At 56.2% G+C, this 57,671-nt stretch carries 47 protein-coding genes and 1 pseudogene (1 of these 48 running past the window's edge); 22 read left to right on the top strand and 26 right to left on the bottom strand.

What is annotated here, in order from left to right; genetic code table 11:
• From MWC30_RS16770 to MWC30_RS16760, 3 genes are all read right to left on the bottom strand, one after another.
• A protein-coding gene (locus tag MWC30_RS16770) for a BPL-N domain-containing protein (RefSeq protein WP_244085353.1) crosses the window boundary here: on the bottom strand, positions 1-876 show its 5' portion. Its footprint begins 459 nt before the window's first position; only the first 876 of its 1,335 coding nucleotides appear in the window; it begins with the start codon at positions 874-876; its stop codon lies beyond the left edge, outside the window.
• A gap of 4 nt (positions 877-880) precedes the next feature.
• Complete coding sequence (locus MWC30_RS16765) at positions 881-2,626, bottom strand: FAD-dependent oxidoreductase (protein WP_244085352.1); 1,746 nt, start codon at positions 2,624-2,626, stop codon at positions 881-883.
• A 374-nt stretch (positions 2,627-3,000) separates the two neighbouring features.
• Complete coding sequence (locus MWC30_RS16760) at positions 3,001-3,387, bottom strand: DUF3783 domain-containing protein (RefSeq protein ID WP_244085351.1); 387 nt, start codon at positions 3,385-3,387, stop codon at positions 3,001-3,003.
• A gap of 574 nt (positions 3,388-3,961) precedes the next feature.
• Here MWC30_RS16760 and MWC30_RS22770 point away from each other — a divergent pair.
• Positions 3,962-4,282: an IscA/HesB family protein gene (locus MWC30_RS22770; protein WP_306423203.1), complete on the top strand. Its 321-nt coding sequence runs from the start codon at positions 3,962-3,964 to the stop codon at positions 4,280-4,282.
• 103 nt (positions 4,283-4,385) lie between these two features.
• Positions 4,386-6,179 carry a translational GTPase TypA gene (gene typA, locus MWC30_RS16750; protein WP_244085349.1) on the top strand — a complete coding sequence of 598 codons (1,794 nt, stop codon included), beginning with the start codon at positions 4,386-4,388 and terminating at the stop codon, positions 6,177-6,179.
• An 87-nt stretch (positions 6,180-6,266) separates the two neighbouring features.
• On the opposite strand, the gene MWC30_RS16745 is transcribed toward typA, so the two are convergent.
• Positions 6,267-6,983 carry an N-acyl homoserine lactonase family protein gene (locus MWC30_RS16745; RefSeq protein ID WP_244085348.1) on the bottom strand — a complete coding sequence of 239 codons (717 nt, stop codon included), beginning with the start codon at positions 6,981-6,983 and terminating at the stop codon, positions 6,267-6,269.
• Between the two features lie 621 nt (positions 6,984-7,604).
• Here MWC30_RS16745 and MWC30_RS16740 point away from each other — a divergent pair.
• The 4 genes from MWC30_RS16740 to MWC30_RS16725 are packed head-to-tail and all read left to right on the top strand — an operon-like array spanning position 7,605 to position 11,832.
• Entirely contained in the window at positions 7,605-8,261 is a 657-nt protein-coding gene (locus tag MWC30_RS16740; protein WP_244085347.1) for a DUF5752 family protein, read from the top strand.
• A gap of 5 nt (positions 8,262-8,266) precedes the next feature.
• Complete coding sequence (locus tag MWC30_RS16735; protein ID WP_244085346.1) at positions 8,267-9,502, top strand: glycosyltransferase; 1,236 nt, start codon at positions 8,267-8,269, stop codon at positions 9,500-9,502.
• Positions 9,502-10,311 carry a trehalose-phosphatase gene (gene otsB, locus MWC30_RS16730; protein ID WP_244085345.1) on the top strand — a complete coding sequence of 270 codons (810 nt, stop codon included), beginning with the start codon at positions 9,502-9,504 and terminating at the stop codon, positions 10,309-10,311. Before MWC30_RS16735 ends, otsB begins: the two co-directional genes overlap by 1 nt.
• A 6-nt stretch (positions 10,312-10,317) precedes the next feature.
• Positions 10,318-11,832, top strand: a complete 1,515-nt coding sequence (locus MWC30_RS16725) for a trehalose-6-phosphate synthase (protein WP_244085344.1) — start codon at positions 10,318-10,320, stop codon at positions 11,830-11,832.
• Between the two features lie 112 nt (positions 11,833-11,944).
• On the opposite strand, the gene MWC30_RS16720 is transcribed toward MWC30_RS16725, so the two are convergent.
• The gene (locus MWC30_RS16720; RefSeq protein WP_244085343.1) at positions 11,945-13,102 is read right to left on the bottom strand and encodes a hypothetical protein; all 1,158 of its coding nucleotides are present in this window, start codon (positions 13,100-13,102) and stop codon (positions 11,945-11,947) included.
• Positions 13,103-13,411: 309 nt separating this feature from the next.
• Here MWC30_RS16720 and MWC30_RS16715 point away from each other — a divergent pair, with 309 nt between their 5' ends.
• Together MWC30_RS16715 and MWC30_RS16710 are read left to right on the top strand one after the other, a co-directional pair.
• A complete protein-coding gene (locus tag MWC30_RS16715; RefSeq protein WP_244085342.1) occupies positions 13,412-14,392 on the top strand; it encodes a hypothetical protein in 981 nt (326 codons plus the stop codon).
• Positions 14,393-14,446: 54 nt separating this feature from the next.
• Entirely contained in the window at positions 14,447-14,776 is a 330-nt protein-coding gene (locus MWC30_RS16710) for a hypothetical protein (protein WP_244085341.1), read from the top strand.
• 72 nt (positions 14,777-14,848) lie between these two features.
• Here MWC30_RS16710 and MWC30_RS16705 read toward each other — a convergent pair whose 3' ends face one another.
• Together MWC30_RS16705 and MWC30_RS16700 are read right to left on the bottom strand one after the other, a co-directional pair.
• Positions 14,849-15,361, bottom strand: a complete 513-nt coding sequence (locus MWC30_RS16705; RefSeq protein ID WP_244085340.1) for a peptidylprolyl isomerase — start codon at positions 15,359-15,361, stop codon at positions 14,849-14,851.
• 45 nt (positions 15,362-15,406) lie between these two features.
• On the bottom strand, positions 15,407-16,039 hold the full coding sequence (locus MWC30_RS16700) for a tetratricopeptide repeat protein (protein ID WP_244085339.1): 633 nt from the start codon (positions 16,037-16,039) through the stop codon (positions 15,407-15,409).
• Positions 16,040-16,552: 513 nt separating this feature from the next.
• On the opposite strand from MWC30_RS16700, the gene MWC30_RS16695 reads away from it, so the two are divergent.
• The 6 genes from MWC30_RS16695 (at position 16,553) to MWC30_RS16670 (ending at position 21,789) form a co-directional block, all read left to right on the top strand.
• Entirely contained in the window at positions 16,553-16,789 is a 237-nt protein-coding gene (locus tag MWC30_RS16695; protein WP_244085338.1) for a dissimilatory sulfite reductase D family protein, read from the top strand.
• Positions 16,790-17,005: 216 nt separating this feature from the next.
• Positions 17,006-18,280 carry a dissimilatory-type sulfite reductase subunit alpha gene (gene dsrA / locus MWC30_RS16690; protein ID WP_244085337.1) on the top strand — a complete coding sequence of 425 codons (1,275 nt, stop codon included), beginning with the start codon at positions 17,006-17,008 and terminating at the stop codon, positions 18,278-18,280.
• Positions 18,281-18,293: 13 nt separating this feature from the next.
• A complete protein-coding gene (gene dsrB / locus MWC30_RS16685; RefSeq protein WP_244085336.1) occupies positions 18,294-19,394 on the top strand; it encodes a dissimilatory-type sulfite reductase subunit beta in 1,101 nt (366 codons plus the stop codon).
• 66 nt (positions 19,395-19,460) lie between these two features.
• A complete protein-coding gene (locus MWC30_RS16680) occupies positions 19,461-20,930 on the top strand; it encodes a cobyrinate a,c-diamide synthase (protein WP_244085335.1) in 1,470 nt (489 codons plus the stop codon).
• A 15-nt stretch (positions 20,931-20,945) separates the two neighbouring features.
• A complete protein-coding gene (locus MWC30_RS16675) occupies positions 20,946-21,263 on the top strand; it encodes a TusE/DsrC/DsvC family sulfur relay protein (RefSeq protein WP_244085334.1) in 318 nt (105 codons plus the stop codon).
• A 340-nt stretch (positions 21,264-21,603) separates the two neighbouring features.
• Positions 21,604-21,789, top strand: coding sequence for a ferredoxin (locus MWC30_RS16670; protein WP_244085333.1), 186 nt, complete (start codon positions 21,604-21,606; stop codon positions 21,787-21,789).
• A gap of 214 nt (positions 21,790-22,003) precedes the next feature.
• Here the strand turns inward: MWC30_RS16670 and MWC30_RS16665 are convergent, their stop codons facing one another.
• Complete coding sequence (locus MWC30_RS16665) at positions 22,004-22,459, bottom strand: cytochrome c3 family protein (protein WP_244085332.1); 456 nt, start codon at positions 22,457-22,459, stop codon at positions 22,004-22,006.
• Between the two features lie 179 nt (positions 22,460-22,638).
• Between MWC30_RS16665 and MWC30_RS16660 the strand changes: the two genes are divergently transcribed.
• The 3 genes from MWC30_RS16660 (at position 22,639) to MWC30_RS16650 (ending at position 26,318) form a co-directional block, all read left to right on the top strand.
• On the top strand, positions 22,639-23,874 hold the full coding sequence (locus tag MWC30_RS16660) for an alpha/beta fold hydrolase (RefSeq protein ID WP_244085331.1): 1,236 nt from the start codon (positions 22,639-22,641) through the stop codon (positions 23,872-23,874).
• A gap of 362 nt (positions 23,875-24,236) precedes the next feature.
• Positions 24,237-24,767, top strand: a complete 531-nt coding sequence (locus tag MWC30_RS16655) for an HPF/RaiA family ribosome-associated protein (protein ID WP_244085330.1) — start codon at positions 24,237-24,239, stop codon at positions 24,765-24,767.
• Between the two features lie 294 nt (positions 24,768-25,061).
• A complete protein-coding gene (locus MWC30_RS16650; protein WP_244085329.1) occupies positions 25,062-26,318 on the top strand; it encodes a class I tRNA ligase family protein in 1,257 nt (418 codons plus the stop codon).
• 29 nt (positions 26,319-26,347) lie between these two features.
• On the opposite strand, the gene yihA is transcribed toward MWC30_RS16650, so the two are convergent.
• The 8 genes from yihA to MWC30_RS16610 all read right to left on the bottom strand — a co-directional run bounded on the left by yihA (position 26,348) and on the right by MWC30_RS16610 (position 35,010).
• Positions 26,348-26,965, bottom strand: coding sequence for a ribosome biogenesis GTP-binding protein YihA/YsxC (yihA, locus tag MWC30_RS16645; RefSeq protein ID WP_244085328.1), 618 nt, complete (start codon positions 26,963-26,965; stop codon positions 26,348-26,350).
• Positions 26,966-26,974: 9 nt separating this feature from the next.
• Positions 26,975-28,105, bottom strand: a complete 1,131-nt coding sequence (locus MWC30_RS16640) for a pyridoxal phosphate-dependent aminotransferase (RefSeq protein ID WP_244085327.1) — start codon at positions 28,103-28,105, stop codon at positions 26,975-26,977.
• A 190-nt stretch (positions 28,106-28,295) separates the two neighbouring features.
• Positions 28,296-29,522, bottom strand: a complete 1,227-nt coding sequence (locus MWC30_RS16635; protein WP_244085326.1) for a tetratricopeptide repeat protein — start codon at positions 29,520-29,522, stop codon at positions 28,296-28,298.
• Positions 29,522-30,394 carry an ATP phosphoribosyltransferase gene (gene hisG, locus MWC30_RS16630; RefSeq protein ID WP_244085325.1) on the bottom strand — a complete coding sequence of 291 codons (873 nt, stop codon included), beginning with the start codon at positions 30,392-30,394 and terminating at the stop codon, positions 29,522-29,524. Before hisG ends, MWC30_RS16635 begins: the two co-directional genes overlap by 1 nt.
• Positions 30,391-30,765: a phosphoribosyl-AMP cyclohydrolase gene (hisI, locus tag MWC30_RS16625; protein WP_244085324.1), complete on the bottom strand. Its 375-nt coding sequence runs from the start codon at positions 30,763-30,765 to the stop codon at positions 30,391-30,393. The genes hisG and hisI overlap by 4 nt, the downstream gene beginning before the upstream one ends.
• A gap of 96 nt (positions 30,766-30,861) precedes the next feature.
• Positions 30,862-31,905: a 23S rRNA (adenine(2503)-C(2))-methyltransferase RlmN gene (rlmN, locus tag MWC30_RS16620; protein WP_244085323.1), complete on the bottom strand. Its 1,044-nt coding sequence runs from the start codon at positions 31,903-31,905 to the stop codon at positions 30,862-30,864.
• A 5-nt stretch (positions 31,906-31,910) separates the two neighbouring features.
• Positions 31,911-33,227, bottom strand: a complete 1,317-nt coding sequence (locus MWC30_RS16615) for a histone deacetylase (RefSeq protein WP_244085322.1) — start codon at positions 33,225-33,227, stop codon at positions 31,911-31,913.
• 76 nt (positions 33,228-33,303) lie between these two features.
• On the bottom strand, positions 33,304-35,010 hold the full coding sequence (locus MWC30_RS16610; protein ID WP_244085321.1) for a hydantoinase/oxoprolinase family protein: 1,707 nt from the start codon (positions 35,008-35,010) through the stop codon (positions 33,304-33,306).
• A 439-nt stretch (positions 35,011-35,449) separates the two neighbouring features.
• On the opposite strand from MWC30_RS16610, the gene MWC30_RS16605 reads away from it, so the two are divergent.
• Positions 35,450-37,012: a sigma 54-interacting transcriptional regulator gene (locus MWC30_RS16605; RefSeq protein ID WP_244085320.1), complete on the top strand. Its 1,563-nt coding sequence runs from the start codon at positions 35,450-35,452 to the stop codon at positions 37,010-37,012.
• A 98-nt stretch (positions 37,013-37,110) separates the two neighbouring features.
• Here MWC30_RS16605 and MWC30_RS16600 read toward each other — a convergent pair whose 3' ends face one another.
• On the bottom strand, positions 37,111-38,133 hold the full coding sequence (locus MWC30_RS16600) for a rod shape-determining protein (RefSeq protein WP_244085319.1): 1,023 nt from the start codon (positions 38,131-38,133) through the stop codon (positions 37,111-37,113).
• Positions 38,134-38,597: 464 nt separating this feature from the next.
• Here MWC30_RS16600 and MWC30_RS16595 point away from each other — a divergent pair, with 464 nt between their 5' ends.
• Positions 38,598-39,935, top strand: coding sequence for a D-alanyl-D-alanine carboxypeptidase family protein (locus tag MWC30_RS16595; protein ID WP_244085318.1), 1,338 nt, complete (start codon positions 38,598-38,600; stop codon positions 39,933-39,935).
• A gap of 244 nt (positions 39,936-40,179) precedes the next feature.
• Here MWC30_RS16595 and MWC30_RS16590 read toward each other — a convergent pair whose 3' ends face one another.
• The 4 genes from MWC30_RS16590 to MWC30_RS16575 all read right to left on the bottom strand — a co-directional run bounded on the left by MWC30_RS16590 (position 40,180) and on the right by MWC30_RS16575 (position 46,365).
• Entirely contained in the window at positions 40,180-42,000 is a 1,821-nt protein-coding gene (locus tag MWC30_RS16590; protein ID WP_244085317.1) for a hypothetical protein, read from the bottom strand.
• 240 nt (positions 42,001-42,240) lie between these two features.
• A complete protein-coding gene (locus tag MWC30_RS16585; RefSeq protein ID WP_244085316.1) occupies positions 42,241-43,305 on the bottom strand; it encodes a M48 family metallopeptidase in 1,065 nt (354 codons plus the stop codon).
• Between the two features lie 183 nt (positions 43,306-43,488).
• Complete coding sequence (gene nfi, locus MWC30_RS16580; RefSeq protein WP_244085315.1) at positions 43,489-44,169, bottom strand: deoxyribonuclease V; 681 nt, start codon at positions 44,167-44,169, stop codon at positions 43,489-43,491.
• A gap of 9 nt (positions 44,170-44,178) precedes the next feature.
• Positions 44,179-46,365 carry a vitamin B12-dependent ribonucleotide reductase gene (locus MWC30_RS16575; RefSeq protein WP_368860874.1) on the bottom strand — a complete coding sequence of 729 codons (2,187 nt, stop codon included), beginning with the start codon at positions 46,363-46,365 and terminating at the stop codon, positions 44,179-44,181.
• A 398-nt stretch (positions 46,366-46,763) separates the two neighbouring features.
• Between MWC30_RS16575 and MWC30_RS16570 the strand changes: the two genes are divergently transcribed.
• The 3 genes from MWC30_RS16570 to MWC30_RS16560 all read left to right on the top strand — a co-directional run bounded on the left by MWC30_RS16570 (position 46,764) and on the right by MWC30_RS16560 (position 54,684).
• On the top strand, positions 46,764-48,239 hold the full coding sequence (locus MWC30_RS16570; protein ID WP_244085313.1) for an efflux transporter outer membrane subunit: 1,476 nt from the start codon (positions 46,764-46,766) through the stop codon (positions 48,237-48,239).
• A 236-nt stretch (positions 48,240-48,475) separates the two neighbouring features.
• On the top strand, positions 48,476-50,293 hold the full coding sequence (locus MWC30_RS16565) for an autotransporter assembly complex family protein (protein WP_244085312.1): 1,818 nt from the start codon (positions 48,476-48,478) through the stop codon (positions 50,291-50,293).
• Positions 50,294-50,307: 14 nt separating this feature from the next.
• Positions 50,308-54,684, top strand: coding sequence for a translocation/assembly module TamB domain-containing protein (locus MWC30_RS16560; RefSeq protein ID WP_244085311.1), 4,377 nt, complete (start codon positions 50,308-50,310; stop codon positions 54,682-54,684).
• A 603-nt stretch (positions 54,685-55,287) separates the two neighbouring features.
• Here MWC30_RS16560 and MWC30_RS16555 read toward each other — a convergent pair.
• From MWC30_RS16555 to MWC30_RS16535, 5 genes and pseudogenes are all read right to left on the bottom strand, one after another.
• Positions 55,288-55,536 (bottom strand): annotated as a pseudogene (locus tag MWC30_RS16555) (DUF262 domain-containing protein); the annotation flags it as partial.
• 111 nt (positions 55,537-55,647) lie between these two features.
• The gene (locus MWC30_RS16550; RefSeq protein ID WP_244085309.1) at positions 55,648-55,965 is read right to left on the bottom strand and encodes a HigA family addiction module antitoxin; all 318 of its coding nucleotides are present in this window, start codon (positions 55,963-55,965) and stop codon (positions 55,648-55,650) included.
• 12 nt (positions 55,966-55,977) lie between these two features.
• Entirely contained in the window at positions 55,978-56,256 is a 279-nt protein-coding gene (locus MWC30_RS16545; RefSeq protein WP_244085308.1) for a type II toxin-antitoxin system RelE/ParE family toxin, read from the bottom strand.
• Positions 56,257-56,430: 174 nt separating this feature from the next.
• Positions 56,431-57,432: a group II intron reverse transcriptase/maturase gene (ltrA, locus tag MWC30_RS16540; protein WP_244085307.1), complete on the bottom strand. Its 1,002-nt coding sequence runs from the start codon at positions 57,430-57,432 to the stop codon at positions 56,431-56,433.
• Between the two features lie 33 nt (positions 57,433-57,465).
• Positions 57,466-57,671, bottom strand: a 206-nt coding sequence (locus MWC30_RS16535; protein ID WP_244082570.1) for a transposase, incomplete at its 5' end; no start/stop codon positions are given.

The raw sequence follows: 57,671 nt of genomic DNA, 5'->3' as shown, positions 1-57,671 counted from the left end.
GCGCATGAGAGACTCCATGGATCCCCTGCCCGGGAGCGATGGGGAAGCATTCCCCGGCGCTGGAGGAGGAGCGGGGAGGGGGAGGAGAGCGTCGGAAGCCTTGTCATCCAGGTAGGTCAGGACATTCCGGAGGAGGGCGTGCCCCCAGCGATCCTCCGGAGTCTCCATGTGGGGATAGGAGAGGATCAACCTCCCCCTGCCCCGGGTGGCTTCGATGATGGCCGGATGCCCCAGGAGCCTTTCGGGCTTCAAGTTGATGCCGTAGGCCGCTTCCAGAGCATCCCAGGGTGTGGACCCTCCCTCTTCGGCGGCAAGCGTGAGATCGGAAACGGGCAGATCCGCAACCATGAAGTCCTCACCTGTTGCCGCATAGGTCGCCAGTGGGCGCACGGATGCCGTCAGGGCTCCCGAAAACTGAGAGGGCCACCAGATGGAAAGGGGTAGCTGCTCCGGCAGCCCCCGCCAGGCAGGATGGTCCGAGTCTCCTTGAACCAGGACCCCCCCGCTGGCGCTGGGAAGCCTTTCCGAAAGGGGCATGCGCTCCAGTGGAACCAGTGAGAGGGACGGCGGACTGGAGAGAGCGAGTCCCGCGCCTCCGCAAAAGCCCAGGTAGCTGCCTCCCCTCAGGATGAAGCGGTCGATTTCTTCACGGCCCTGTTTTCCAAGGGCCTTCATCTTGTGGGATGCCCAGCCTCCCGGGACGACGAGGACCCTGTAATGCGCCAGGCGCCCTTCGGCGATGTCTTTCCCCGTCAGCAGCGTGAAGGGAATGGCCAGCTTTTGCAGGGTTTCCCAAAAGACCAAACCCCACACCAGGGACTGGTCCCAGAAGAGGGCCAGGGGTGTCATGTCGCGCCTCTCATGCATGCCTTCCATAAAACTATTCCGCACCCTCGTCTGCGGTGTCGTCGGATTTCAGGATGCCGGATTTCTTGAGAGCAGCCACGCCACCCTGAACATTGACCGCCTGGCAGAATCCCGCGTGCTTCAGTTGCCGAAGGGCCTCGTAAGAGCGCACTCCCGAGTTGCACACCACCAGGAGCCTCTTGTCCCTGGGAACTTCCTGCATACGGTATTTCAGGGTTTCCTGGGGGATATTGACCCATCGGTCACCAAACTGCTCCACAAAGGGCGCCGCATTGGCCGGTCCCCGAACGTCCAGGCAAATGGCGTCGTCTGATTTTTCCTGGAAGAAACAGCGATCGAACTCTTCAATATCCAACGGCTTGTTGTAGCCGTCCAGGATATTTTCCGCCGTGTTGGCTGCGGCGTTCAGGATGTCCAAAGCTGATGCGAAGGGCGGCGAGTAGGCGACTTCCATGTTGGAGAGGTCGTCCAGGGTTGGCCTGTAGGGGAGCATGGCGGCGATGGCGTCGATGCGGCCCACGAGGGCGTCGCCGTTGTGGGCGATCCCTTGAGCCCCCAGGATGCGCCGTGTTTTGCGGTCCACGATCAATTGGAGGTACATGAGGTCCTGGGTCGGGTAGAAATGGGCGCGGTCGGCCTGGACGACGAGGGCCTGGATCGCATCGAACCCTTCCCTGAGTGCTGCCTGGAGGGTTATTCCTGTGGAGGCGACCCCCAGTTCGAACACCTTGATGGAAAAACTTCCCACGACTCCGTTGAAGGCGGCGAAATGCCCAGCCAGGTTGGTGCCGATGACCCGGCCCTGGCGGTTGGCGAGGGAGCCCTGGGGGAAAAACATGGGCTTGCCCGTCACCAGGTGCAGGACTTCGATGCAGTCTCCGCCGGCATAGATGTCGGGATCCGAGGTCTGAAGGCGGCGATTGACCACGATCGTGCCTCGGGGCGAGACCAGGAGTCCGGCATCGCGGGCCAGCTCCGAGTTGGGGCGAACCCCTACGGACGTGATGACGAGATCGGCGTCCAGGGTTCCACGGGATGTGGTAATGCGAAGCGCGTGATCTCCATCGCCCCGGGCGATTTCCTTCACGGTCTCGTTCAGGCGAATGTCGACACCTTTCTCTTCCATGTGCATCTGGACCATGCGGGCCAGCTGACGGTCCAGGATGATGGGCAGGACCTGATCGGCAATCTCCACGATGGTGGTGTCGATGCCCCAGAGGTCGCTCAGGGCTTCAGCCATTTCACACCCAATGGCCCCGGCCCCCACGATGACCGCTTTGTCTACCTTTCCCTTGGAAATGTGCTCTTTGACAGCGATGGCCGACTTGAGGTTGGCCACATGCATGACTTCCGGCAGGTCTGCGCCGGGTACGGGGAGACGATTGGGCACGCTGCCCGTGGCGAGCACCAGCTGGTCATAGGCTAGGTCTTCTTCTTTTCCGGTCAGCAGGTCCTGGGTGCGGATCGTCTTGGCGCCTCGGTTAATGGACAGGACTCGTGTACGGATCTTGACATGGACATCCTTGGTGTTTTCAAAAAACTCGGTGTTTCTTTCCATGTGGAAGCTGGTGCTCATCAAATCACGCACTTCGCTGACATCTCCCGAGATGAAATAGGGAATCCCGCAGCCTCCATAAGAAATGTATTCGTCCTGGTCGATCATGATGACTTCATAATCCGGTTGGAGGCGTTTCAGCCGGCACGCCACTTTGGGGCCCAACGCCACCGCGCCGACAATGACAATGCGCTTCTTTTCCATCGATATTTTCCTTTCTTCTCGGTTCGAAAGTGTGCGGATTCCCCAAGTGCGTCGGGAGCAGTGAAGATCTGGTTCTTCAATCATTTCCGAAACTGCGTATGGCTCCACAGTCCGGGCATGTCCAGACGATGCCATTGCACGTCATGCCCCAGAAATTTTCCTCCATGCAGTCGGAACAGATCATGAATCCACAGGGGCAGCTCCAGCAGAAGGGCTGAGGGTCGCCGCAGGTGCTGCACACATACGTTTTGGGGCGGCGCCATTTGCCGCTGTTTTTTTTACTGTCGGGTTGAATGTCGTTCATAGTTTCCTGCCTCAGAAGAAGAGATTCTCCAAAGGCTCCGCGTGGGAGCCTTCCGTGCGTAAAGGCTGTATCATGGATCCACGGAGGTCCCCTCCCTCCTGGCCGCTGCATCTCTTTCCTCTATCAGGTGCTCCAGGAGCTTGCCGAAAGGCCACTCGATGGAATGTTCCGTCACGACCGCGTAGATGGGACGGGGTAGATCCTTTGTTTTGAACAGGTCCAGGAGAAAATAGACACCCTTGGGGGGAATATTGTAAAAGAGGAGGACCTTTTCATCGGAAATCAGGGGCTCGTCGCATTGGCTTCCCGAGTGGATGATTTCCTTCAAAGTCAGATTCCCCTGAATTTTTTCGATGGATGACGCTGGGGGGGCTCCCACTTCCTTCAATACGGCAGCAAGTCTCTCCTGTTCCTCGTCCGTGTAATTCCACATCAAAAGTCTTGGCGGCTGGTCCATGAATAGTGTTTCTTCCTCCATCAAAGTTAATGGAATTGCAGCAGACACCTCAGAGAAGGTCCATCCCGGCCGATTCAACATAATATTTTAGCACCGTCTGCTCAATTGCCCATTCCTTAATTGAAGGACAGCGGGCAGGGGCTTGGCGGGGAAACCATCAGAGCATGTGCAGCGTCATTATAGACAAATTTTATGCGGCTCGGGCAGTTTTCGGAGTGGAAAAAGTATAGATAAAATGTTAGGAAACATTTCTCTTTCATCGATATGATCTATGGATTTTTTGACGTGAAGCGATTTGAATAATAATATCGTCGAATTAACCTAGTTTGGAAAAAAGGATACAACACAGAAAGTTGGTTGACTCCAAGGCTATCGTGCATAATTTCCATGTTAAAGGTGACGGTTTTGTAACCGAAGATCGTGCGAACGATTAGGCGTAAATAGAAGCAGTAGAAGTTTTGTCACAGCCCTGAAGTGGATAAAATCGCCAAGGGATCAGAGTGGGGCGAAACGTCTGCAGCCACGGGTGGTAAGGGCTCATAGTCCAACGAAGGAAAAATTAAAGGAGAATATAATGATCCATGTAACCGAAAAGGCGGAACAGGTACTCAAGGAATATTTCAAGGGAAAGGAAATCACGCCTATACGTGTTTTCCTGCAGTCCGGTGGGTGAGGCGGTCCATCTCTGGCAATGGTTCTGGACGAACCTAAAGATACGGATGATGTCTTCAAGGTGAACGGTTTTACCATGATGGTGGACAAAGACCTTCATGTGCAGACAAAAGATTTGACAGTGGACTATGTTGACTATGCCATGGGCGCCGGTTTTAAGGTCTCGTCGGAAGTGCCCGTGGCCGGGGGCGGCGGATGCGGCTCCGGTTCCTGCAGTTGTTAGAAATTCTTTAGGGACTATCCACTCCGTTGTGGAGTTTGTGAACGGGGATCCGTGATGGATTCCCGTTTTTTCATGTCGTTTTTTCTTCGAGGACTTTTGATTGATGCGCGTTCGTGAAGATTTAAGGAATCTGGCTATCATTGCACATGTCGATCATGGAAAAACAACCCTTGTGGACGCCATGCTGTGGCAAAGTGGCGTGTTCAGAGACAACGAGCAGGTCGCCGAGCGGGTCATGGACAGCATGGACCTGGAGCGGGAAAAGGGTATCACCATCATGGCCAAGAACACCGCCATTGTCTACAGGGGGACAAAGATCAATATAGTGGATACCCCCGGCCATGCTGATTTTGGCGGGGAGGTTGAACGGACGCTCAACATGGTGGATGGCGTGATGCTCCTCGTGGATGCCACGGAGGGACCGCTTCCCCAGACGCGTTTCGTCCTGGGCAAGGCGCTGGCGCGCAAACTGCCTCCTATTGTTGTCATCAACAAAATCGACCGTCCTGACCGCCGCATCGCTGAAGTACTCGAGGAAATCTACGATCTTTTCATCGATCTGGACGCCACCGAGGAGCAGCTTGATTTTCCCGTGCTGTACACCAATGCCAAAAAAGGCATCGCCCTGAGAGACCCCGAAGGTGAAGGGAAGGACCTGGAGCCCCTGTTTGAAACCATTCTTTCCTCCATCCCGTCGCCTTCGTACGATCCGGAAGCTCCCCTGCAGTTCCTGGTGACCAATCTCCACTACAGCGACTACGTGGGGCGGATTGCCGTGGGGAAGGTGGTCAGCGGTTCCCTGTGCCAGGGACAGGACGTAGCCCTCCTGAAAAAGGGCGAGCCCCCTCAGAAAGCCCATCTCAGCGTCGTTTACACCTACGAGGGACTCAACCGGGTGGAACGGAGCACGATGGACGCCGGGGATATAGCGGCAGTGGCGGGAATTCCCGAGGCGTTCATCGGCGATACTGTCGGGGACCTGCTGGATCCCAGGCCTTTGCCCACCATCACCGTGGAAGAGCCCACCATCGCCATGGATTTTTCCGTCAACACCTCACCCCTGGTGGGAAAGGACGGCAAATTTCTTACCTCGCGACACATCAAGGAGCGCCTCGACAAGGAACTGCTCTACAACGTGAGCATCCGAGTGGAGCAGGCGGAAAACCGGGATTCCTTCAAAGTCAGCGCGCGTGGTGAGCTTCAGTTGGCGGTCATGGTGGAAACCATGCGCCGGGAAGGATTCGAGCTTTCCCTGTCCAAGCCCCGGATCATCACCCGAGAAATCAATGGCGAAGTCTGTGAGCCCCTGGAACTGGCAGTCATCGATCTTCCCGAGGAGCATGTGGGCATCGTGACGGAAATGATGGGGGTGCGGCGTGGACGCATGACCAAGATGGTCAACCACGGGTTTGGCCGAGTGCGGCTGGAATTTGAAATTCCCTCACGGGGGCTCATTGGTTTCCGCAATCAGTTCATGACGGAAACCCGGGGGACCGGTATCCTGAACGCTCTGCTCATCGGCTACACGCCATATGCCGGAAGCATCACCGGCCGTCCCAACGGGGTGCTGGTGTCGGACCGCGCGGGCAGGGCCGTGGCCTATGCCATTTTTCACCTTCAGCCTCGAGGCACCATCTTTGTCAATCCGGGGGACCCGGTTTACCCCGGAATGATCGTCGGGGAAAACTCGCGTGCCGAAGATCTCTGGGTCAACATCACCAAGGAAAAGAAGCTGACCAACATCCGCGCTGCGGGCTCCGATGAAGCGCTGCGCCTCATTCCTCCACGGCAGTTCACCCTGGAGCAGGCCATGGAATACATCAGCGACGATGAATATGTAGAAGTAACACCCGGCTCCCTCCGACTTCGCAAAATCAAGACACGCTCGGACCGTTAGCTGCCGTGAAGGTGTCCGCCTCCCCCTTTGTCAGGAGGGGAGGCGGATTTGGGTGGCGGGGGATGAGCGTTACCGTATCCCCGGCCGTCAGGCGGGAATGCGCTTTTTGCTCCCCACGGAAAGATCATGCAGGGGAATGAGGATATCGGCCATCTCTTTTATTTTCTGAACGCTTTCGCACGCCGCGAAGACATCGGTGTGCACGCCGCATGCGACGGCGGGCGCATTGGGCGGGAAGTTCTCCTGGTTGCAACAGAAGCCCGTGATGACGGCGCGGCCGGCGGAGGTGTTGATGGCCACGGATTGACCGCCGGGGGTATGGCCGGGAGAGAAAATGAGGTCGATGCCATCCATGAAGTGGACGTCGCCCTCTACCTGTTCCACATTCAGTCCATCCAGCAGGTCGGAGTAATATCGGTGGTCGAGGGGATGGGGATGGAGGAAAAATTCATATTCAGCCTTCTGCACGATGATCCGTGCCTGGGGGCATTTGTAGTCGTTTTCGCAGTGGTCGTTGTGTAAGTGGGTGTGGATGATGATGTCGATGTCTTCGGGCTTCAGCCCATGTTTTTCCAGGGCATCCTCGAATTCCAGGACCTCAAAACCGTTTTCCTGACCCACGTAATCCGGAACGACAAACTGCTCCAAACCGGTGTCCACTAAAATCTTCTCATCTCCGCCGTCCACGAGAAAAGAGTAGATGGGAATCCAGATCCTTTTCCCATAACCCCGCAGATAAGTCATGATGCCCTGGTCCGTTTCGTTGGCTCCGATCACCATCGGATAAATCACGTATTCCTTCATGGCAACCTCATTTCTGTGTGTTCACAAGTCAGGATCGTTTTAAAAAAGATCCCCTGTCAACCATCATTCCAATAAAACAGTCTTTTTTGATTATATATCACGGGAAGGAAGCGTATTCCAGTCGTCCCTCTTGAAGATCTCTCTTTCCGGGTGTGGGTTGACAGAACGGTAAAGATACGTTTATATTTTGCACAATAGATACAGTTACTTGTTATTTTAGGCTTGAATTCATTCATAAATTTTCATGTAAAAAGCTGCTGTTTGAAGGTCTTCCCATCAGGGCGATCTAAATTTTAACCCTTTGAATTTAATCCCAATATGCTGCCAGGCCTTTCTCGAGGAACGCCGAAGGAGAGGCCCTGTTCCGGTTGCCGCATTTCAATTTTTCAGTGCAGTTTGTCTTCGAGTGGGTTTTTCAGCACGAATAATCTTTGCCAACCTTGACCAATCGCAGGGAGGGGTCGGACAGCTCGAGGCGAAAGGCGGCTGATGACTCTGGTGTCCCCTCCCATGGGTGCGGAAGGGTTCCGCGGGTCCATGGAGCTTCCCCTCGGTGTAGCTTTGGGAGCCGCCGGCGAGACCGGATGACAGCGACAGAAACGAAAGGAAGGGTGACCGCTCATGGTTGATCCGTTTGCTGTGAAAGACTGTGCGCTCATCTCCATCGCAACGGGTAAAGAAGCCCAGAACCTGCGCGAGTTGAGTGATCGCCTGGAAACCATCCATTCAGGTTGTATTTATTATCATTTCTGGGGAGGGATGCTGCGCCCCAGCTTCGATGAGCCCGAATATCAGAATGACTTTGCCGCATGGGCCTGGCGGAGCCTCCATGATTCGCGCCTGGCAGAGAGGCTGGCCATCATTGACCCAAACTATTACAAGGATATCGAAGAGTTGCGCAGGGAGCTCATGGATGTCATCGAGGAAAGGCTTGCCGAGAGCGAATTCGTGCCATGGGCCCGTTCGGGACAGCGTTTCAAGTTCATTCGCTCCCAGATTGTCGTGTTCGACACCGGCATACGCATCGAGCATCCCGGTGAGCTTCGAGATCGGATTCCCAAGATGTCCCTTGGAAGCATTTTCTATCATTTCATCGATGCGAGGCGGCGGACAAAGGATGGGAAAAACGATTTCGTGCAATGGTTTCTCAGCTTCAACCGGGGGATTTATGACGATCTCATCAAGCGCATCAACAGCATCGATCCCTACTTCACGACTTTGTCGGCGCTGAGGAACGAGCTCCATGCGGTATTCGAAATGTGTCCTATGGAAGGGTGATGGTCATGGCCAATTTACTGGAAAGTTATGCTCAAATCATTGGAAATGAAGTTGTGGACCACCTCCGGCAGCTTGCGGAGCCCCTGAAGGGCATGAATGTCGTCCATGTGAATTCGACCCGGGAGGGGGGAGGGGTGGCGGAAATCCTGAGCTGGTTGATTCCTCTCAAGAGGGAATTGGGGATCAACGCTGAGTGGGAGGTCATCACGGGCGAGAAAGAGTTTTACCAGTGCACGAAAAGTTTTCACAACGCCCTTCAGGGGGATCGCGTGGAAATCCCTCCCGCCCTTTTGAAGGCCTACGAAAAAACCAACGAGGAAAATGCTGAACGAATGCGTCGTCAACTGGAGGATGCCGATTTCGTCTTTATCCATGATCCTCAGCCGGCGCCTCTCATGAAGCTCTGTCCCCATCGGAAGGGGAAATGGGTGTGGCGTTGCCACATCGATTTGAGCCGTCCCTATCGAACCGTCTGGAAGTACCTGCGGGATTTCGTGGTGGGCTATGATGCCAGCATCTGGTCCCTGGCGGATTTTGCCCAGCCGCTTCCGCACCCTCTCTATCTCATCGCACCCAGCATCGATCCGTTGAGCCAGAAAAACAGGGATCTCTTTCCCGGGGAAGTCCATGCAGTCTTCGACCGGTGGGGGTTGGATCCGGATGTGCCGTTGATCACTCAGGTTTCCCGCTTTGACCGTTTTAAGGACCCGTTGGGAGTCATCCATGCCTACCGTCACATCAAGGAGTTCACCAATGTGCAGCTGGTATTGGCGGGAGGCGGTGCCACGGACGATCCCGAGGGTGAGGAGGTCTTGAAGGAGGTAAGACTCGCGGCCGGGGACGATCCCGACATCCATATTCTCCTGCTGCCCTCGGATGCTCACCGGGAAATCAATGCGCTGCAGCGGGCTTCCACCATTTGCCTGCAAAAATCCACCAAGGAGGGTTTCGGCCTTACGGTGACGGAAGCCATGTGGAAAGGAAAGCCCGTCATCGGCGGCGACACCGGGGGCATTCGGTTGCAGGTTGTCAATCACCATACCGGATTTCTTGTAAATACTCCTGAAGGGGCAGCCCTTCGAGTGCGTTACCTTCTGAAGAACCGGGACAAATTGGACGAAATGGGGCGGAAAGCCAAAGACCTGGTCCTCAACAACTTCCTCGTGACACGTCATCTGCGCGAATACCTGACGCTCATTTTTGCCACCATGCATGAGAGCGTCGAGAGAATCGAGGTGTGATGACTGACAGCACTGAAGGAACAATGCAGATCGAGAATGTCCCGGATTTCTGGGGGCGCTTGTCTGCCTCCAGGACGCGATTTCTCGGGCTGGATTACGATGGGACCCTGGCTCCTTTTCATGAGGACCCCATGCAGGCGAAGCCCCTCCCCGGAGTTTTGGAGCTTCTGCGGACTCTCGCGGGGGAAAGCGAGACCAGCCTGGCCATTGTTTCGGGAAGACCCGTTGCTGAGGTGTCGGAACTGCTGAAGAACCTCCCGGTGACCCTCGTGGGCAGCCATGGGTTTGAACTGCAGCGCCCCGAGGGAAAGATCCAGCTCGTCGGGCACCTTTCAGACGAGCAGAGGGAGGGGCTCGGGAAGGCAAAGGGTCGGGCTTTGGAACGCGGGTATGGGCCAAAGCTGGAGTATAAGATGGCGTCCATTGCTCTCCACACGAGGGGTTTGGACCCTCGGTTGGCTTCCGCCATGGAAGAGACCATGTATGCTGAATGGTCCGTACTGGCCGGGCCGCATGGATTGGAATGCCGTCGGTTCAATGGCGGAGTCGAGATCCGCTGCGCCGGGTGGCACAAGGGGGATGCGGTATCGGAACTGCTGCAGCTCGAGCCCTCAGGGGTTTTTCCGGTCTATGTGGGCGACGATGAAACGGATGAGGACGTCTTCCGGATGATCCGGGAGCGGGGAGTCGGCATAAAGGTCGGCCGGTCTTCTTACCCCACCGCTGCTGGAGGATTCCTGGAAGACTGTCGGGCGGTCAGGAAATTCCTGCAAGCGTGGATTTCCATAACCTCTAACATCAGGAGATGATGACGTATGGAAACAACCAGACTTGCGGTGGTTTCGAACCGACTCGCCATTGTCGTGGAAAAAGGGAGCGCTGGGGAGTGGTTGATCAAATCGGGGTCGGGTGGCCTTGTGACGGCCCTGGGACCCGTCTTGAGAGACCGGGGTGGCCTCTGGATCGGCTGGCTGGGATCCAATCTACTGGAATCTCTGGATGATCAGGCCCTGGAAACGCTTCTTGCCGAGGGCTCCCGGGAGACGGGCTATTCCCTCAAGCCCGTCGAACTGACAGAAGAAGAGATTCAGAAGTACTATTTCGGCTTCTCCAACGAAATCCTCTGGCCTCTCTTTCACGATTTGCCCTCACGATGCAATTTTGACCCCGCCTATTGGGAGGTTTACGAGAGGGTCAATGAAAAATTTGCCGGGAAGATTGCCGAAAATACGGGGGAAGAAGAAGATTATGTGTGGGTTCACGACTATCAATTGATCCTGGTGGCGGATCAACTGAAGAAGATGGGAGTAAATCGGCATACCGGCTTTTTCCTCCACATTCCTTTTCCCCCTCTGGATGGCTTCATCCGCCTGCCCTGGCGCTTCCAGATCCTGGAAGCAATGCTCCAGTACGACCTCGTGGGGTTTCAGACGGTGCGCGACCGGCGGAATTTCCTGGATTGTGTACGCATGCTGATTCCCGATTCCAAGGTGATTGGCCACGGCCAGGTGGCGAGGTGCTTGACCCCCAGGAGGGAAGTGCTGGTGGGGACTTTTCCCATAAGCATCGATTTCAGGCAGTTTGCCGAGATTGCCGGGACCCGGGAAGTGGAGGACCTGGCGTGGATCATCCATGCCAATCTTCCCGATCGGCAGTTGATCCTCGGGGTGGACCGCCTGGATTACACGAAGGGAATTCCTCATCGATTGCACGCTTTTGCCAATGCCCTGGAGCGCTACCCGGACTTGAGAAAGCACATCACTTTGGTTCAGGTGGTCGTGCCCAGCCGCGAAGACGTCCCGGAATATGACGCTCTCAAGCGTGAGATTGAGAGGCTGGTGGGCGAAATCAACGGGCGATTTACGGAGGTGGGGTGGACTCCCATCCACTATATCTATCGCTCTCTCAGTCGAGTGGAATTGCTGGCGTACTATCGTACCTGTGAAATTGCCCTCGTTACCCCTCTAAAAGATGGAATGAACCTGGTGGCCAAAGAATACTGTGCCAGCAGCATCGAAAACAACGGTGTATTGATTCTGAGTGAATTTGCCGGGGCGGCCGCTCAGCTTCAGAACGGGGCGCTGCTGGTCAACCCCTATGACATCAAAGGGGTTGCCGACGCCATTCATGAGGCATTCCTCATGGACCCGGAGACACGCCACGCCAGGATGGAGAAGATGAGGCGATCCATCCAGCGAAACGACATTTTTCATTGGGTCAACGCATTCCTGCGCGCGGGTATCGCCAAGAATTTGAGTCAGTTCCCCAGGCTTGAGCTCTTTCTGCCCAAGCCCTCTCCGAAAACAGAACAGCAAAAATCCCCCCAATGAACCCTTTGGGCCGCCATTCGTCTCAGGCTTTGGCATGTCCGGCACGGGAGCAGAGGTGCGCCGGTCGTCCGGCTGCCCCGGGCGAGGGTGCTTCGGGCCTGGGAACGGACGGTCAGGGGAAACAGGATTGCAGCGCCTCCATGAGAGCGGATATGTGCTTCCCCAGGTGCTGTTTCAGGAAAGGAGCCTCCTCCGCTTCCACCATGCTGTCTTCCAGGACGGCCTCTCCCAGGGAAAGCCATTCCCGTGTCGTGAATTGATGCATGAAAGAGAGCACCTCTTCGGGGGGAGGCAGGGACGCTTCATGCCGGGCCTTGCGTGCCCATGACTCTGCAAAACCTGCGATGATTCCTTGCAGGCTTTGGGGAGACGCCCAGGCGAGCTCTCCCGTTCCCTCCAGGCGGTCCAGCCGCATGCGGAGGGTGAGGTTGAAGAAAAAGTGACAGAGAGCGAGCCACCTTTCATCGGGATCCGGTCCGGGTGACATGAGGGCGCGGTAGTCTCGAGCCGTGATGAGCTTCAGTTGGATGCCGTCGGGATTTTGCCTGAGGATAAAGTCTCCCGCTGCGTGATGCCATGGGTAGATCTGCCGGAAGGAATGGGGGTCGAGATAGTCCGTGAGGATCGCCGATGCCTGACGATAGAGCGCGTGCATGTCGGAAGCATTGAGGAGGGTGTCCCCCTTTTCCAGTCCCCAGACTTTGATGACGGGGAATTCTTCCCGGGGGTCCCCGGCCAGGTGAAATTCATGGTATCCCTCGAACCACTCCGCCACAAAAAGAGTCAAGGTTCGCTCCGATCCGTCCTCCGCCGCGTAGAGGGCTTCACCCTCGCAATAGACGCGTGGGAGGTGAGGCCGGCTGAAATGTTCGTGGAGCATTGTCAGGAGCTGAACTTCTGTTGCGAGAAATGCCTGCTGCTCCGGGGACACGGCGACATTCAAAGCGAAGGAGGCCGTTTCACCCGGCAGGTGCATGAGAAGGTGGACGACATGGTAGAGTGCTCCATGTTTTTCACTGATGATGTCCAGGCGCTCTATTTCCTTCCATGAAACCGGTCGTCCCATGTGCCGGCACAGGCAGTGGGTGACGATGCTGCAGGTATTCTGGGACAGGAATCGGGCGATGGCCTGAAGGTATGGCCCATAGGAGAGGGCGGCGCCGCGGGAGTCAGCCCCCTGGGGGAGGTGCAGGCGTCCGCGTTCGGGGGTGAGGGGCAATGGTCCTGAAGGAGTGCTCACAAACAGCTGGATGGGAAGACTGCTTTGCATCACAGGAAACCTCATAGACAAAGGGGTTGATGGCAGAAGACATGCTGATGCGTTCACCGATGAGGGTAAGGAATGTGCCTTGGCCACTCAGGATGCATTCGGTGATTCAAAAAACATGAGCTTACCATTATGAGCTCAAAAATGGTACTGTGGCTTCATGCATTCCGCCCGTCTCAATCGCACCCGGTATTCTGCCGATTCCCCTGCGCTTGTCACAGATGGAGCGTGTGTATATAGTGCAATCGTTCGGGGAATTCCCCGAGGAGCAGCAGTTTGTTGAGAATGTGATGATTCGGAGGAAGAATCGTTTTGGACTCCATAAACCGTGTTCTATTGGATCGCATTCAGCGATCTTTTCCTTTGTCTGCAAGGCCTTATGATGTCCTGTCCGAAGGGTTGGGAATCGATGGGGAGGAAGTCCGTCGGCGTATCCATGCGTTGAAGGAACGGAATCTGCTGCGGCAGATCAGCGCCATTTTCAATACCGGGGCTTTGGGATACCGGAGCAGCCTGGTGGCCATGTCCGTGCCGGAAGGCGAGGTCGAGCGAGCGGGCTCCGTGGTCAATCTTTATCCAGGAGTCAGCCACAATTACCTGCGCCCCGGAAATTACAACATGTGGTTTACCATTGCAGTCCCACCCGGACAATCTCTGGAAAAAACAGTGGAAGAGCTCGCGGAGAGGGCGGGCGGATGGCCGACGTTGATATTGCCGGCCTTGAAGAAATACAAGCTCGCTGTCGTCCTGGATGTCCTGGAAGAAGGGGAAGCAGGGGAGGAATCGTCGGGAGCGCCGGTGGTGGAGGCTTTGGCGCCGTTCCAGCCCACGGAGGACAATGTCCGGGTGGTGCGCTGCATCCAGGAAGATCTGCCCCTGGTGGACAATCCCTTTGAAGTTTGGGCTAATTCCCTGGGCATAACGGAAGCGGACCTCTTGAAGCTGATTTCCCAATGGGTGAGCTATGGATTCATCCGCCGATTTGCAGCCGTTTTGAACCATCGTCAGGTAGGATTCAGTGCCAATGGCATGGTGGTCTGGAGCTGTCCCCCGGAGCGTCTCGACGGGTGTGGAAAGGTGCTCTCCTCCCATGCCGAAGTGAGCCATTGTTACTGCAGACCGTCTTATCCCGAATGGCCTTACAATCTCTACGCCATGGTTCATGCACGCAGGGAGGAAGAGTGTCACAGCATTGCGGAGAAGCTGGGAGACGCCATCGGGTTGAAGGATTACCGGATACTTTTCAGCACGAGAGAATTCAAGAAAATCCGGTTGAAGCTGTTCTGGTCGTGATCCTCATGAAGCGAACGTCAATCTTCCGGTCCTTCAGAAAAAAGAGCGAAGCCAATGAGTGATGCCCATGAGTATGAAGTGAAGAAAAAAGCGATTTTCGATGCCATGTCCAAGAAGGGACAGGAGCGCATCCTGCGCATTGGGTATGAGAATTGGGAGCCCTTCCAGGAGCCCAAAGATCCCCGGGAACGCATTTTCAGCAACGCCTCATTGAGGGCCAATGCTCTGGTGAAAGAATTTTATCAGTCCCCTCATGGGAAGGAGGAATCCGTCTCGATGCACAGAGAGCTCTTTGAATTGTGTCGGGGGGTTTTGGATGGCGAGATACGATCCAAAACGATTTTTGATTTTTGCTGCTGGCTGAAGGATAAGAAGCCCCTCTGATTCAATGTGGATCCTTCATCCCGACGCATCCCGGACCTTCCCGCTGTCGGTGGGGGATGCGTCGGAAAAGGGTTACTGCAAAGACATCGCCTCGGTTGTCTCCTGGTCCTCACCGTGCTCGCAGGGCCGCACATATTCCAGCTCCTCCTTGAGGGCCGGCCTCACGTGCACGACTTTCACGCGATAGTACAAATCCTTTCCCGCCAAAGGGTGGTTGAAATCGAGCACCACGCCTTCCTCTGATTTCTCCTTGACAAAATATCCGTATTGAGCCTGGGTTTCGGGATTCGTTGCCACGACCCATTTCCCCACCTGAAGCGAGCGGCCCTGGGGATATTCCTCGAAGGTTTTGCGATGGACCTGCCGGGGATCGTGCTCTCCAAAGGCTTCGCGGGCAGGGATGACAAACTCCGTTTCGTCACCCTGGGCATGCCCCAGGAGTCGTTTTTCCAGGGACGGCATGATCTGGTCGTAGCCGGCGATGAAATTGAGGGACACGGGGACTCCTTCTCCCTTGACGTAGGATCCGTCTTCCAAGCGCACGCTGTATTCTATGACGACAAAGATATCCTTCGTGATTTCCATCCTTACACCCCGTTCGATGAAGAGATTCCCATGCAAACGCCCCCGCTACCCGACATTCCGCCATTCGGCTTCCGCTGCGCTGTCGATGGGATAACCCAGAGCCCTGGCCTTCTCGTAATGCTCGCGAGCCTTTTTCATGTCCCCGGTCAGACGATAGGCGACAGCCAGGTTGTAGTGCGCCGGTGCGAACTGGTCGTTCATCTTCAATATCTTGAGGGAAGCTTCAATGCTCTCCTGCGGTTGGTCGGCCTGGATGTATGCCACCGCCAGGTTATTGTAGGCCTGGAAGTTGTCCGGAGTGATCTCCAGGGCGGAAAGACTGGAGGCAATGGCGTTTTCGGTGTCGCCCTTCTGGAGATAGGCGAACCCGACATTGCTGTGGGCGATGGCCATTTTGGGATTCAGAGCGATGGCCCTGGAGTTGGCCTCGATGCACTGGTCCAGGTCGCCCTTCTGGTAATAGAGGCCGCCCATGTTGACATGGGCTTCCACGAGATTGGGATCATGCTCCAGGGCCTGTTTGAATTCAGAGATGGCTTCATCCAACTGGCCCTTCTGGGAATAGGCCAAGCCGAGATTGTAATGCATGGTGGCCGAAGTCGGCTCAAAAAACAGCCTCTCCTTCAAAAACTTGATGTAGAGGTTCAGCTTCATTTCCGCTTCACTGGGATGTGCCATGATCTCTTTACTCTCTCCTCAATTTGTAATATACGATCTGAATGATCTCGTCAGAAGTGCATCGTTTCCGTCTGCCTGAAACCGGGGAGCATTGCCGTGCATTTCTCCGGAAGGGGGTGTGCCGCTTGACAAGGGCTGAGGTTGAAAGCGCTCCCCTCTGGCTTCGCCGGATGTCTCCAGAGCGCCTCGATGGAATGCATACCGGTTGTATGCATGTGAATCCTTTCCAATTCGAAGGACATAGATGCTCCTGAAAATCCCGGCGACAGGGGTACTTAACAACAAGAACGGGGAGTGTCAAGCCCTGTTCTCCTTCCTGCCGAGGGGCGCCGGGGCTTTTCACGGCAGGGTGTTGTGTCCGTCTTCCGGAGGACTTTTTTATTGACAAAGCGCATGGAGCGAGCTAATCATCCAAAGTGAATCTATTCACTTTCCTATAAGTACGAGGGCTGACAGGATGATCCTATTCTGTTGTTTTTCTACATGCATTCGGATTCCTTACAGGAGGACAGTATGAGCGAGGATGCAAAAAGTCGTATCATGGAGTTTGTGAAAACACAGAAAAAGAGCAAGCTGTATTTCAACGACCTGTGCAAGGCCGTGCCTGAAATCAAGATGATGCAGGCCAAGAAGATCGTCAACGAGCTTGTCAACGAAGGTCAGTTGAAGTATTGGTCCAGCGGCAGCACCACCATGTATATGCTTCCGAGTGAAGGGGATGTGGATAAAGAAGAAAAAGGCATGAACTGATCGGCCTTCCCCCGCTTTCATTTCCTTGAATTTATTCTGGATAATACATGCATTCATTCCAAGCCGGAAGGTCTGGCAACGATTCAATGGAGCGAAGAGGTTATTTTTGCCCATGAGAAGGAGGTGACTGGGAAAGGGTTTGAGAATTCTTCATCAGGAAGAGATGGGTGAATACCGTGGAACCTAAAGAGAAATTGGCCTATGGAGGTAAATCGAATGGCGCTGAAGCATGCAACTCCTTTGATCGATGAACTTGAAAAAGGGCCTTGGCCGAGCTTCGTCTCTGACGTAAAGAGAATGGCTCCCAAGAACCCCATGTGTGAAGACTGGCTGGGCGTGATGGAACTGTCCTACAAGGAAAAAGAGGGACACTGGAAGCACGGCGGTATCGTGGGTGTGCTCGGCTACGGCGGAGGCATCATCGGCCGTTATTGTGACCGTCCCGACCTGTTCCCCGCCATCGCTCACTTCCACACCGTCCGTATCAACCAGCCTGCGAGCAAGTACTACACCACCGAAGTTCTTCGCAAGCTCTGCGACCTTTGGGAGCCTCGTGGAAGCGGTCTCACCAATATGCATGGGTCCACCGGTGATATCGTTCTTCTAGGAACGACGACGGATAACCTGGAGCCCCTTTTCTATGAGCTGACGCACGAACTGGGAATGGATTTGGGCGGCTCCGGCTCCAACATGAGAACCCCTGAAGGCTGCTTGGGCATGTCTCGTTGTGAATGGGCCTGTATCAATACGCAGGACATCATTTACGACCTGACCATGGAATACCAGGATGCTCTCCATCGTCCCATGTTCCCGTATAAGTTCAAATTCAAATCCTCCGGTTGCCCCTGCGACTGTGTGGCCGCTATCGCCCGCTCCGACTGCTCCATCATCGGAACCTGGCGTGACAAGATCCGCATCGATCAGGAATCCGTTCGCGCTTATGCTGCGGGCGAATTGACTCCTCATGCCGGTGCCGGCGGAACGGAAAAACGTAAATTCGATATCAATGCGGAAGTCATCAACCTCTGCCCCACCAAGTGCATGGAATGGGACGGCAAGAACCTCAAAATCTGGGATGAAGACTGCACGCGCTGCATGCACTGCATCCGTGTAATGCCCCGTGCTCTGAGACCGGGTGTGGATACCGGCGCTACGATCCTTGTCGGCGCGAAGGCCCCGATCCTGGAAGGCGCTCAGATGTCGAGCGTGGTGATTCCTTTCATCAAGATGGAACCGCCCTACGAAGAGTTCAAGGAATTTGTTGAAAAGATGTGGGATTGGTGGATGGAAAACGGCAAGAACCGTGAGCGCCTGGGTGAGACGATCCAGCGCTTGACCCTCCGTGAGTTCCTGAAGGCGACCGACCTGACGCCCGATCCACGCATGGTCAACACGCCGCGCTTCAACCCGTATATTTTCTACGATCCAGCAGAAGTCCCCGGTGGATGGGAACACGACGCAGCTGCTTTCCGTCAACGCCATCAAGCTTAGGAGGTAAATACAAATGGCCTTTGATCCCAACAATCTTATGCAAGATCGTATTACTGATATCGGTCCTCCGAAGTATGACAAATTCTTCCCCCCCATCGTCAAAGACAACTTTGGGAAGTGGAAGTATCATGAAATCCTGGAACCGGGTGTGTTGGTTCACGTGTCCGAAACTGGCGCTGAGCTCTACACGGTCCGTATTGGCGCAGCCCGTCTGATCAGTATCGACCTGATCCGCGAAGTGTGTGACCTGGCGGACAAATATTGCGGCGGTTACCTGCGTTGGACCACCCGCAACAACATCGAGTTCCTGGTCAGCGACAAATCCAAGCTGCAGCCTCTCATCGACGATCTCCGCAGCCGTGGAAACTGGTTCCCCATCGGCGGGACCGGAAACAGCATCACCAATATCGTACACACCCAGGGCTGGGCCCACTGCCACACACCCGCCATCGATGCTTCCGGCGTGGTGAAGGCTGTCATGGATGAGCTGTTCGAGTATTTCGGTTCCCACAAGCTGCCTGCCCAGGTGCGCATCGCTCTGGCCTGCTGCCTGAACATGTGCGGCGCCGTACACTGCTCCGACATCGCCATCCTGGGCGTTCACCGCAAACCGCCTTTCATCGAGCATGACCGCGTACAGAACGTATGCGAAATTCCTCTGGTTGTTGCAGCATGCCCGACGGCCGCCATCAAGCCCAAGAAAGTCGGCGAGCTGAAGAGCATTGAAATCAACAACAACCGCTGCATGTTCTGCGGCAACTGCTACACCATGTGCCCCGCCCTGCCCCTGGCCGACGGCGAAGGCGATGGTATTGCCCTGTGGGTGGGTGGAAAGGTTTCCAACGTTCTCTCTACCCCCATGTTCTCGAAGCTGGCTGTTCCTTACATTCCCAACGAACCGCCCCGCTGGCCGGCCACGGTCAACACCATCAAGAAGATCGTCGAAGAATATGCCGCCGGCGGCCGTCGCTACGAGCGCGTGGGCGATTGGATCAACCGCATCGGTTGGGAGCGCTTCTTCGAGAAAACAGGTCTGCAGTTCCAGCATGAGCACATCGATGACTATCGGTTGGCCATGATGACCTGGAGAACCACCACGCAGTTCAAGTTCTAAATCATCATGTGGGCGCCGTGAGTGATTCCGGTCTCTTGCGGCGCCTTTTGCAAGAGAGTGATGGTAATGTTATTTCAAAAACCGCGGTTAGTGATTGCTGCGCTGCGTGGGGGCTCCGGAAAAACTGTTGTTTCCATGGGGCTTGCAGCGGCATGGCGACGTGATCTCGGTTTGAAGGTCGTCCCCTTCAAAAAGGGGCCCGACTACATTGATGCGGGTTGGCTGGCCGCCGCGGCCTGTCAGCCCTGCTACAATCTGGATCCCTTCCTCATGGATCCGGAAGCGATGCTTCGCTCTTTCGTCAACCGATCCCAGAAAGGAGACGGAAGCCTCATCGAAGGTAATCGGGGCTTGTACGACGGAGTGGATGTGCAGGGGAGTTTCTCCACTGCTGAGCTGGCCAAGCTGTTTCGAGCTCCAGTGATTCTTGTGTTGGATGCCACAAAGGTGACGCGGACGGCGGCGGCTCTGGTCCTCGGATGTCAGCACCTGGACCCCGATGTTCACATTGCGGGGGTCATTTTGAACCAGGTGGCCGGAAAACGGCATGAAACGGTGCTGCGAGGAGCTATCGAGCGCTATTGCGGAATCCCGGTGATGGGGGTTCTCCCCAAGGAAAAAAGAAATTTCTTTCCTGAACGTCACTTGGGACTTGTCCCGCCTCAGGAATCGAAAAATGTTCTGGAATCCCTGGAATTCGTGGCCTCCAAAGTTGGAAGTTGTGTCGATCTCAAGGGCCTGTGGCAAATTGCTGAAGGAGCGGGACCTATCGGCTGGTCGGCCCAATTGCAGCGAACTGCAGAGAGGCCGGAGATACAAGCGCCTGTCGTCATCGGTGTTGTGAGGGACAGTGCGTTCCAGTTTTATTATCCTGAAAACCTTGAAGCCCTGCGTGAGCAGGGTGCACAATTGTTGGAGATCTCGAGCTTTGAAGGGTCTCCCCTACCCGCGGTAGATGCACTCTATATCGGAGGAGGGTTTCCTGAAACGCATCTGGAAGTTCTGGCCGGCAACACACCTTTCAGAGATTCCTTGAAAAGGGAAATCGAGGCCGGCTTACCCGTTTATGCAGAATGCGGCGGCCTGATGTTCTTATGCCGAAAAATCATGCGCCAGGAAAAAACCTTTCCCATGATCGGGGTATTTCCCTATGATGTGGTTCTCGAGGAAAGGCCTCAGGGACACGGCTACACCGTGTTGGAGTGCTTGAACGAAAACCCTTATTTTGCCAAAGGAACCTGCCTCAAAGGGCATGAATTCCACTACTCAAGGATCATCGGTCCCAAGCCGTCATTTCCTTTTGTTTTTCGAGTGAAAAAGGGACATGGAATAGTAGCGGGCTGGGATGGAATGTGCTATAAGAACGCCTTGGCATGTTATTCTCACATTCACTCCGTCGGAAATGAGCATTGGGCGAAAGCGATGGTGCAGGCTGCTCAATGTCATCGTAAGGAGAGGATAGGCGAGCTGTTGGCCCAGAAGGCCGATTCGGAACGAAGTATGTCTGGAACCCATGAATATTTAACCGTATTCTAAAAGGAGAGATTGTCCATGGCAACAGTTGAATTCAAAGGCAAATCGTTTGACGTTGATGAAGACGGCTTCATCAGCAGCTTCGATCAGTGGAATCCCGAGTGGGTAGAGTATGTGAAGGCTTCCGAAGGTATTTCAGAGCTTACCGAAGAGCACTGGAAAGTCATCCATGTGCTTCAGGATTACTACCGGAAGCATGGCATCGCCCCCATGGTCCGCATTCTCACCAAGGTAACCGGTTACAAGCTCAAATACATCTATGAGCTGTTCCCGTCGGGACCGGGCAAGGGAGCCTGTAAAATGGCCGGCCTGCCCAAACCTACCGGTTGCGTCTAAGCAAAATATCCTCAAGGCTCCATGTCGGCGTCCGCCTGCATGGAGCCTCCATGGTGTTTTTGCCCTCCGTCTATTTCTTGGTGGTCCGAGTGACTCAGTGGCCCTGATGGATCATAAATCCTCATGCTCTTCTCTGTGAAATCATGCAACCACTCCTCATCCTGCAGCGATTGTAAGGTGATGCGACGGGATGTATTATAGTGCTTGACATGATGAAACGAAGGGGTTACAGAGACAGGGCCTGAAAATGAAGCCTGGGACCGGGATTCCCCTGTCCCCACCTGTGCTCGCAGGGGCACGTGGTGAGTGTTACCACTTTACGTGATCCGTGGAGGATGAAATGTTTAAAGTTACTGTCGATAAAGACAAGTGCGTTGGCGATGGCGAATGCGTAGATGTTTGTCCCGTTGATGTATATGAACTGGTGGACGGAAAAGCCGAGCCCGTGAACGAAGACGAATGCCTGGGCTGTGAGAGCTGTGTCGAAGTTTGCGAGCAGAATGCCATCACGGTGGAAGAAGTCTAAGATCCGTTCCAACGCATCCATGCTTTTACATAAGCCATCTGGGAAACCGGGTGGCTTATTGCATTTTGCAGGCTTTCATGCAGATCGGCGGCCTGGGCAATGCTGTTGACTTTGCCAACTTTCGTCGGGAGAGGGCAAAAAAATACCCGACAGCCTGTCCGGCTATCGGGATAGTGACTTATGCCATCACGGAAATGATGGGTTGATGGCGGCGTTACTTCTGTGCAGGATGGCAGCCCGTGCATGTGACTGGGGCTTTGGTGTCGGGTTTGTCTTTTTTCAGCTTCTGATGGCAGCCAACACAGTTTTCGTGGAAGGCAAGCTTCAGGTTCAGCTTTTGCTGTTCTGGCGGCAGCTTCTTTTCTCCCTGGATGGTGGGCTCATTGTGACACGCTTCGCATTTTTGAACCGGGTCGCCTTCTTTCCAGACGTTCTTGCCGTTTTCAAACTTGTGGTGACAATCGGTGCAGGCGATTTTGTGTTCCTCGACGTGCTTCTTGTGGGTAAATTCTACCGGTGCTTTGGTGTGACTGGTCCAAAGGCCCGCCTTGATGGTGATGACATCCGCCGCTTTGGTTGCAGCCTGGTCCGCAGCTCCAACCATGAATGCTGCAACCAGCACCAGAAAGGCAGCGATGCAGCCGCAGGCAAAAGATTTCTTGAATTTCATGACTTCTCCTCTCCTTCCTCGCTCAAGTTAGATTTCCTCCCCTTGTGAAACCTTTATTTGTTCATTATATTATTTTAGTGAAGTAATTCGCATAGTGTCAAGCAGTTATTTTGGTGAGTATCTTTAGACAACCGGGAGCTGTAGAACCCATATAGATACCTCTCGATGAGGGAAAGCGCATGCAGTTTCAACGTCTTCTTTTTCATAATTTCAATGGACAGAAGTTGTCGGCGCGGCTCGATCTGCCGGCCGGGCAAAAACCGATAGCATTTGCCATATTTGCCCACTGTTTCACTTGTACGAAAAACCTCAACGCGATTCTCCACATCAACAGGGCTCTCACTCAAGAGGGGATCGCTGTTCTCAGGTTCGACTTCACCGGATTGGGCGACAGCGAAGGAGATTTTTCAGAAACAACCTTCTCTTCGAATGTTTCAGATCTTGTGGCCGCCGCTGAGTTTCTGGAAGCGAAGTTTGATGCCCCTAAGCTCCTCATCGGTCATTCTCTGGGAGGGGCTGCCGTCTTGCAGGCGGCATCGGGAATCCCCTCCATACGCGCAGTGGCCACCATTGCAGCTCCTGCCGATCTGTCGCACCTCACCGGCCTGTTGGGAAGCTCCACGGGGCAGATCCTTCAGGAAGGTGAGGCCCAAATCCAGCTGGCCGGAAGAAGCTTCAGCATCAAGAAACAATTCCTGGACGACCTGGAAGATACTCACATGAAGGCCGTCATCGGCGCCATGAAGAAACCCCTGCTGGTCGTCCATTCGGTTGCCGACAGAGTGGTGAGCGTGGAGAACGCGCTCCAGATTTTTGAATGTGCTGCACAGCCCAAGAGCTTCATCTCACTGGAAGATGCCGACCATCTCCTTTCGACCCGGGAAGATTCCCTCTATGTGGGGGCTGTCATGGCTGCGTGGGCCGGGAAATACCTGGGGATACCATTGGAAAGCGCGCGCGGCAGGGACCTGACGGACAATCGTGTTGTCGTGCGTACAGGGAAGACCGGGTATCAAACGGAGATCACGGCGGGACCTCACCGACTCATTGCCGATGAGCCCATTGCCGTGGGCGGAGCCGACACAGGGCCCAGTCCTTACGACTATCTGGTCGCTGCGCTGGGAGCCTGTACGTCCATGACTCTGCGGATGTATGCCGATCGCAAAAACCTTCCCCTGGATGCCGTCGTTGTACGCCTCAGGCATGAAAAAGTGCATGCCGACGATTGCCGGGATTGTGAAAGCCGCAGTCAAAAAATCGATGCCATCGATCGTGAGATTGAGCTGATCGGGCACCTGGAGGAGGCTGAGCGTGCGAGGCTGCTGCAAATGGCCGATCGATGCCCGGTGCACCGCACGCTCCACTCTGAAATCCGTGTGAATACCCGACTGAAAGCCGATGAAGGAATGAAGTAGGCCGTCAGGAGAGCTTCAGGATCGCTGATCGAGCTCAGAGTGCAACAAAATGGAGACAGCCTTCAAATATGGCTTGAAAGGATTTGCTCAGAGATTTATTTTGCCTGAGTTTAAACAGGGGAATCTGTCCCCTGCGGTTCTGAACTGCCTATAAGTCGATGAGTGAAGAAATCGGATGTAGAAACCAGACGTTTTCGTTCATGCAACCATCTCTTCTCCCATCAGGAAAGACGAGCCAAGTGGCTGCGGAAGGCTGTGGGACGAAGGTCTATCGTAAGGCAGTATTTTTCAAGCCCATGCGGGGTACGGTAACAACAAGCATGGTGTTTACATTTCGACTATTGAGAAGGGGAAAAGAGCCTATGAAGCTTCCATTGGAAATCAGCTCTAAAAATGTTCATCTCTCCGATGAAATGGAAGAGCTTATCCGCGAGAAAGCCGCGAAACTCGACAACATTTATGACCAGATCATCGGGTGCCGGATCATGGTGGACATTCCTCACCGTAGCCAGAGGAGTGGGATGCATTATAACGTCCGGATCGACATTACCCTCCCTGGAGGGGAAATTGTTGTGAAAAGAGAGCCGGATGAGGACCTTTATTCGGCCATCTCCAATTCCTTCGATGTAGCCCAGCGTCGCCTGAAAGACCATGCCGGGAAGCAGCGTGGAGAGGTCAAATTCCACGAAGAGAGGCCCGTGGCCCGCATCAGCAAGTTGTTCCATGAGGAAGGCTACGGCTTTCTCCAGACTCCCGAAGGAAGGGAAGTGTATTTCCATGAAAACGCCCTCATCACGGGGCGTTTCAAGGACCTCGAAATCGGGACCCCCGTCAATTATGTCGAACAGGCCGGTGAGAAGGGCCCGCAGGCGAGCTCGGTCTACCTGGCATAGTCCGGCAGAAGGGGGGCTCCTCCGGCCTGTAGTTCTGTGGGAGGAAGCCCAGAGCTTTGTTCGTGATGAGAAAAGGCGGTCAGGCGCCTGGGGGTTTGTTGCAGCAACAGGAGGATGTGATCAGGAAGATCCGTCCTCCTTTTTGTTGTTACCACCCTGTTGCGCCGGCCTTGCCGCTTTTACGTCTTTTCTCAAGGGCCGACACGATCCCCTGGTTTTTTCCATTTCGTAGCGCCATTTGAGGTTCATGCGGCGGGTATAATGAGAAGGACCTGCAGAAAGGAAACGGCTTCCATGTTGGAGCTCTACAACACCATGACCCGTAAACAAGAAGTCTTCACGCCCAGGATCGATGGAGAAGTGAAGATGTTTACATGTGGTCCTTCCATCTATGGCAGGCCGCATGTGGGGAATTATCGCAGTTTTCTGTGGGAGGATGTGCTTCAGCGGTATCTCGTTCACCTGGGATACACGGTGCAACGCGTGCTCAATTTTACGGATGTGGAAGACAAGGCCATCGACGAGGCGGAAAAAAACAATGTGTCCATTGAAGCCCTGACGGCCAGCAATGCAGAGCAGTTCTTTGCGGATGCCCAGGAGCTGAGAATCGATCTGCCCCGGTCCATTCCACGCTCGTCCACTTCGGTGCCCCAGGCCGTGAAGCTCATCCAACTGCTCCTTGAAAAGGGAATTGCCTACTGGCATGAGGGGGACGTGTTTTTTGATCCTCTTAAATTCAAAGATTTCGGTAAGCTGTTTCGACTCGACATGAGTCGCTGGCCCCGGGAAAAGAAGAGATTCAAGAAGGATACCTATCCCGGGCGACGCTGGAATTTGGGCGATTTCATCCTCTGGCACGGCTATAAGCGAGGCGATAAGGTCTATTGGGAGACGGATATCGGCCGGGGCAGACCCTCCTGGAACATCCAGGACCCTGCCATGATCACGGAAAGCCTGGGATACAGCATCGACATCAGCTGCGGCGGCATCGACAATCTCTACCGCCATCATGACTACAACATCGCCGTCATTGAAGCGGTGTCGGGGGAGGAATTCGCGCGCTACTGGGTGCACGGCGAGCATCTGCTGGTGGACGGCAGGAAGATGTCCAAGAGCGTGGGAAATATCCTTTACCCCGAAGATCTCTTGAAGGATGGATTCGGTCCCCGGTACCTCCGGTTCTACCTGCTGTACGGACATCACAGGAAGCCGTTGAATTTGACCCCCAAGCACCTGGAGGAGGCCAGTCGAAAGGTTGACCTCCTGAACGCCATGGTGGCCCGCCTGCTATCCAGCGATGCCGACATGAAAGGAAAGCCTTCGGGTCCTGAAGATGACGAGGTCGATGCAGCGATCGATCGCTTGATCCCTGATTTTGAAAGGCATATGAATGACGATTTGAACGTCAAAGGGGCATTTGACGCCGTATTTGAAGACCTCTCGGCCTTGAGTGGCCTGAAAGAATCCGGGCGTGTGAATCCGGCCGCAGTCCGCAGAGTCGAAGAGAAGCTTCGTACCATGGATGCGGTGTTTCAGTTTTTGATGCGGTAGTCTCGCAGGAAAAAACGAAAAAACTTTGGTCAAGGCGTCACGGGATCTTCGGGGAGGCTGACCCACCCCGCCAGTTTTTGCAGCAGCTCGGAGCGCCCCTGTTGTGTAGCGGATGAAAAGAGAATGATTTCTGCGGCGGGAATCCCCAGGCTGAGGGAAACCTGTTTGATATGGAAATTCCATTGGCTCTTCGTGAGCTTGTCGGCTTTTGTCAGGACCGGGATCACGGGAATCCGTTTGTCATGGAGCCATTGGAAGACGTTCAAATCGTCGGGAGTCGGTGGGTGCCTGGCATCGAGGATCTGCACGACCCCCTTCAGGGTTTGGCGCCTGGTGAGATACGTCTCGATCATCACCCCCCACTGTGCGCGGACTTTCATGGGTGCCCTGGCAAAGCCATAGCCGGGAAGGTCCACCAAGTGGAACGTGCCGTTGATGAGGAAGAAATTGAGCAATTGGGTCTGGCCGGGCGTGCGGCTCGTTCGGACCAGTTTCTTGCGCTGGACCAGGCAATTGATCAAAGATGATTTCCCCACATTGGATCGCCCTGCGAAAGCGACTTCGGGAAAATGGCCCGAAGGGTAGCTTTCGGGCCGAACGGCCGATTTGATAAACTCGGCCGACCTGATGATGAGAGGAGAATCCATAGGCCTCTTTCAGTGGGCTCGAGTGGCCAGATAACGCTCCAGGCGGTTGAGTCCTTCAGCAATGTTGGCCGTGGAGTTGGCGTAGCTGAAGCGGATATAGCCTTCTCCTTGAGGGCCGAAATCGATGCCGGGAGTGATGCCGACCCCGGCTTTTTCAAGGACTTCGAAGGCAAACGCATAGGAGTCATTCGTAAAACGTCGTGCGTTGGCAAAGACATAGAAGGCTCCAGTCGGTTCCACCGTAATTCCAAAGCCGATCTCCCTCAATCGCTGGATCATGAACCGGCGCCGTTTGTCATAGCGTTCGCACATTTTCCGCACATCCTGCTGGACCGTCGGGTCCGTCAGCGCCGTCAAAGCCCCGGCTTGTGCCATGGAATTGGCGGAAATGAAGAAATTCTGAAGCATCTTCTGCATGGGCCGGATCATCTCGCGCGGAACAATCAGGTACCCCAGGCGCCATCCCGTCATGGCGTAGAGCTTCGAAAAGCCGTTGAAGACAATGCAGCGGTCTGTGAATTCCAGCATGGAGCGAGCTCGCCCTTCGTACACAAGGCCGTGGTAGATTTCATCGCTCAGCACCCACTTCCCAAGCTCGGCGATTTGGGCCATGCGCTCAGGCTCCAGGAGATTTCCCGTGGGGTTGGCCGGCGAATTCACCAGGATGGCTTTGGTTTGGGGCGATAGCGCCGCTCGTATGGCTTCGGGCCGATATTGAAACGCGTCTTCCTCGTAGACGGGAACGGTTTTGGGGATCCCTTCCAGGAAGCGGATGAAGTTGGGGTAGCAGGCATAGTGCGGATCGGAGAGAATGACTTCTTCCCCGCAGTTGAGGATCGTGCTGAGAGCCACCAGAAAAGCCGGGGAGGTGCCCGAGGTGATGAGCACCTGTTCTGGATCAAGGGTGCCGATGCCGTACGTTGCGGCGTAGTGGTCGCAGATGGCTTCGCGAAGCTGAGGGGTTCCCAGGCTGTGGGTGTAGTGTGTTTCCCCGCGCTCCATGGCCTCGATGGCAGCTCTCTTTATGGCTTCCGGGGTGTCGAAGTCGGGCTCCCCCACTTCCAGGTGGATCACGGACTGTCCCGCCCGTTCCATCTCCTGGGCTCGTTCCAGGACGTCCATGACAATGAACGATTTCATTTCTTCAAGTCTTCGGCAAATCACTTTCTTTCGAGCCTTTCTTAGCTTGTTCCTGGATGTTTCCGCACGCCCGACGAAAAATCTTCGCTTATCCAAGACTCCTGCCGGTGGGAAGCGGTGAAGGGTGCAGAATGTACCGCGCTGTCAGTAAAAGCCGTGGAGTTGGGTGGGAGGAGTGAGAAGTGCCGGGTTATTTGCCGGCGGATACCTTCAGGATGATAGGCTTGAGATCCGTGACACCCTGAATCCCCTCGAGCATGGCTTCGGCTTTGGCGGCGTCGTCCACAGGTTTGAGTTGAAGAACGAAGAGGGATTCGGAGCTCTTGGAGTCGACCTCCTTCACCACGACATCAAAACCCTTGGCTTCCAGCTTCTTCTTGGCCTCTTCCATATTTTTCTTGCTTCGGTATGACGCCACCTGGACAATGTAAGCCCACTGCTTTCCTTCATGGGAGCTTGGCTGCGGCCGAGGACGGGCTTCCTGGGGCGCTTCCGGCAAACTGGGCCGGGCTGCAGGCTGTTCCTGCTCCGCTGGAAGCTTTTCCGACTCCACGGCCTGCACCTGCGGGCGCTTCAGCTCTTGATCGCCCACGGGCTGAAAATGACTCGATTTCCTGGACGGCGCTCTTTCGGGAGTTTTTGGGGATGAGCCCGCCCCCCCGCTCTGCATTCTTGCGAGATACTTTCTCGCTTCGTCGGCCATGGGTGAATAGGGTTCCAGCTTGACGACGCGGTTGAGAGAATATTGAGCCGGCTCCCATTCGCCCGCATTGTAACTGAGGACTCCATAGCGAAAATGGGCTTCGGTCATTTCCGGGGAATATTGAATGGCTTTCCCATAAGCCCGCCGCGCGTCATCCTCCCGGCCCAATTCTTCCGTGTTCTGGCCGATTCGAAAGTAGGCAATGCCGTAGGCCGGTTGGAGCCGCACCGCTTCTTCGTACTGCTTCAGGGCCTCTTCGCGATTTCCCTTCTTTTCGTAGACCAGCCCCAGATTGAAGAGCGCCAGGTGCGGCGAGGAATAGAAGGGGTTGGAAAGGGCTTTCTCAAAAGCCTCCTGCGCGGAGTCCAACTGGTTTTGTCGGGCATAGTGGCGCCCCAGGGCGTTGTAGGCATCTGAATAATCGGGCTTCAGTGTCAGTGCATTCTGGAGATGGACAAGGGCTTCGGAGGCCATTCCCCTTTGGTCGTAGGCGAGGCCAAGGTCGTACTGGATGACTGGATCGTTGGGGCGCTTGGCTTCGGCCTGAGTCAGCAGCGTGAGCGCCTGCCCATAGTCCCCAGCCGCCAGGTAGCTTTCACCCATCTTCCTCAGCTGGTCGGCGGTAAGGCTGGGTTGTCCCTTCATACCGGCACAGCCTGCACACGCCAGTATCAGCATGCACCAGAAAAAGCGATGACACTTCACCGCGGACATTAGATCACCTTATTGAGTGAATATTCGATGATGCCTTGAGCGCCCCTCTTGATGAGCTGAGGGATGAGCTCTCTCACAACACGCTTGGACACGATGGTCTCCACCGAAAGCCAATCGCTCTGGTACAGATGCGCGATGGTGGGTGCATTGAGGCTCGGCAAAAGCTCGATGACCTGGTTCAGATGCTCTTCGGGAACGTTCATCTTGAGTCCCACGAGCTCTTCCGCCCGGAGGGCCGACTGCAGGAGCATGGAAATCTGCTCGATCTTTTCGCGCTTCCAGGGATCCTCCCAGCTCTGCTTATTGGCGATGAGCTGTGTGTTGGACTGCATCAGCTCCTTGGCGATGCGAAGGCCATTGGCGCGCATGGTTGCCCCGGTTTCCGTCACCTCCACAATGGCATCGCACAGTCCGGCGATGACCTTGGCTTCGGTGGCCCCCCACGAGAATTCTACGTGGACATCAACCCCCTCGGCAGCAAAATAGCGCCGCGTGAAGTTGACGAGCTCCGTGGCGATTTTTTTCCCCTTGAGGTCTTTCAATTCCTGGACGGGCGAGTCGATGGGGACGGCGAGAACCCATCTTGCCGGCCGCTGGCTCACCTTGGAATAAACGAGGTCGGCCACGACGAGCACATCGGAATCGTTTTCCATGATCCAGTCGCGCCCGGTGAGGCCCACATCGAACGTGCCGTTTTCTACATAACGGGACATTTCCTGTGCCCGACAGATGGAGCAGCTGATGTCCGTATCGTTGATTTCAGGGAAGTAATTTCTATCTGAAAGGGAAATGCGCCATCCGGATTGACGGAAGAGTCGGATTGTGGACTCCTGAAGGCTTCCCTTGGGAATGCCCAAGACGAGTTGATTCACTTCTTGTAAACCTCCTTTGGATCAAATACAGGTTGACCGACGGTTTCAAGCCGGCCATCGCGATACCGCCGGTAGAAACAACTTTGATAGCCCGTGTGGCAGGCTGCGCCGCCGATCTGCTCCACTTTGAGCAGAATCGTATCGAGATCGCAGTCCAGGTAGATTTCTTTGACTCTTTGCACATGGCCGGATTCCTCGCCCTTGAGCCACAGCTTGCGGCGAGATCGGCTCCAGTAGTGGGCTTTTCCCGTTTCGACGGTCTTTTCCCATGCAAGCTCGTTCATATAAGCCAGCATCAGCACGGTGCCGTCATCGGCATTTTGGGCAATGGCAGGAAGCAGGTCACCGTGCTTACTAAAATCAGGTTTCAATGTCAACTCTCCTCTTCTCGCATAAACGTCTGTAACAGGTAGATAAATGCATACAGTGGATATCCATGGGGCAGTGGGCACTCTTCAATCACGGCGTCAGAGGGCATTCCCATGTTGCGCCGCCAGCTGACCGCAGGCCGCCCCAATGTCGGCTCCCCGGCTTTGCCTGATGATGGCGGTCATTTGAGCCTTCTGCAGAATCTCCTGGAATTCCAGGATGCGCTCTTCGGGCGGCCTCCGGTAGGGCGAACCGGGGTGAGGATTGAACGGGATGAGATTGACCTTGGCACGCACCCCCTGCAGCAGCTTGATCATGCCCCTGGCGTGTCGGGGATGATCATTCACTCCCTCCATGAGGATATACTCGAAGGTGATGCGCTTCCTGGGGGCGACCGGGTATTCCCTGCATGCCGTCATGAGCTGGGGGAGGGGATAGGTCCGGTTGATGGGCATGAGCTCGCTGCGGAGGGCATCCTCCGGGGCGTGCAGGCTGATGGCCAGATTGACCGGACTTTCCTTCCCCAGCCGGTAGAGCTGGGGCACCAGGCCGGAAGTGGAGAGGGTGATGCGGCGGTGGGAGAAATCCAGTCCGCTGGGATCCGTAAGAATTTGGATGGCGCGCAGTACCGCATCGTAGTTGGCCAAAGGTTCTCCCATCCCCATGAAAACAAGGTTCGTGATGCGCTTGGAAGACTCCAGATCCTCCTGGACCCTGCAGATCTGGTCCACGATTTCCGCTGTATGGAGGTTCCGCCTGAAGCCGAGTGATCCGGTGAGGCAGAACGTGCATCCCAGCGCGCATCCCACCTGGCTGGAGACGCACAGGGTGTATCGTGGCGGGTCCGGTATGAGGACGGATTCGATGGCCTGCCCGTCGTGGAGGCCGAAAAGGTACTTCCTGGTGCCGTCGGCGGCTTCCTGCTTTTCCTTCAACTCCAGGGCATGAAGCTCCGTCCCGAATTGCAGCTGAGTCCGAAACATTTTGCTCAGATCGCTGCATTCATCCCAGGAAGACACTCGGCGCCCATAAATCTGCTTGAAGAGCTGCCGGGCGCGAAAAGGACGTTCCCCGATGCTCTCCACCCAGCCTTCCAGCTCGGGTAGACTGTAATTTTGGATAAAAACACGCTGGCTGTTCAAAAACGTTAGGCCTTCCTGACCAGGTATTGATCGTGTGTCCGATCCTGTAAAAAAATCTGGTGATAAATTTTGGCGTCGGCGGAATCATACCACTGATAGCCCATTTCCTGGCATGCCTTGCAGGCTTTTCGAGGGATGTGCACGGCGAAAATATGGTAGCCCGTATCGGTTTCGGAATCAATGGAAAGCACCCCGCCGCAGTCACCGCAGACGCGGAGGTTTTCCTTCTGTGTTTCGAGGATGTTGTCCGTGTCGTAAAAAATCGAGCGCCCACGGGGTACAAAGGGTTTGCCCGCAAGGTATTTCTCACGGGTCTCGGGTCCCTTCCGCCAGCAGTCCAGCACTTCCTCCACCACCCGCTCGATCTCGCGTCCCGTTTCGCGGGACTGGCGAATTTTTTCAGGCTGGTAATCGGGTTCCCTGACCCTGCTGAAATCCATCTCCGCCAGGGCCATGATGATTCCCACATTGATGTAGGGAAGGGCCGTTTCGATGGAATACCCGCCCTCCAGCACCGCGATGTCGGGCTTGAGGCGCCGCGTCAGCTCCGCATAACCCTGGGCCGAAAAATTCATGTTGGTGATGGGGTCTGTATAATGGTTGTCCTGCCCTGCTGAATTGACAATGAGCTGAGGCTTGAAATCTTCCAGGATGGGAAGGATGGCGTGGTCCAGTGCGTAAAGGAACCCCTCCTCCGAGGTGTTTGGGGGCAGGGGGATGTTGATGGTGGTTCCTGCGGCAGTCGCTCCTCCCATTTCATAGCAGAATCCTGTTCCCGGATACAGGGTTCTCCCGTCCTGATGCAGGGAAATGAAAAGCGTATTGGGATCGTGCCAGTAAATGTCCTGAGTGCCGTCTCCATGGTGGCAGTCCGTATCCACGATGGCCACCCGGTCGATATTGTAGGTTTCCCGGAGATATTCGATCATGATGGCTTCGATGTTGATATTACAGAAGCCTCGGGAGCCGTGGACGACCCGCATGGCGTGATGTCCTGGAGGACGCACGAGGGCAAAGCCTCTTTTCACCCGCTTCTCCATGACTTCAATTCCGATGGTTTTGGCTCCGCCCGCACTGATGAGATGGGATTCCGTCAGAACGCTCCATTCGTCGGGGGCACAAAAATGAACTCTCCGAATATCCTGGATCGTAGCCATATCGGGCTTGTATTCCACAATCCCGTCAATATCGAGGAGTCCCTCCTCAAAAACCTGGTCCTGAGTGTAGAGCAAACGTTCTTCGCGTTCAGGGTGGGTCGGGTCGATAGCCCAATCGAACGCAGGAAAGAAGACGAGACCTGTCTTGGATACGGTTTTTAGCATGGTGTTGCTCCTCTTAGCGCTCCCCATTGAACCCTGTCCACTTCCCGGACGACTCTCTGGTGTACGTGTGGGAGTATCAGTTTGCGCCGGGGAGAGGGCAGAAATTGAACAGCCTCTCTGCAATATCACGGAATTCGGGGATGAGTCCGGGCTTGATCTGGACCTTGATGCGGATGTTTTTGCCTGTCGTGTAGAAGTCTCTCACCATGTTGAACTGTAGATCCTCCAGGACCTCCATTTCCAGCTCCGACTCCGACGCACCTTCCTGCAGGCATTTGTCCTTCAACAGCTTAAATGCTAGATCCACGGCCTTTTGCCGGTCGAAGTCCTTCTTCACCTGCTGGTAGTACTGTTCTTCGGGTGCGATGGCAATGCCTCGCTCCGTGTCGGCAAAAAGGGTCAATTCACAGGTGTTCTTGGCCATACCCGTCCCCAGTGCATTGGCCACATTCCACTGTGGGACCACGTGGACCTGGAACTCCGTCATGGCCGCCAGCCGAAAGGCGAAGTAAGGCGCGGGTCCTCCCAGGACCAATATTTCCTTCGGCTTGACCTGGTACCCCTCCAGCAGCTCCTGCACCGTGTAAACGGGTTTGCTGTTGATGTCGTCGATCATTCTGGCCGCTGCCTCGAGGATCATATTGCAGGCCTGATCAAAGATGCGATTGGCCGTATCTTCCAAGGACATGCCGAGCTGCTCCGCCAGGGGCTGAATGCCGCGCCGCGCCGCCTCCACGTCGCCGTTGGAGGCTTTTCCCAGGACAAAAAGTGCGTCGGTGGGGGTGGGGAAGGGGCCTCCATAGGCCATGGCCCGTCCCTGGCGGTCCGGGCCGATCTTCAGCTTTCCGTCCACGATGCGGACGGTGCTGTCGCCGCCCAGGCCGATGGAATAGGTTTTTAGAGAACGGATGAGTGTCTTGTACCCTCCCACCTCGCTCCCCACGGGATCCAGGAGGGGAACACGACGGATGAGAACCGCCATATCGGTGGTGGTCCCCCCGATATCCAGCACGAGGGTTTCGTCCGTCTCCGAGGAGAACGGCAGAGATCCCATGACGCTGGCTGCCGGACCCGAGAGGATCGTCTGCCCCGGGGAATTCAGGGAGGCCTCGAGACTCATGGTCCCGCCGTCCGCTTTGAGGATGAAAATGGGGATGTTCAATCCCTTTTTCTGCAGAGAATCCTGTACGGCCTGAAAGAATTTTTTATGTACGGGGTAGACGGAGGCATTGAGATAGGTCGTCGCGATGCGGCGGGGGAAGCTCAGGTTGCCCGAGAGGCGATGTCCCAGGACGATGTTTTCAAAATCGTTCCCCAGTATGTCCCGGATGACGATCTCGTGTTTGGGATTGCGCACGGAAAACTTGCTCACCACTCCCACGTGGCGAACCCCTTCGGACTTGAGGAGTGCAGCGATGGCCTCGATTTCCATCGGGTCGACGGGTTGAATCTCCCGTCCCCGGTGATTGATGGAGCCCGAAACGGAAAAGTAGTGCCTGCCGGTGCGGAAGCATTCCGGATCGATGCCCGGGCCGCCGGAAACGATCATCGCCGCCTCCACCATCTTTTGCTCCGCTATGGCATTGGTTGTCAGAGTCGTGCTCAGTACTGCACGGCGGATGCTCTCCGGCGGAACGTCGCGCGTGACCTCCTCTAAAGCAGTCCAGACGCTCTCAAAAAGATTGGAAGGATTTGTGGGGACTTTGCTCTGACGAAGAATGCAATCTTCTCCGATGAGAACCACGTCAGTGTGAGTGCCGCCTACATCAAGCCCTATTATCATGATTTTCCCCTAAATTCTTCAGATAGATCTCTGTGGCCCATCCAGGATTTTTCCATGACTCGGTCCTATAGCAATGGCGTGCTCCGATACAATGTGGATCTATTTCCGGCGTCTTTCATCCTTCTGCCCGAAAAATGCTAACGGAAAGGTGTGTGCCTGTCAATGTAACTGTTCATGAAACTGAAAGATTCTTACTTTTTCTTCCCGATGGAAGGCATGGAAAAGGCAGCAGAAACAAGCCTCTATCAGAGCAGTCCGAGACAACACTACAATTTTGTCCACAAATGGAGACTCGGACTGAGTCTGACACGAAAATGTAACATTTTGAGCCGAAGCGCCTTTCCCATGCTCCTGAAAATGCGCTCCATACCTTGCGTTTCTCGGCGCAATGAAATGATCCGGGTGAGAGGCATATTTCTTGCTGCCAATTCAGCGTATTATGGAAACGAAAATTTGCGAGCTCGAATTGAAAGTCCTCTATGAGATCAGTCGCCTCATCGGACAAGTCCTGAACCTGGATCAGGCCCTGGAAACCATCCTGGGAATCCTCTCGGAATCCCTCTCCATGAAACGGGCCACGGTGACCTTGAAAGATGATGAAACCGGGCATCTCATCATATGTGCTTCACACGGGCTGAGTCCTACGGAAAAAAAGCGTGGCGTTTACCGACAGGATGAGGGGGTTACCGGCCTGATCTTTCAAACGGCCGAGCCCTTCGTTGTGCCCGACATCAGCCGCGAGCCCCTGTTTCTCAACAAGACCCGGTCCCGCCGCATTGAAAAGGACCGCATCTCCTTTCTGGGAGTGCCCATCAAGCTGCAGGCTGCTCCCATCGGGGTGCTGAGTGTGGACCGGCTCTTCGGCGATGAAGTGTCTTTCGAGGAAGACATTCGCTTCCTTTCCATTGTTGCTACCCTGGTCGCCCAGTTTGTCAGCATCAATCGCCAGGTCAAGGCCCGCGAGGAGTCCCTGCGAAAGGAGAACATTTCCCTCCGGGCGGAGCTGTCCGAGCGTTACGGTCATTTCTTCATGGTGGCCAGGAGCCGGAGTATGGCAGGGGTTCAGGAAATGATCAAAAAGGTCGCTCCCAGCAAAGCTTCCGTCTTGCTCCTGGGGGAGTCCGGCACGGGAAAAACGCTCATCGCCCGCATCATCCATGAGCTCAGCAACCGGGCCAAGCTCCCGTTTGTCAAAGTGAACTGCACTTCCCTCCCCGAAAATCTGTTGGAGTCCGAGCTCTTTGGATATGAAAAAGGCGCTTTCACCGGGGCGTCCAGGGCAAAGATCGGACGCATCGAGGAAGCCGTGGGCGGAACGATTTTTCTGGACGAAATCGGTGAGCTCTCCCTGGCGCTCCAGGCCAAGCTCTTGAGATTTCTGCAGGAACGTGAGTTCGAACGGCTGGGCGGCACCAGGACCATCAAGGTGGACGCTCGCATCATCGCGGCCACCAACCGGGACCTTTCCAAGGCAGTGACTGAAGGTTTGTTTCGCGAGGATCTCTACTACAGGCTGAATGTTTTCCCCATTCAGGTGCCACCATTGCGGGAGCGGGCGGAGGATATTCCCTTTCTCCTGGAGCATTTCATCGAGAAAATTTCCCGGGAATATGGGCGGAGGTTCCGGATTACGCCCCAGGCCATGGAGGTCCTGACCCTCTACGACTGGCCGGGCAACGTTCGCGAAATGGAAAACCTCATCGAGCGCCTGGCGATCCTCGTGGACGGCAATGAGATGGACCTCAGGGACTTTCCCCCCCACATGCATTCGCGTGAAAGGCTTTCCCCCCTGGAAGGTTCGGATTCCCTGTCACGTCTGGAAGAGATGGAGAAAAAGGAAGTTGTCGCTGCGCTGGAGCGGAACAGGTGGATCCAGTCTCGGGCGGCCAGGGAGCTTGGACTCACGCTGCGGCAGATGGGGTACCGCATCAAAAAATTCGGCCTGGATGATCTCCTCGACAAACGCCGCCGGCGAAGCGCGGGTATGAGGGAGAGACAGTGAATCGTCCTCGTGCTCTTCTCCGCCTCGAGTATCTCTTTCCTGCCGAGCCCTGAAGGGGGTTCAGTGTCGTGGAAGGTGGATGCGCTCGGCGTCTCCCTTCAATTGAGGAAAACGTCTCGATAAAAATCGAACTGCTCCGTAACGGCGCCGGCGCCCCGGATGACGGCACGGAGAGGATCTTCGGATTTTTGGACATTCAGCCCCGTCGCCTGGTGGACGAGGAGTCTCAGCCCCTTGAGTAAAGCGCCCCCACCCGCCAGCCAGATCCCGTTTTCCGCCACATCGGAGGCCAGGTCCGGGGATGCTTTCTCCAGGACGCGTCGCACGCCTTCCACAATGGCCAGGGTGGGCTCCTTGATGGCCTCACGAATGTCGGAATCCGTGATGGTGACTACCTTCGGCATGCTGCTCGCCAGATCTTTGCCCCGCAGCTTCACCTCCAGGGGCTTCTTGAGGGGTACGGCGGCGCCGATCTTTATTTTGATGATTTCAGCCATGGATTCGCTGATGTTCAGGCGGTGCTGCCGGCGGATATGATTGCAGATGGCTTCATTGGCTTCATCGCCCGCTACGCGCAGGGATTCGCTGCAGGACACGGCAAAACCGGAAATGATGGCGACTTCGGTTGTACCTCCGCCGATGTCGACGACCATCTGTCCCATGGGTTTGTCTATGGGAAGACCGCTGCCGATGGCTGCGGCCATGGGCTCCTCGATGAGGTAGACCTTCCCGGCGCCGGCCATTTCCGACGCTTCCATGACAGCTCTTTTTTCCACGGAAGTGATGCCGGCAGGCACTGCAATGACCAGTTTGGGACGAGAGAGGGGGACTCGCTTGAAAACCTTGCCCAGGAAAGTCCGAATCATGTGGGCTGCCGTTTCGAAGTCGTGAATGACGCCGTCTTTGAGAGGTCTCACACTCATGGTGTTCTTGCCGTGTCGGCCCGAAAGATTCTTTGCCTCTTTTCCCACAGCGACGACTCTTTGCGTTTCCTTGTCCACGCAAACCATTGAAGGCTCGTCTAGAACGACTCCCTTCCCCCTCACATAGATCAAGGTATTTGCCGTCCCAAGGTCCATCGCCATGTCTTTGGATAAAAAGTCAAACATTCGCCCGATCATTTACGTTTTCCCTTCAAATGGGGCTGGTTATTGCGAGGCTGCTTCCAAGGAGCACAATGGTCATGCGCCCATGTATATAGCAACATTTACGCCGGTGTGCAAATTGTTCATCAGACAAAATTCCCAAGGACTGTCCGGCACCTGCCAAACAAGATTCCGTTCAGAAATTCCGTCAAAGAGAAGCAAAGCGTTTTTCTCCTTGCTCCGCGTAGCTTTTCGGTTGACAAATGCGAGCGCTCTCACCATAGACTTAGGGCAACACATCTTGCAGTACAGGCCCTTCCCCGGTCGAGGGCGAGAAGAGCATCGCACCGTGAGCTCTTTTTATCTTTAGGGGGAATTCTGCCGAATTACGGGGTGGCTTCAGGACGAAGGTTTCAGGGCGGTGCTCATAGTAAATCGTATTCGACCCCTTGTTTTATCCGTGGTGTGCGAGCAAAGCTCCATTTGAAAGGATTCCGGGTATGCGGACAAAAACGGCTGTGGTCTGGGTGGCGTGGCTTCTTTTGACAGTGTTGATTCCAGGGTTGGCAATCGCGGCCCCATTTTCCGTTAACAGCCGCTCCGCTATTCTCATTGATACCCGTGATAATCGAGTGCTCTATGAAAAAAACGCCGATACCCTCATAGCCCCCGCCTCCATCACCAAAGTCCTCTCTCTCTATCTCATCTTTGAAGCCATTCGGGACGGACGCGCCCGACTGTGGGATAACGTGAATGTAAGCTGCCGTGCGGCGAGCACTGGAGGGTCGCGCATGGGACTTCGTGCGGGAGACCAGGTTCCCCTGGAGGAAATCATCAAGGGAATGGCAGTGGTGTCGGGAAATGATGCCTGCGTTGCTGCGGCTGAGCATTTTTCGGGCAGCGTGGAACAGTTTGTGAGGGAAATGAACATCAAGGCAAGAATGCTGGGCATGCGCAACACCGTCTTCATGACACCCAACGGACTCCCCGCCAAGGGACAGCTGACAACGGCCCGGGATATCTCCCGGCTCTCCCTGGCCTATCTGCATCGTTTCCCCGAATCGCTGAACATTCATTCCATGTGCACGTATACTTACCGCACTGAAACCCACCGCAACGCCAACAGGCTCCTGGGGAAATGCCCCGGCGTCGATGGGCTGAAAACCGGCTTCGTCTGCGCCTCGGGTTACAATCTCGCTGCGACGGCCAAAAGAGGTGATGTGCGGCTTCTCGCTGTCGTCATGGGAGCCCCTTCAGCCGGCACGCGTGCCTCCGAAACCGAAAAGCTCCTGGAGTATGGTTTTCAGTTGGTGGGCGGCGGCCTTCCCGGCATCATGGAGGTTCAGGATACAGGCAATGCGGGTCGGGTGAAAATCGCTTCGGACGCGGGCATCCTCGAAACAGGCCGGTCTTGCGAGGTGGAAGCAAAACCGAAAATCATCAAGGCCATCAAGCCCGTCGAAGAGGTCCCCCAGCCGCGGACCACTCCGAAATACGCGAGAAAGAAAGCGCCCAAAAAGGAAATCGTGAAAATACAAAAGGCTGGGGCCGGCAAGCAGGTCGCTTCCCGTTCCAGGAATGTCGCTGCAAAGCAAAGCTCTCCTCGGACCAAAATGGCCCGGGCAGTTCCTGCAAAGTCAGAAAAGGTCGCCAAGGTCGCCCAAGCTGCAAAAGCCCCAGTCGAGCCCTCCAGGAAGCTTGCAACGACAAATCCTAGCCCGGCCGGTAAGGTCAAGACCGCTTCCTCAACACCTTCCATTGCTCCCAAGGCTGTCGCCGCTCCCAAGGCTCAGCCTACGGCCCAAACCACAAAGGACAAGAAAGGCCGGAGGGGATAGGGGACTTCCCCCTGTTGATTTCGCTGTCCGGCGTGTCTTCGATATTCAACGGCTGTGTTTGGTAAGCGCTGCGATATTGCACAAGAGGCAATAAATCGGCATCCATCACTTGGGGTAGGGTGTATTTTATGCACCATCCGTACTGCGGAACTGCTTGTGCCACAATGGTGCGTAAAACGCACCCTACACTTTATTACAAATGACGGAGGACAGCAGGCTGGATATCCATTTCTTCCGCGGCGTCTTAAAGGTGAAATACTTCTTTATGGCGTAGAGTCAAGGCTTCCAGGCGCTTCTTGCTGTCACGCAGATCCGCAAGGGCCTGGTTGTGGTATTCGGGAGTTTCTTCCGTCATCTTGGGGATCAATCCTTCGTAGTAGGCAAGCCCTTCCACCAGATTGTCTCTGAATTCTCCGAAATACTTGATCCTTTGGTCATTGGCCGCTGGCAGTGAGTCATTGATCTCCCGTTCCAGATAATCAATGTACATGTCCAGCTCGGCGATGAACATGTTGGGGCGATGCGCTCCATCGAGCAGGCTCGTGCGGCCGTAAATGTGATCCACCATCTCTTCGAGAGTATAGGTTCTGGAAAAATAGGCGAGATTCGGGCCCGGGCATATAGCGGGAGTGCTGGGCAGGTCTCCGGGCTCATTGAGCTGATGCAGCAGCATGGCGGCCCCTGCCAGGTCGTTGCACAAGCAGGCTTTGGCGAGGATGTTTTCACTGGCTTCCTGGAGCGATGCCGCATCCATCTTCTCTCCGGCCAACTGCTGCAATTTTTGTTTTTGATAAAGGCTGGAAGCCGTGCAGATGGGGTTCGTCGTGAATTCCGTGTTGGAGACGAGGTGCCCCTTGATGCAGGGACTGCCCGGACGTCCCTCACGGATCTTTTTCAGTTTGGATTCTTCACTCGCGGAATTTCTCAAGTTGTTGAAGGGAATCCCCAGGGGGGAGACATTGCTGAGAACCAGGTCTTCCGACGAGGCATGGCAGAGCTTTTTCAGGGTTTCGTGATCGACTGTAGTGGCTTCAGGTACGAGCAGGAAAGGGGTTCCCCAACCCGTTCCGTCGACATTGTAGTAAGTGAGCAAAAAATCATTTTCATGTGCGGTGCCGATGCCGCCTTGAGCCGTAATGCGCACGGGATGAGGGGCGTCGAACGTTTTCTTTCCCTTCTGCTTGCGGGCCTTATTGTATAGGTCAAAGAGCGTTGAGACGAGCTCGCTCTTTTTCTGTTTGAACTCTTCCAGGCTGGGTCCCATGAGATTTCCACCGTGGCCGAAAGCGTGTCCGCCGCAATTCAGCCCGGACTCCAGGCGGTATTCCGAGACCCACAGCCCTTTCTTGGCGAAGAATTTTCCCTGGGTCAGGGCCGAGCGGTAATCATTGACCTTGACGACGATCTTCTTCTTGATGAACTGGTTCTCGTCTGCGTGAAAATCTTCGAAGTTTTCGGCATAACTGTACAAACGTCCATTGAACCCTGCGGAGAATATGATGGACGAATGGAGCCTGCTGTTGGCGTATCCTCGCAGTGCAGCCAGAGCATCCGTGAATTCCCCGGGAAGCGGCTCTCCGTTGGAATCGAAATTGGTGCGATCCAGTTTCGTCATGATGTTGACGTCAATGCTTCCGGGCCGGATCTTCTCTCTCAACTCCTCCTGGACTCTTTGCTTCTCGGCCGAGTTGCTCATGGCAAGCATGCGGTTATAAGCCTGCTTCAACGGCGATGAGTCAGCCAGGAGCTCGAAATACCTGGTGATTTCACTGCCGATCTCGAAAGCGGATGCCTTGAGTTTTTCAAATTGATCTTTGACGATGCGGTCCAGGAGATTGAGGTATGCAGTGATCCGATTGGCTCTGGCATCCGGATCCGCTTTATGGATCGGAATGAATTCTTCGCCCATCATTTTGCAGTAGAACTTTCGCATCCTCTCGATGAGCGTATCGTCAACACAGGAAAGAACCGAGGAAATCCCGTATTTCGCTATTTTTGCCGGTGACTCAATGGTGAATGCCGTTCCCATGACAGGGATATGGAATGAATGAATGAGGTCTGCCATCATCTTCCTTCTCTAGAACCTTGAATGCATGTCTATGGGATCAAAAATTGTCCGTAACCCATTGTTTCTGCAATAACTCTCCTTTCGTCTCCCCACCCGTTCATGGAGTGGTGGGTGAATCGACGGATTGATCTCATGACTAAAGGCACAACCTTACACCGCAGGGTGCAAAAAGCCAAGCAAACTGTGAAATAAATCTTTATAAATCCGCGTTCCCCGCAGTGGAAATCCTCTATCCCTTCAGGAAAGTTTGGCAGTCCGACACTGCAGGATTTTTTTCAATGCGTCACGATCCTCTCGTGAAAAGAACACGGACCCAGGAAACGTGAGAGGCGGCTTGCGCGTGTATTGTTCCAGAAATTTGCAAAATGCTGCGACGGAAGGAGCGGATGAAGAAGTGTCAACATCCTCCCCCGGCATCTCCAGCGCGGCTTCCTGCAAGGGTGCCTCAGCCGGTTCTTCAGGGACGCGCAACGGTATCGTCTCCACCTCCCCGGAGGGTGCGACGGGGAGTGGGGCTGCCGCCACCGCCGCCTCGGGTTGAGGTGCGGGGAGTGCAGACGGAGGACGGTCCGGTTCTGAGGCGATGGCATGGTACCGCTTCATCATTCCGGATGAGTTTTCCGCATCGCCGTTCCTTTCGGCTGCGGCAGCCAGGATTTTGTAAAGCACGGCATTTTTTTCAAAATCTTTCCGGGCGTCCTGAAGGATGCTCTCTCCCTCTTCGAGCTCCCCCGATTCCCATAGGGACCAACCCAGCAGCACTCGCCCTGCCAGGTTTTGCGGGTGAAAAGTCAGTCCCCGGCGGCACACGGAGATGGCCTCCGCCCATGCTTTTTGGGAACAGAGCGCTTCTGCCAGGGTGACGAAAATCTGGGAAGAGGGATCGAGCTGCAGGAGCTCCCGGTACCTGTCGACTGTATCCATGGTTTGCGGCGGGGCAGGTGGAGGGCATTCCGCCTTCTCCCGGAAAGAATCCAGGGGAGAGAGCAGCCCCTTCACGTCGGCAGAAAAGGGAGCCTCGAAGCCATTGGCCTCCATGCTGTCGCGGAGACCTGCCATGGAAGCTCCGAGAGCTGCGGCAGCATGCTCCTGCCAAGGGTCGCCCATCTCGGTCCTGAAGAATTCCTGAAAACGCGTGCCGGCCGCAGCCAGGTCTTCCATGCCCAACATGGCGGCTGTGCTGGAAAATTCCAGCAGGCTCCGCCAGACGGATCCCGCTCTCCTGTCCTGGATTCCTTTGAGGGTCAAATCCAAAACATCGATGAGCGCTGCCCAGTCTTCCCGCATCACGGGATCACTCATGCCGATCTCCTTGATCATCTGATCTTCTTCAAACACTGGAGGCCTGGAATCAAAAACCTGCGAAAGGATTTAAAGGAATCTGCGGTTCAGGGTCAAGGAATAAAATACCCCGGAATGAACTTCCAGAATCTCATCCCGCCTGGAAAACGGCACAATGGCATTGATGCAGTGCTTCGAAGTCGATCATTCGGGTTGTGCAAGCGTTTGGCGCAGTTGTGTGGCGAGGTTGTGGGCCTTCCTCAGGGGCTCAGGGAGGCGATAGCGCCCCACGCAGCCTTCGATGATCTTTCGCGAGCTCTCCAGGTCCGCCAGATGTCCGGGTGAGATATAGACAGGCTTGACTCCCTCACGGGAGCAATAGACATATCCCACCGTTTCTTCCGCAAGGAGCAGGGGCATGTAGTTTCCCCGTCGGAGGTCCAATGGGGCATGAGTTCCGCACAATCGCGTCTTGGCGCATCCCACTGTCGGGATGTCTAAAAACAGGCCCAGGTGGGAGGCCAGGCCGAGCCTGCGGGGGTGCGCGATGCCCTGGCCGTCGCACAGGAGCACATCGGGTGGGCGCTGCAACTGGTGATGGGCAGCCAGCAACGATGGAACCTCCCGGAAGGAGAGCAGCCCCGGGATATAGGGGAAAGGGATGGGGGCGATGACATGCGCGGTTTCCAGTGGCTCCAGCCCGGGCCACCGGAAAGTGAGCATCACCGCCACAAGGCGGTTTTTCCTGGGGATGTAGCCGATGTCAGCCGCTCCCAGAACCTCAAAATGTTCGGGGAGCGGCTGCAACCGGACTCGCTGAGCGAGCTCACGCTGGAGTGCTATGGCTTCCTTGGGCGATAGGTCCCAGCGGTGAAGGTGGGGCATGCGCTTTCCTCAGCTGCAGCGGGAGAACCCGCAGGACCGACAGACAATGCAGCCGCCTTCGTGCTCCACGGCGGAGCCGCAGTCCGGGCAGGCGCCCATTTCGGCGGCAACGGACGCAACATGAGTTTCCGCACGATGGTTGAGGACTTTCGCAATGGCGTCGGAGCAGGAAACGACCTGCTCGCCATTTTTCCACACGGGCGAGGGACAGCGGATGCCCATGAGCTGCCGCACGATGGCGTCCATCTTGACTCCCGACCGCAAAGCCAGAGAAATGAGGCGGCTGGTGGCTTCAATCTGGGAGTAGGCGCATCCTCCGGCTTTGCCCATTTGGGCGAAGACTTCGCAGTAGCCGTATTCGTCCTGGTTGATGGTGACGTAGAGCTTGCCGCAGCCCGTGTCGATGCGCTCCGTAAAACCCGTAGTCTTGTCGGGCCTCGGCCTGGGCTCCACCTGGGGATACTTCGCCTTGCGCTGAATGTTCAGGACCTGCACGTCACGGCTTCCATCCCTGTAAATGGTCAGCCCTTTGCATCCCAGTTGAAAAGCCTTGAGATAGGCGCTGGCCACGTCTTCCACCGTGGCTTCGAAGGGGAAGTTGATGGTCTTGCTGACGGCATTGTCCGTGTGCTTCTGGAACGCCGCCTGGATGCGGATATGCCATTCGGGAGAGACATCGTGAGAGACGACGAAGCTGCGGCGGACATCCGAGGGGATCTCCATGAAGTCCTTGATGCTTCCGCGCTCGGCGATGCGCTTCATGAGCTCATCGGAATAAAATCCCCGTTCATGGGCGACTTTCTGGAAGAGGGGATGGACCTCCAGCAGCTCTTCACCGCCCAGGACCTTGCGCACGTAGCTGATGGCAAAGAGAGGCTCTATGCCGCTGGAGCAATTTCCGATGATGCTGATGGTCCCCGTCGGCGCAATGGTGGTCGTGGTGGCATGGCGCATGTGCGGGGTATCGGCGCGGTCGTAGATGGACCCCTTGTAATTGGGAAAATTCCCCCGTGTCTCTCCCATTTGAGCGGACGCGGCCTTGCTCTCCTTCTGGATGAAGGACATGACTTCCTCTGCCGTGGCGACGGCCTCTTCGGAGTTGTAAGGAATGCCGAGGGCAATGAGCATGTCCGCAAACCCCATGACTCCGAGTCCGATCTTGCGGTTGGACTTGGTCAATTCCTGGATTTTCGGCAGAGGATACTTGTTGACTTCGATGACGTTGTCGAGAAAATGCACGGCATCCCAGATCACGTCCTTCAAATGGGCGTAGTCGATCTTTCCATCTTTCACCATGTGAGAAAGATTGATGGAGCCCAGGTTGCAGGATTCGTAAGGAAGGAGGGGCTGTTCTCCACAGGGGTTTGTGCTTTCGATCATTCCCACCTGGGGAGTGGGATTGCCCCGGTTCATGGCGTCCAGGAAAATGATTCCCGGCTCCCCGTTTTTCCATGCCGATTTTACAATCTGATCGAAGATCCTGCGCGCGGATATCTTGCCGACGGACTGCTGTGTGCGGGGATTGATGAGATCATAATCCGTATCCTTTTCGAAGGCCTCCATGAAGGCATCCGTAATGGCGACGGAAATATTGAAATTGGTCATACGGTCGTTGTCGGTCTTGCACGTGATGAATCTTTCAATGTCCGGATGGTCCACCCGCAGGATGCCCATGTTGGCGCCCCGGCGGGTTCCACCCTGCTTGACGGTTTCCGTGGCCGAATCGAAGACGCTCATGAAGGAAACGGGGCCGCTGGCAATCCCCTGTGTGGAAAGCACCTTGTCGTTTTCCGGGCGCAGCCTGGAAAAACTGAAACCCGTTCCCCCGCCGCTCTTGTGGATCATGGCCGCGTGCTTGATGGCTTCGAAAATGCTGTCGATGGAATCTTCCACCGGCAGCACAAAGCAGGCCGAGAGCTGCCCCAGACGGCGCCCGGCGTTCATGAGCGTCGGGGAGTTGGGGATGAAATCCAGCGACGCCATGAGTCGATAGAAGTTGAAGGCGGTTTCCTCGATGCGGTCGGTCCCCTCGTAAGTCCCGTCACCCTTGGCAATGGCCTTGGCTACGCGCCAGAAGAGCTCTTCCGGTGTTTCCACCGGCTCGTTCTTTTCATTCTTTTTCAGGTAGCGCTTCTTCAGGACCACCAGAGCATTGGGAGAAAGCACCAGGGGAGGTTCTTTCTTGACGAGGGTCATACGCCTTTTCTCGGCGGAGCTGGAGGAATCGGATGGTTCCTGCTCATGACTGGCCTGCTTTGCAGGGGACGGTATGCGATCGGCCATAATGATCGTATCCTCTTTCGGTATTGAGGTATTTTAGTAATAAATTGAACTAGCTAAAGATACTCTGTTCTTTGGAGCTTCGTGCTTTCCTGTAACTATGAAACATTTATGATAGGGGAAAAACAAGGGGTGTCAAAAAGTAAATTATGATGGAATCAGGCAGGCTTTGGGACAATGGCAAGATATCATGATAAAAAAATGGGCGGCCGCATGAGGGTTGTTTCCGGGTTCCGAACTGGTGTAAACAGATGCAGGATACGGAAAAACATGATGAAATGAATTTCAGGCTGAAAGTATCACGGGAGTCGTTCATGCTGCAATGCCTTTCCCCTTCGAAACGACTGCTGCCGGCTCTGCTGGCAATGAGCAGCCTTGCCTGGGTCTTCGGATGCACGGTAGGCCCGGATTATGTCAAACCTCGAATGGATGTGCCCTCCAGGTGGAATGAAGCCACGGCAAGCGAGGCCGCTTCCGGCCCTGCCGACGTTGCCCGGTGGTGGACCCTCTTTCAGGACCCCAGGCTCGATGTCCTCATCGAGCAGGCGGTACAGTCCAACAACGACTTGAAGCTGGCGGAAGCCCGTGTGCGGGAAGCCCGCGCTCTGAGGGGTGTGGTGGCTGCCGATGCCTATCCCGATCTGACCGCGTCGGGCTCTTACCGTCGCATACGACGGAGCGAAAGATCTTCACCGTCGGCTTCAGCGGCCTCCTCTTCGTCCGTGGGGAGCCTGAGCGGCAGCAACACTCAAGACCTCTTTGACGCAGGGTTCGATGCCAGTTGGGAAATCGATGTCTTCGGGGGCATCCGCAGGTCCGTGGAAGCGGCCGAGGCGGATATCGGCGCCTCCGAGGAGAATCTGCGGGATGTGCTCGTCTCTCTGCTGGCGGAGGTTGCCCGCAACTACCTGCAGCTGAGGGGGGATCAGCTCCGCCTGTCCATTGCCGCTGAAAATATCCGGGCCCAGCAGCAGACGCTGGAGCTCACGCAGGCGCGATACGATGCGGGACTGAGCAACGAGCTGGATGTGGCCCAGGCGAAGGCACAGCTTGCAGGGACGGAGGCACAGGTCCCTCGCCTGGAGAGCTCGGCGCGGCAGGCGATTCATCAATTGGGCGTGCTGCTCGGAAAGGACCCTGGGGCACTCCTTGCAGAGCTCTCAGAGCAGGCCCCCATTCCGTTCGGTCCCCCTGAAGTGCCTGTGGGGCTCCCTTCGGAGCTGCTCCGCAGGAGGCCCGACGTACGCCGCGCGGAACAGGATCTGGCTGCGGCCACCGCCCGCATTGGAGTCGCGACGGCGGATCTGTTCCCGAAGTTTTCACTTACGGGAGCCCTGGGACAGCAGAGTGTGAACTTTTCAGACATCACACTTCCCGAAAGCCGCTTTTATTCCTTTGGCCCTTCGATCTCATGGCCAGTTTTCGCCGGCGGACGCATTCGAGCCAATATCCGTGTCCAGGATGCGCGGCAGGAACAGGCGGCCATCCTCTATGAGCAGAGCGTCCTCAATGCCCTGAAAGACGTGGAGGACGCTCTCGTGGCATACGCCAAGGAGCAGCAAACACGGAAATCCCTGATAGAATCCACCGAAGCGACGCGCAAGGCGGTGGATATCTCCAACGAGCTCTATTCCCAGGGGCTGGTGGACTTCCTCAATGTGCTGATCAACCAGCGAGCCCTCTTTCAGTCCCAGGACAGCCTGGCTCAAAGCGACCAGCTGGTTTCTCAGAACCTGGTGGCTCTTTTCAAGGCCCTGGGAGGAGGATGGGAAGTACCACCTTCCCCGTGATGGCTGATCGGAGTCTGTCCGCCGTAAAATGAAGGAGGGGGAGAGTCACTGCTGTTGAGCCAACCCTTTTTCGTCATTCCGGCGAAAGCCGGAATGACGAAAAAACAAGCGCTTTGGACCCCGGTTTTCACCGGGGTGACGTTGAGTCAACAGCACTGATGGGGGATGGTGGCCGTAAAGCGTTCACACTGCCTCAATTCGAACCGGACAATGCCGTCACCGTCGAGGAGGAGTATTTGAACACTGAGACAAAAGGATTCGCGAGGCGGCGCCTGCTCCTGATGTATTGGCTCTGGGGTGTTGTTGTCCTCCTGGTGGCGGGGAATGCCGTGGCTGAATCCGGAGTGCCTTACACTGTGGCACTGCGGGGCGTTACAGACGAAGACCTGCAAAAGACTCTTGAGGCGGTGTCCATCACCGTGGCGCGAAAAGAGGAGCCTCCCGCCACCCTCTTTCTCCTCCGGAGAAGAGCCGCCGACGATGTCGAGGCTCTTCGTGAAGTGCTCCGTTCCCAGGGCTATTACGCCGCTGAAATCCGCTTGGAGATGAACGAAGAGACAACTCCTGTCAGCGTCGTATTTGAAATTCAAACGGGGCGGCGCTACCTCTTGAAATCCGTGGAAATCGAGTCCATTGAAGGATCCTCTCTCCCCGATGTGAAAATGCCGTCTTCCTCTGCCCTTGGGCTGGCCGTGGGCGAGCCTTCGGACGCGAGCCGTATCGTCAATGCTCAGGATCTGCTGGTTCGAGACGTGAGGAGGCAGGGATATCCCTTCGCCAGGGTAGCCGATCGCAGGGTGATCGTCGATCACAGCCAGGAAGGCGTCTTTGTGACATACACTCTGGATGCCGGTCCTCCAGGGCGCTTCGGCGACACGACTTTCAAAGGACTGGAGTCGGTGGAAGAGGAATTCGTGAGAAGGAAGCTGCCCTGGCGGACGGGTGAGCGCTTCAATGCCGACCTCTTTGCCGAGGCGCGCAAACGCTACACCGATACGCGCCTGTTTTCGCTCATTCTCATCAAGGAGGGAGAGGCCCTGGACGAAGAGGGTCGCCTCCCCATCACCGTCGAATTGACGGAAAGGAAGCATCGCAGCATCCGGGCCGGTGTGAGCTACAAGACCGATGAAGGCGCCGGGGTCGCCGCTTCGTGGGAAAACCGCAACCTGTTTCATGAAGGAGAGCGTTTTAAGACGGCATTGACCCTGTCGGAGCTCGTCATCGCTCTCGACAACACCTTCCAGAAGGTCGATTTCTTCAGGCCGGACCAGGTGCTCAATGCCAATCTCCGCGTGGCCAGGGAGAATACGGACGCTTTCACCAGCAACAATGTGGAGAGCTCGTTGATCGTGCAACGGGACTTGAGGCCGGGAATGAAAGTCGGGCTCGGACCGGGGCTGAGGCTTTCGGAAGTCGATCCCAAAGCGCCGGATTCCGACCGTGAGACCTTCGCGCTGGTCTCCCTGCCGGGCCAGTTTGACTGGGATTTCAGTGACAATCTCCTGGATCCCACCCGCGGCGGGCGCCTGAGGCTGCAGGCCGCTCCCTATTACGACCTCCTGGGATCCGATGTCAGCTTTTTCAAAAGCTACGGCAGCTACAGCCATTACCTGACGCTTCTGGAGCATCCCTTCCTGGTCTTTGCGGGCCGGGCGGCCGTGGGGAGCATGAGCGGCGTCGACACCAATTCCATCCCGGCGGATATCCGCTTTTACGCAGGGGGTGGCGGCTCCATTCGCGGATACGCCTACCAGTCCGTCAGTCCTCTCCTGGACGGGGATCCCGTCGGGGGACGATCACTTCTCGAATTCAGCGCCGAATTCCGACTGAAGATCACCCAGACCATCGGCCTGGTGGCTTTTCTTGACGGTGGAAGCGCCTTCGATTCGGTTTACCCCGACTTCGACACGAGCCTGCGGTGGGGGACAGGCGGCGGAGTGCGTTATTTCACTCCCATCGGTCCCCTGCGTGTGGACGTGGGGGTTCCCCTGGACCGCAGAGAGGGCCTGGACGACGCCTTTCAGGTATACATCAGCCTGGGACAGGCATTTTAGGATGTGAGTGCGCCATGGAACCTGTGAAACGACGCAGAGTGTTCATCTGGGCGGCGGGAGCACTGGGAGCAGTCTTCGTGTTGCTCCTGGGGCTGTTTCTCTTCCTGCAGACCGGTACCGGTAAGGATCTCCTCACCTCCAGGCTGTCGCGTCTTCTCAGCAGTGAACCGGAACAGCAGGTGATCCTGGAGCACCTGGAAGGGTTTGTTCCCTTCAGGATGCAACTGGGGCGCCTGGAAGTCCGGGATGCCGCGGGGACGTGGCTCCATGCCGAAAATGTGGCCCTGTCCTGGTCCCCCCTGGCGCTCCTGGGAGGAAAGTTTCACATTGAAGCATTGACGGCAGCCCGCATCGAAATCCAGCGCTTGCCGCCCTCGGCCCCCCAAGAGCCCCCCAAACCTCCCGAAGCTCCTCAGCCCTTCACATTGCCGGAAAAGCTCCCCCCTGTCTCCCTGGATCATCTGAAGGTGGAGGAGCTTGTCCTGGGGCAGCCCGTTGTGGGAAAGGCCGGCGCCTTCCAGTTCGAGGGGAAGCTCGGGGCAGCTCAGGACGCGGAGGGCCTCACGGCCGCTTTTCACCTCCGCCGTATCGATGCGGGGCCGGAAACCCGCCTGGACCTGGACGCCACTCTCGTCGGAAAACCATCTCGACTGGTGGTGGACGGGAAATTTCACGAAGCTCCCAACGGCTGGCTGGCGGCTGTTTTGAACCTGCAGGAGGCCGGCGAGCTCCAGGTGGATCTCGGAGGGGAGGGGCCCCTTTCGGATTGGAAGGGGTTCCTCAGGGGCAACCTGGGGAAATACGGATCCATTGATACTCAAATCCAACTGGGAGTCCGCGAAGAAACCGTCCTCGGACTCGATGGGAAGTCTGTCGCCGCTGCGTCCCTCCTGCCACCGGAACTGGTTCCTCTCCTGGGGCTCGAAAGCCGGTTCGGCCTGACACTGCGCCTGACTCCGGGAAAGTCCCTGGCCCTGGAAAAGGTGGACCTGCAGGGTGCGGGCTATCATCTCCTGGGGTCGGGCGGGCTGAACCTCCAGTCCCAGGAGCTCTCCAGCGACTTCACCCTTGCGGTGCAGGATCTCAAGGTCCTGGAATCCCTTGCCGGGACCCCTATCGCCGGGGGGCTGAGCCTCCAGGGCAAAGTGGGCGGCATCCTGCCCCACCCCCAGGGGCAGCTGACGGTCGATCTGCAGAAGCTCCTGGTCCAGAAGCTCCAGGTGGAGCATGTAAAAACCGACCTGCATTTTGAGCCCCTGGATCGCCAGGCGGCGGGCTTTTCCGGGGTCCGCCTCACGGGAAGCGGCCAGGCGGAGAAATTGAATCTCCTGCAAGAGAAGAAGCTCCCGGAAACCTCCCTGGGTTGGTCTCTGGACGTGAGTGTCCCGCCGCAGGGGAAAATTGCCATCCGCCGGTTCGAAATTCAGGGAAATCAGCATCTTCTCAACGCCGTTGGAGACTTCGATCCCGCTGCCCTGGAGGGATGGGTGGACGTGAATCTCGAAGTGAAAGATCTGCGGCTCATCACCGCCTTTCTTGGAGCAGAGCACCCAGGGGCCGTAAAGCTCGATGTCCGGCTGAAGGGAGAGGGGAGCCGGGGACCGGCCACCGCCCGCCTGGAAGGGGAAGCTGTCGGATTGGGGGGATTGCCTCCCGCTGTCATGGGCCTGATGGGACCCAGGGTGACCCTGGTCAGCCATGCGGCGCTCCATGAAAACCGAAAATTGCAGATTTCAGGGTTTGAACTGGCGGGGCAGGGGTTCCGCCTCACCAGCGATGCCACCGCGGATCTCACCCAGAAGGTGGTGGACGGAAGCTGGAAGCTGGTGCTCCCCCGCCTGGATTCAGTCGGTGCAGCCATGAAAAAGCCCCTGTCCGGAAGCCTGGAGGCGGAAGGCCATGTGAAAGGACCCTTCCAGGCTCTGGCTTTGGACGTTTCCGTGAAGGGACAAAATATCCAGTGGGAGAAGAGCAGATTCGATGCAGTGGCTTCGGAGCTGAGGGCACGGGAGGTGCCCGGGGCGCCCCGAGGGGATTTTTCTCTGGATGCCAGGGCGGGAAGGGAGAACCTGAAGACCGCCCTGGAGTTCGCCCTGGAAAAGGACATTCTCCAGGTGGCCAACCTGAGGCTGGATGCTCCCGGCAGCAAGCTCGAAGGAACTCTTGGAGTGGATCTGTCCAAGACGCTTTTACAGGGAAACGTCAACGGGCGCTTCAGCGATCTGAAGGCCCTGGGGCGATTTCTCGGACAGCCCCTGGCGGGCACGGGTGAAATCAAGGTGCTCTTGTCCCACGCCAGGGGGCAGCAGGATGTCAAAGCCCTCCTCCAGGGGAAAGACCTGGTTTTGCCCTTCGGCCGAACCGGGCAGGTGGGGGTGGATGCGGACCTCAAGAACGTGCTTCAAGCGCCCAGCGGCTCCGCCAAAGTGGAGATCCAGGACTTTCAGCAGGCCGATCTCATCTTGAAAAGCCTCCAGCTCCAGGCAGCCGGCGATGAAAAGGGCGCCAAGTTCCAGGGCAGGGCCAGGGGACGCTCCCGCGAGGATTTCAACCTGGAGACCGTGGGAGAATGGGCCAGGTCCGGCAGCGCTGATCGCATTCAGGTGAAAAGCCTCACTGGAAATTTTGGAAAATACCCGGTGGAGCTCCTGCAGCCCCTGGGTTTCACCCGCTCGGGGCAGGAGCTTTCCCTTGAGAAGCTGGCACTGAAATTTGGGAAGGCTCGCGTGGACGCCGCGGGAAATATGGGACCCCGGAGGGTGAGTCTCGATGCCCGCTTGGAGGAATTTCCCCTGGGAATGCTCGCTCTTGCCGGAGTGGACGACCTTTCGGGGACGGGGAACGGCCGGCTCCAGATGACGGGAGATCCAGGCAGACCGTCCACCCGGCTGAATCTGCGGCTGGTGGACGTGCGGTCCGGGAAGGCCTCCATGAAAAATGTTCCCCCCGCGAACCTGGCACTGAACAGCTCCCTGGAGGCCGGGGTGCTGAAGGTTGACGCTGCGCTGCAGGGACCGGTGGAGGGGACTGCGACGGCAGGCCTTTCCGTGCCCGTGCGCTTTTCCGTGGTCCCTTTTGCCTTTGACCTTCCACCCTCGAGCCCCCTCCAGGGGAATCTCCAGGCCGAAGCGGATCTGGCCAAGGTCATGGAATTCGTTCCGCAGGAAGGGCAGAAGCTCTCGGGTCATTTCAATACGCACCTGGAAATGGGGGGAACCGTTTCGGAGCCCGTCCTTTCGGGAGATGCCGTCATCGAAAAAGGGCATTATCAGAACCTGCAGAGCGGCACGGTTCTCGACGCCCTTTCCGCGAGGGTTCTGGCGAAGGGACGCCGCCTCGACATTGAATCCCTGAAAGCGACCGATGGCGGGGCGGGGAGCATCTCAGCCACGGGGGGAATCGATCTGCTGCCCGAAAAGGACTTCCCCTTTCACCTGGACCTGACGTTGAAGGACGCCACCCTCGTGCGGCGCGAGGATGTGACGGGGACGCTTCGGGGAGGGCTGAATCTGGAGGGTTCCTCCCGGGGCATGGCCTTGGGCGGAAAGCTCGAGGTGGCACCGGCCCAGGTGAGCCTGCCCAAGTCCCTTCCGCCGGGCGTGACGCGCCTCGAAGTCATCGAAATCAACGGCCCCGTGAAGGAGGGGAAGCAGGCAAAGCCAGCTGCGGCCTCCTCGCCCTTCAAGATGGACCTCGACCTCGGAGTGACCCTTCCAAACCGCGTGTTTGTGCGGGGCCGAGGCCTCGAATCCGAATGGAGCGGGAAGCTGCGCATCGAGGGGAGCTCCGATGCTCCCGTGGTCACCGGAAATCTCGATGTCATACGGGGCTATTTCGAATTCCTCGACAAACGCTTCAAGTTCGTGAAGGGGAACCTGCAGTTCAACGGCGCCGTCCCGCCAGCTCCCGTCCTGGACGTGACGGCGGAAGCCCAGGCCAGGGACATCACGGCGCGCCTGGTGGTTACGGGGCTGGCCTCGTCACCCAAGATCGAGCTCGAATCGGACCCCTATCTCCCCCGGGATGAGATCCTGGCGCGCATCCTCTTCGGGAGAAACCTTTCCAGCATCACCCCCGTGCAGGCCCTGAGGCTGGCCAAGGCGGTGAGAGCCCTCTCTTCGGGGGGGAGCGGCCTGGACCTCATCGGCAGCAGCCGCAGGTTCCTGGGACTGGATCAACTGGATTTCCGGGAGGGCGAGGGGTCGGAAACAGCGGTGGGTGTCGGGAAATACCTGACGGAAGACATCTACGTGGATGTTCAGAAGAATGTCAGCGGCCAGGCCGGAAGGGCCCGCGTGGAAGTGGAGCTGACTCCCAATATCACCATCACGGGGGAAGCCGGGTCGGACGCCACGACGGGGCTCGGTGTCAACTGGAAGCGCGATTATTGAAGCTGCGGCGCAATGGTCGGGAGAGAATGTTGTTGGCTCAACCTGCGGCTGACAATCTGCGGTCGTCAATCTGCAGCCGCCATTTCGGCGAAAGCCGGAATCGAATCAAATACAAGATGTTGGGATTTTGGTTTTCAGGAGGTGTGACATTGGCTCGACCCTAGGGCGTCCAAATTGAATCTCGATTGTTGCCGGTTTTTTGGCCCTCCAGAGCCCGGAGGGCTCACAGCTATTAGCCGGGGGTTGAGGCCTTAAGGCCGATACCCCCGGTTAAGAATGAAAAAGAAGGAAACGACCCTGGAGGGGTCGCAGTCGCAGAATGCCCTTGCTGGCACCCCTTCAGGGTGCATGATCATGCTACCAGCCTACCGGTGGTATCGCCTTTGCTGGCTCAACCACCGTCTAATGGCTGTGATCCCTCCGGGATCAGGAGGGCCAGGAACCGGGCAAGAAATTCGGGCGATTTTGCCCCTTTTTGGACGCCCCACACCAAAGCGGTAAGCCACTGACTCGACAATAAAATACGTAAAGGATGGCCAATTGTCCATAGGGGGTACAAAAGGAAAATTGACCATTTTACGAAAAGCCCCCTGAACGCTTACTATCAATGACCTCAGATTTCATTTTTTCATTTTTGAATGTGACAATTGAGCCAAGAAAATACTCTTCATTTTCATCAAAGGCCTCGTAATTATTATCTGGGAAGGAGAAGAGAAAAATATCATCCCAAAGAGTTTGGCATTGCTCTTCGCCCCAAGCGTAAGGGCGTTGATAGTCAGGAATGAGAAAATCTGCTTTTTTATCCGAAAACAGGTCGAAAATTGTTTTTTGATCTACGTTGAGTTTTGACATCTTTTTCTCCTATGGTCGCATCGCATAACGTCTCTGGGCGTAACCTACAACGCCTACGCTCGCTCCCTGCCCGAGGATACCTCACACGGCGTTGCCAGGTTGACGCCCGGGTTAGGCCGTGTGCCCGATCTGGCGGCCAAGTTCTGACCACGGCTTGATGCCCTTGAGTGTGTCCCGAAGCTGGTCCTGTGCGACCTCCGTGTCGTAGGCGGCCTGAGCCCGGAGCCAGTATCCGTCCGAGAGGCCGAAGAACTTGCAGAGACGCAGGTCGGTGTCAGCCGTGATGGCACGCTTGCCCGCGACGATCGCACCGATGCGCTGGGCGGGAACGCCGATCTCCTTGGCGAGACGGTACTGCGAGATGCCCATGGGCTTGAGGAACTCCTCAGAGAGGAGCTCGCCCGGGCTGACTGGCTTGAGCTTGGTCATCGTCATCACCTCCTAGTGGTAGTCCACGATCTCAACGTCCTGCGGACCCGCTTGCGTCCAACGAAAGCAGATGCGGAACTGGCCGTTCACCCGGATGCTGTGCTGTCCCGAACGGTCTCCCTTGAGCGCCTCAAGCCGATTGCCCGGCGGCACCCGCAGGTCGTCGAGCACGCCCGCGATCTCAAGCTGCCGAAGCTTGCGCCTGGCGACAGACTCGATGTTGACGAACCGGCGCACGCGGGTGCCCTGGGCCAACCGTTCGGTGTCAGCATCCTTGAATGAGACGATCATGGGCCGATATTAACGCGGAGCGTGCATAACGTCAAGCGTTACTAGTGCGATTCGAGGCTCCAGCGCCGTGCACCCACTGCTACCGGCCTAATAGGGATAGGGAGAGGCCTCGCGGCCCCTCTCCTCCCACACCACCTGGCATACGGATCACGTACCAAGGCGGTTCGGTCGAGATTATCGTTTGATGTACAGCCGGGGCACTCCGAGCTCATCGAAGGATTTGCCCGGGAGAGCAAAAGCAAGAGCAGGAGAGCGGCTGAGACGCCACGGACCATGAGCCGACTTGGCTGTATTCCAGGCCAGCCGACGGCTCACCCCCCGTTTGCGCAGCTCCCGGTAACCTCTTCGCCCCCACTGTTTCCAGTGATAGCTGCGAAGGCGGCGGCGAATCCAGGAGTCGAGCTCCTTGAAGCCGGAGCGGACCTCACTGTGACCAAAGTACTCCCGCCACCCAAGCAGGTAGGCACGAAGTTCCTGGGCGAACTGGCGGATGCTCCGACCACGGGTGCGTCCCGTGATCTCTCGGATCTTCTCCTTGAACCGCTTCTCTGCCGATTCACTGACAAAGAGCCGGAAGCCGCGGCGGCTGAAGCTAAAACCGAGGAATTTTCTCTCCCATGGCCTTCCGACAGCACTCTTGGCTTCATTTACTTTGAGCTTGAGCTTGGAGGTGAGGTAGCGGGAGATACTCTCCAGTACCCTTCTCCCCGCCCGCAGGCTTTTCACGTAAATGTTGCAGTCATCGGCATATCGGGCGAATCGGTGTCCCCGCCTCTCAAGCTCCCGGTCCAACTGATCCAGAAGCAGGTTACTGAGCAGCGGGGAAAGAGGACCGCCCTGGGGTGTACCTTCCACCGTCTCATGCAAACAGTCGTGATCCAGGACGCCTGCTTTCAGGAAGCGGCGAATCAGCGTAACAACACGCCCGTCGCTTACCCGCTTCACGACCTCCCCCATGAGCTTGTCGTGATTCACTCGATCGAAAAATTTTTCGAGATCCATATCCACGACATACCCATAGCCGCTTCTCAGGTGCTTTTGGGCGCACCGCAGAGCCTGATGGGCACTGCGCCCAGGCCTGAACCCAAAACTCCACGGCGAGAACGTCGGGTCCCACTCAGGTTGGAGAACCTGCAGCACCGCCTGTTGAATCAGGCGATCGACCGCAGTGGGCACTCCTAAGTACCCAAGCAAAAGTTTCACAACATTCTAGGTGGAGAAGTTGATTGTGTATTTCGTTCCAAAGTTCTTCAATATGTGATCAATGGCCTCCTGTAGTAAACTAAAAGAGAGATAGGCTGAGAAGGATAGCCATTCATACTTTATCTTCCTCCACAGGATCTCAATGAGATTGAGCTCAGGAGAATAGGTGGGGAGGAATTTAATGTAGAGGTTCTTCTTGGCCCATCGCGGTA

The organism is Desulforhabdus sp. TSK (assembly GCF_022836495.1).
GTDB lineage: Bacteria > Desulfobacterota > Syntrophobacteria > Syntrophobacterales > Syntrophobacteraceae > Desulforhabdus.
This window is presented reverse-complemented; position numbering and strand designations above follow the sequence as displayed.

Bases quoted from the DNA above. Each gene is read 5' to 3' on its own strand.
- MWC30_RS16575 (WP_368860874.1), bottom strand. From the start codon at position 46,365: ATGACCCTCGTCAAGAAAGAACCTCCCCTGGTGCTTTCTCCCAATGCT.
- MWC30_RS16585 (WP_244085316.1), bottom strand. From the start codon at position 43,305: ATGAGTGATCCCGTGATGCGGGAAGACTGGGCAGCGCTCATCGATGTT.
- MWC30_RS16760 (WP_244085351.1), bottom strand. From the start codon at position 3,387: ATGGACCAGCCGCCAAGACTTTTGATGTGGAATTACACGGACGAGGAA.
- MWC30_RS16745 (WP_244085348.1), bottom strand. From the start codon at position 6,983: ATGAAGGAATACGTGATTTATCCGATGGTGATCGGAGCCAACGAAACG.
- MWC30_RS16550 (WP_244085309.1), bottom strand. From the start codon at position 55,965: ATGACCAAGCTCAAGCCAGTCAGCCCGGGCGAGCTCCTCTCTGAGGAG.
- MWC30_RS16720 (WP_244085343.1), bottom strand. From the start codon at position 13,102: ATGCAAAGCAGTCTTCCCATCCAGCTGTTTGTGAGCACTCCTTCAGGA.
- dsrA (WP_244085337.1), top strand. From the start codon at position 17,006: ATGGCGCTGAAGCATGCAACTCCTTTGATCGATGAACTTGAAAAAGGG.
- MWC30_RS16695 (WP_244085338.1), top strand. From the start codon at position 16,553: ATGAGCGAGGATGCAAAAAGTCGTATCATGGAGTTTGTGAAAACACAG.
- typA (WP_244085349.1), top strand. From the start codon at position 4,386: ATGCGCGTTCGTGAAGATTTAAGGAATCTGGCTATCATTGCACATGTC.
- otsB (WP_244085345.1), top strand. From the start codon at position 9,502: ATGACTGACAGCACTGAAGGAACAATGCAGATCGAGAATGTCCCGGAT.
- MWC30_RS16595 (WP_244085318.1), top strand. From the start codon at position 38,598: ATGCGGACAAAAACGGCTGTGGTCTGGGTGGCGTGGCTTCTTTTGACA.
- MWC30_RS16740 (WP_244085347.1), top strand. From the start codon at position 7,605: ATGGTTGATCCGTTTGCTGTGAAAGACTGTGCGCTCATCTCCATCGCA.
- nfi (WP_244085315.1), bottom strand. From the start codon at position 44,169: ATGCCCCACCTTCACCGCTGGGACCTATCGCCCAAGGAAGCCATAGCA.
- MWC30_RS16635 (WP_244085326.1), bottom strand. From the start codon at position 29,522: ATGTCCGCGGTGAAGTGTCATCGCTTTTTCTGGTGCATGCTGATACTG.
- MWC30_RS16680 (WP_244085335.1), top strand. From the start codon at position 19,461: ATGTTATTTCAAAAACCGCGGTTAGTGATTGCTGCGCTGCGTGGGGGC.
- MWC30_RS16670 (WP_244085333.1), top strand. From the start codon at position 21,604: ATGTTTAAAGTTACTGTCGATAAAGACAAGTGCGTTGGCGATGGCGAA.
- MWC30_RS16570 (WP_244085313.1), top strand. From the start codon at position 46,764: ATGCTGCAATGCCTTTCCCCTTCGAAACGACTGCTGCCGGCTCTGCTG.
- MWC30_RS16605 (WP_244085320.1), top strand. From the start codon at position 35,450: ATGGAAACGAAAATTTGCGAGCTCGAATTGAAAGTCCTCTATGAGATC.
- MWC30_RS16700 (WP_244085339.1), bottom strand. From the start codon at position 16,039: ATGGCACATCCCAGTGAAGCGGAAATGAAGCTGAACCTCTACATCAAG.
- MWC30_RS16705 (WP_244085340.1), bottom strand. From the start codon at position 15,361: ATGGAAATCACGAAGGATATCTTTGTCGTCATAGAATACAGCGTGCGC.
- MWC30_RS16725 (WP_244085344.1), top strand. From the start codon at position 10,318: ATGGAAACAACCAGACTTGCGGTGGTTTCGAACCGACTCGCCATTGTC.
- MWC30_RS16765 (WP_244085352.1), bottom strand. From the start codon at position 2,626: ATGGAAAAGAAGCGCATTGTCATTGTCGGCGCGGTGGCGTTGGGCCCC.
- MWC30_RS16615 (WP_244085322.1), bottom strand. From the start codon at position 33,227: ATGCTAAAAACCGTATCCAAGACAGGTCTCGTCTTCTTTCCTGCGTTC.
- MWC30_RS16640 (WP_244085327.1), bottom strand. From the start codon at position 28,105: ATGAAATCGTTCATTGTCATGGACGTCCTGGAACGAGCCCAGGAGATG.
- dsrB (WP_244085336.1), top strand. From the start codon at position 18,294: ATGGCCTTTGATCCCAACAATCTTATGCAAGATCGTATTACTGATATC.
- MWC30_RS16655 (WP_244085330.1), top strand. From the start codon at position 24,237: ATGAAGCTTCCATTGGAAATCAGCTCTAAAAATGTTCATCTCTCCGAT.
- yihA (WP_244085328.1), bottom strand. From the start codon at position 26,965: ATGGATTCTCCTCTCATCATCAGGTCGGCCGAGTTTATCAAATCGGCC.
- MWC30_RS16590 (WP_244085317.1), bottom strand. From the start codon at position 42,000: ATGGCAGACCTCATTCATTCATTCCATATCCCTGTCATGGGAACGGCA.
- MWC30_RS16545 (WP_244085308.1), bottom strand. From the start codon at position 56,256: ATGATCGTCTCATTCAAGGATGCTGACACCGAACGGTTGGCCCAGGGC.
- MWC30_RS16560 (WP_244085311.1), top strand. From the start codon at position 50,308: ATGGAACCTGTGAAACGACGCAGAGTGTTCATCTGGGCGGCGGGAGCA.
- MWC30_RS16600 (WP_244085319.1), bottom strand. From the start codon at position 38,133: ATGATCGGGCGAATGTTTGACTTTTTATCCAAAGACATGGCGATGGAC.
- MWC30_RS16660 (WP_244085331.1), top strand. From the start codon at position 22,639: ATGCAGTTTCAACGTCTTCTTTTTCATAATTTCAATGGACAGAAGTTG.
- MWC30_RS16610 (WP_244085321.1), bottom strand. From the start codon at position 35,010: ATGATAATAGGGCTTGATGTAGGCGGCACTCACACTGACGTGGTTCTC.
- MWC30_RS16665 (WP_244085332.1), bottom strand. From the start codon at position 22,459: ATGAAATTCAAGAAATCTTTTGCCTGCGGCTGCATCGCTGCCTTTCTG.
- MWC30_RS16735 (WP_244085346.1), top strand. From the start codon at position 8,267: ATGGCCAATTTACTGGAAAGTTATGCTCAAATCATTGGAAATGAAGTT.
- MWC30_RS16675 (WP_244085334.1), top strand. From the start codon at position 20,946: ATGGCAACAGTTGAATTCAAAGGCAAATCGTTTGACGTTGATGAAGAC.
- MWC30_RS16710 (WP_244085341.1), top strand. From the start codon at position 14,447: ATGAGTGATGCCCATGAGTATGAAGTGAAGAAAAAAGCGATTTTCGAT.
- MWC30_RS16650 (WP_244085329.1), top strand. From the start codon at position 25,062: ATGTTGGAGCTCTACAACACCATGACCCGTAAACAAGAAGTCTTCACG.